Origin of the sequence: Desulfatiglans sp. (assembly GCA_012513605.1) — a bacterium.
Lineage (GTDB): Bacteria > Desulfobacterota > DSM-4660 > Desulfatiglandales > HGW-15 > JAAZBV01.
Genome location: JAAZBV010000036.1, coordinates 1 through 50,965 on the forward strand (window position 1 = coordinate 1; position 50,965 = coordinate 50,965).

Sequence of the window (50,965 nt, forward strand, 5' to 3'; positions counted from 1 at the left end):
CCTCCACCTGAGCTATCACAAGGGCTAAATGTCTCTGTAGTGAAGACTTTTTAACCTCTGCTAAAAAATACTTCATATTTTCAATTACTTATTTTTTTAAACATGCCCAATAGCGAAAGTCGGGCTAGAGTTCCGGCAGCAAATAAAATATGGTTGGGATACAGCCTGCATCACCGCTCCGGCGTGTTTAAAACCGGATCACAGTTCGGCCATATTCGCGGAGGCAGCAATTACAACAGTATTTATCTGCAATTTCATTATTAAAATATGCTGAAAATCACCTGTTCATATTTCCGTTTCAAGAATACACCCCTGAAAGACCTGCGAGTGAGAATCGGTTAATGTGGAGACCCTTTTTATTTCAAGCCTACAACACCTGAGAGGGATCCAAAGGCACTGGGTAAGATATGAAATGCGAATATGATTTGGATTTAGATTTCGGAAATTAGATATAATAGAAATCTGGATCAATATCTCAATCGAAATCAAAATCGCAACCAAAATCGATAAACTACAAATGTTACGCATCCTGATCTGGTTGAATATGGGGTTTTGTCAGTGTCTTTCCAGCCAGTTCCTTTTCAAGCAGGCGTAAAAATGTGCTTGAAAATTTAACAAGATTTATTTCAATGGATTCAAGCATCCTTATAAGAATGTTATTGGCCATGGCAGCCGGAATGGCAACTATAAGCCCTATCACCGTTGTAACAAGGGCCTCCGCCATGCCAGGGGCAATAGCATTAAGACTTGAAGTGGTAAGCCCCCTGAAACCATGAAATGAGTTCATAATTCCCCATACAGTACCGAAAAGACCAAGGAGCGGCGCTACAGTTGTGCATGTACCAAGGAATGGCAATGTGCCATATAGTTCTTCTACCTGTATATTGATTTCTTCCTGAAGGGTTTGACGAATGTTATTGAGGATTATCCTGTCCCTGGTATCATCCGGCAAATTTGTATTCATCAACCTGCTGATTTCATTTATACCCTCAGAGGCCACAATGAATGAAGGTGAATCTGGTGTTTTTTTAAGGCGTTTCAGGGCTGTTTGCAATGAAGATTGCACCTTCAGGATGCTTATGTTTTTTTTGGTATCTTTTAATGTCAGGTTTAATTGGCGGGATTTAAATAATATAAGGTTCCAACTCAGGATAGACATCATAACAAGTACAAGCATAACAAGTTTGATCATCAGACTGGAATTACTGATCATGAAGATAAAATCAGAGCCTGTCATTGTAAAATTCCCTTATTCCCATTGTTATTTTGTATAAAGATTCATCTATAGCGGTTGCAGCCATCTCTGTCAATCATGAAAGAAAACAGGGGTCACCCTTGATATTGGATAGATACCTGAATAATATCGGGTTGCCTTGTTTAACCCGACCTGCATGCTCCCAAGACAAATCCTTTGCCTGATCGTTATTTGCGCCTTCTGGGATTATATATTTTACCAGCCTCTAAAAATTCTTTCAGGTCTGCATGTGCGCTGGTATATTTAAGTTTTGGAAGGGGGTTTTCCTTCCATCTTGGCTGCAACTCATATTTTATAAGCTTTTTCGGTTTTACAGGTTCAATTGATGGTGCAACAGGGCAGGATGTTGATATAAAGCCTATCCTTTCTCCACTGTTGTTAAATATGATGCCGTCAATAAACCAGCCGAGGTGTTTACCATTTATTCCAAAAATCATTCTTTCATTAAAGAGATAGGCTACCTGCTGACCATGCCACATATAGATAGTTGAATCATAATCATCAGCCAGATATGCGACAGCCTCACCATTCTTATTAAAAAATGCCCTCTCCAATAATGCCCCCTTTTAAAAAGAAAGCTTAATGATCAAAATAAAATTTATTTGGCATATTCAACAGACCTTGTCTCCCTTATAACAGTTACCTTGATCTGCCCGGGATAGGTTAACTCCTTTTCTATCTTGCCTGCGATGTCTTTACATATTATGGCAGACTGATCATCATCAACCTGGTCACCCTCCACCATAATCCTTATCTCTCTTCCTGCCTGTATAGCAAAGGACTTACTTACACCGGTAAAGGACATGGCAATCTTTTCAAGCTCTTCAAGCCTTTTTATGTATGACTCTATCATCTCACGCCTTGCCCCCGGCCTTGCGCCTGAAAGGGTATCAGCCGCCTGGACCAGCACAGCAAGTATTGTATCCGGAGGAATATCTTCATGATGGGCCTGTATTGCGTGCACCACATCTGCTGCTTCATGGTATTTTCTTGCCAGATCAGCGCCGATAATTGCATGAGGCCCTTCTATTTCATGATCAACCGCTTTGCCTATATCATGGAGCAGTCCGGCCCGTTTTGCCTTTTTAACATTAACACCCAGTTCAGAGGCCATCACACCGCAGATAAATGCAACCTCCCTTGAATGGGCCAGCACATTCTGTGCATAGCTTGAGCGGTATTTAAGCCTGCCTATCAGTTTAACTATTTCCGGGTCAATGCCATGAACACCTACATCAAATGTGGCCTGTTCACCTGCCTCTTTTATACTTACATCTATCTCTTTTTCTACCTTTTTAACAATCTCTTCTATCCTGGCAGGGTGTATCCTGCCATCCTCTATCAGTCTGAGCAAAGAGACCCTTGCCACCTCACGCCTTACCGGGTTGAACCCGGAGAGGATAACTGCTTCAGGGGTATCATCTACAATGAGATTTATACCTGTTGCAGCCTCAATCGCCCTGATATTGCGCCCTTCCCTTCCTATTATGCGCCCCTTCATCTCTTCGCTCGGGAGATCAACAACAGAGACCGTGTTCTCAGAGATATAGTCACCCGCATATCTTTTTACTGCCAGGGCAATTATCTCCTGCGCCTTTTTCTTGGATGTCTCCCTTGCCTCATTTTCGATCTTTCTTATAAGTTTGGCAGCATCATGCTTTGCCTCAGACTCCATGGATATTACAAGAAGTTTTTTTGCCTCTTCACTTGAAATCCCTGCCACCTTCTCAAGCTGGACCCTCTGCTCCGCAATAATCTTATTATATTCTTCATTTTTTAATTGAAGATCTTCCTCTATCTTACTAATGTTTTTCTCGCGCTTTAAAAGGAGCCCCTCCTTGCTTTCAACCTGGTTTATCTTTTTATCAAGGCTCTCCTCCTTGTGAACCAGCCTGCTTTCCTGGGCTATGAGAAGCTCATTTTTTTCCTTTGCCTCTCTGTCAAGTTCGTTCTTTAACTGATAGATAGTATCCTTTGCCCTTAACATGGCCTCTTTTTTTATTGTCTTGGCCTGCCTGTGGGCCTCATTGATGATCTTTTTTGAATATACGGTTATAGATTCAAACTGTTTCTCTACCTTCCTCTTGCCAAATATATACCCTGCAAAACCGATTAATATTATTAAAATGATACCAGCTATCCCGCCAATAATCATGACTGTATCCATATTGTCTCACCTTCCTTCTGTATAAAGCATGGGTCAAATCAGGTTGTTCCTTTACTGCTTTTTTAACAACCATTTAAACCAGGCCTTTTCAGGTGTTAGTTTAATAGGGCATTTGCCCCTGTGCCCAGTTAATAATTAAAGACTCCAGTAAAACACGGGAATGATACTATGATTGAAAGGGCTGAAAGAAACAGGATATTTAAATAACAGGCCGCATCAACTGATATTTAATCAGGATCTGCCAGCCGGAAATTGTATTAAAATTTTTTCTTCTGATGCCATAAAAAAATCTTTAACCCTTTTATTATTCATCCTGTTATGTGTTTTTATCATCAAAAACACGCGCATTCAGCTTATAAAAATATCTTCCCGTTTAACTCAATACCACTTAACAAATGATCCTTAATCTTTTATCCTGCTGTTTATAACAGATATCAGTGATTGAGATTTATCCTGTATCTCCTGCAACAGCCTGTCTCTTTCATCCACCACCCTGAAATAATCACTGGCAATATTCAGTGCGGTAAGTATTGCCGCCCTTTTTTCTGACATCCCCTTGCTTATCTCATCTGTCTCTCTCAGCTTTTCATTTACATACTCTGCAATCTTATAGACATTATCAGTATCATTTCCCTTGCTTCTGATAAGGTATTCATTATCCTGAATCTTTATTTTGATAGGCCTATCCAAAAGAGTACTCCAGGATTTTAAACATCAAGTTTATCAATCTTTTCTATTATTGTAGTTATTCTTTCCTTTGCCTGCTTTTTACTTTCACGAAGCGCAGTCAGTTCGTCGGTTAATATATCGATCCGGTTTTTCTGCTCATTGATTGTTTTAATAAATGAATCCTTCTCAGACTTTACTTCCTGTATTCTGTTAATAAGGTCGTTAATTTTATCTTCAAGGAGTTTAAAATAATCTGTCTCAATGGTAAATTCCATAATGCCCCCATCTTTACTGTTCCATGTTTTTTCACTTCTTTCGAATAGATACAAACTAAACTTCGAGTTTACACTTATAATCTTTCCATCAAAAAAAAGTCAATAAAAAAGGCAGGCTACAGGCCTGCCCCTCTATTTTTTAAACTAATTAACCTTCCGGTTAACTGTTTTTAACTGACACCTTTAACCTTGAACCTGCCCTTTTTAGTGATGCCTCAGCCCTGACAAGGTCAGTATCACCAGCAACTGACTTTTTTGTGAGCCTCTGCTTTGCCCTTTCCATTGCAGACATGGCCCTTTTTATATCAATGCTACTGGCCATTTCAGCGGAATCTACCAGGATAGAGACCATGTCATTATTGACCTCGGCAAAGCCTGATGAAACGGCCATGTATTTGGTTTTATTATCTTTTATATAGTGCAACTCACCAGGCACAATACCGGATAAGAATCTTATATGCCCTGGCAGGACACCGAATTTACCATTTATCCCGGGGGCAACAACCATATCAGCCTGGACACTGGCAATGACCCCGGCGGGAGTTATGACCTCAAGATGCAGTTTCCCCATGATTAATTATGCCTTTCATGATTTTCAGCCATCTTTTCAGCCTTTTCCCTTGCCTCTTCTATGCTGCCCACCATATAAAATGCACTTTCGGGCAGATCATCATGCTTGCCTTCAATAATCTCCATAAACCCCTTTACGGTCTCCTTAACAGGTACATATTTACCCTTTGTCCCTGTAAATACCTCAGCAACGTGAAAAGGCTGAGAAAGGAACCTTTGAATCCTGCGTGCCCTGGCAACAGTGATCTTATCCTCATCTGAAAGCTCATCCATGCCAAGGATAGCGATAATTTCCTGGAGATCTTTGTATTTTTGAAGTATCTGCTGAACACTCCTCGCAACAGTATAATGTTCCATACCCAAAAATTTCGGGTCCAGTATCCGTGATGTCGAGTCAAGCGGATCAACGGCCGGATATATCCCCAGCTCTGATATGGCCCTGTTCAGAACAACCGTACCATCAAGATGGGCAAAGGTTGTTGCAGGCGCAGGGTCTGTCAGGTCATCAGCAGGCACATACACGCATTGAACAGAGGTAATGGAGCCATTCTTTGTGGATGTAATCCTTTCCTGGAGCGCCCCTAGATCGGTTGCCAGGGTAGGCTGGTAACCGACCGCAGAAGGTATCCTGCCAAGGAGCGCTGATACCTCGCTGCCTGCCTGGGTAAACCTGAATATATTATCAATAAAAAGAAGGACATCCTGCCCCCTGACATCCCTGTAGTATTCTGCCGCTGTAAGAGCGGACAGGGCGATTCTCGCACGGGCACCCGGAGGTTCGGTCATCTGACCGTAAATAAGGGCAGCCTTTTCAATAACCCCTGACTCCTTCATCTCAAGGTAAAGGTCATTACCTTCTCTTGTTCTCTCACCCACGCCCGCAAATACGCTTATGCCTCCATGCTGCAGCGCTATGTTATTGATCATCTCCATCATAACTACTGTTTTACCCACCCCGGCGCCGCCAAACATCCCCATCTTGCCTCCTCGTGGAAAAGGCACAAGTAGGTCAATAACCTTTACGCCTGTTTCAAGAACATTAACGGATGTATCCTGTTCAACAAACAATGGAGCCAGCCTGTGTATCGGCAAAAATTCTGTTGCATTAACAGGTCCTTTACCATCAACAGGCCTGCCAACAACATTAAGAATCCTGCCCAGTATCGCATCACCGGCAGGCATCATAATAGGTTTGCCGGTATTTTTTGCCTTTATGCCCCTTACAAGCCCATCGGTAATATCCATTGCTATACAGCGGACAACATTATCACCAAGATGCTGGGCAACTTCTATAACAAGATTGTCGGGGGTATCATCAATAGCGGGGTTTGTGATATGAAGGGCTGTCAATATTTCAGGCAATGCCCCCTCCTTGAATTCAACGTCCACAACCGGACCTGTAACCTGAATTATCTTACCTTCACTCATTATATAATCAAAACCTCCTTAAATTATGATAAGGCCTCAGCTCCACCCACAATATCCATAAGCTCAGCGGTAATTGCTGCCTGCCTTGCCTTGTTGAATGTCAGGGTCAGCTCCTTAACCATATCCTTACAGTTTTTCTTGGCATTATCCATTGCAGCCATCCTTGCCGCATATTCGCTGACCTCGTTCTGGAAAAATGCATTCATGATCTGTACGCTGATATGTTTTGGCAACATCTCAACTAAAAGCTCTTTCATACCGGGCTCGCAAAGGTATTCATTAGAACCCCCTGTATCAATTATTGCCTTTGGAGGCTCTACAGGGATCAATTTTACCAGTGTTGGAACCAGTTTTGAGAGGCTTATGAATCTGGAATAGACCATATAAAGCTCATCAATCTCACCTTTCATATATTTAGTGATAAAATCCTGCGTCATCTTATTCACAAAGGAGATATTCACATTTGCGTATATATGGATATGTGATGATGAAATATTAAAACCTCTCTTTGTAAAATAATCCCGCCCTTTTCGACCGACCAGATTAAGTTTATATCCAGTCTGTTTTTCTAACTGTTCATCCACCCATTTTTCACAAAGGGCAATATTATTCATATTAAAGCCCCCGCATAAACCCTTGTCAGAGGAAAAATGCAAGAGCTCAACATGTTTAACACCCTCTCGTTTCACTAATAATGGATGGATGTCAGGGTCTATACGGCCTGCAAGGTTACCCATAATCTCTTCAAACTTGCGTGCATATGGTGCAAACCTCTCCATTTTCCCCTGGGTATTACGCAGTTTGGCGCTGGCAACCATGCTCATTGCCCTTGTGATCTGCTCTATTTTTTTTATTGCCTTTATTTTTAACTTTATATCTCTTAGCGCAGCCATTTTATTTATCCAGACCTGCCTGATACGGGTTTGAGTTAACTATTTTCAGCATTACAGTTCATAATCCAAAGGATGCCCATTAAGCTTATGCCTCAAATTCAGCCTCAAAATTATCCAGAAAGGATTTCAGCCTTTTCTCCAGCTCATCACTGATCTGCCCCTTCTCCCTGATCTCTTTCAGTAATTCAGGGCTTTTTATCGATATCTCTTCAAGCATCCGGGATTCATATTCAGATATCCTGTTTTCAGGCCATTTATCAAGATACCCATTTGCCGCGGCAAACAGAATCATTACCTCTTTTTCAGAGGACATGGGCTGATACTGAGGCTGTTTAAGCACCTCAACCAGCCTTCTGCCCCTGTTGATCTGCTGCAGGGTTGCCTTGTCCAAGTCGCTTCCGAACTGTGCAAATGCCTCAAGCTCCCTGAACTGGGCCATCTCTGTTCGGAGGGTGCCTGCAACCTTTTTCATTGCCTTTGTCTGCGCAGCCCCTCCAACCCTTGACACTGACAGACCCACATTAATGGCAGGCCGAATACCTGAAAAGAAGAGGTTCGGCTCAAGATACACCTGGCCATCAGTGATTGAAATAACATTGGTGGGGATATAGGCAGACACATCACCTGCCTGGGTTTCAATGATGGGAAGTGCGGTAAGAGATCCGCCACCAAGCTCATCATTCAGCTTTGCCGCCCTCTCTAAGAGCCTTGAATGGTTATAAAAGATATCCCCCGGAAAGGCCTCTCTTCCGGGTGGCCTTCTTAAAAGGAGTGATATCTGCCTGTATGCAACCGCCTGTTTTGACAGGTCATCATATATGATGAGCGCATGCCTGCCGCTGTCCCTGTAGTATTCACCGATTGAACAGCCTGCATAGGGAGCCATGTACTGCTGGGTTGCAGGATCACTTGCACAGGCTGCAACTACTGTTGTGTATTTCATTGCCCCTGCCTTTTCAAGCACATCAACAACCTGTGCAACAGTTGACTTTTTCTGTCCTATTGCAACATAGATGCAGAAGATATCTGTATTTTTTTGGTTTAAAATCGCATCAACAGCTATCGCAGTCTTCCCGATCTGCCTGTCACCGATGATAAGCTCCCTCTGCCCCCTGCCAACAGGGGTCATGGCGTCTATGGCCTTTATCCCGGTGTACATGGGCTCTGTTACAGGTTTTCGGGCGATAACCCCGGGCGCCACCATTTCAAGTCTTCTGTATTCCTTTGCGTTTATCGGACCTTTGCCATCAAGGGGGTTTCCGACCGCATCAATAACCCTTCCAAGGACTGCCTCGCCAACAGGGATCTCAGCGATTCTCCCTGTTCTTTTTACGATGTCACCCTCTTTTATTTTTGAATCATTGCCCATAATGGCAACACCGACATTGTCCTCTTCAAGATTAAGGCAGAGGCCATAAATCCCTCCCGGGAATTCAAGCATCTCCATTGCCATTGCATTCTGTACCCCGTGCACCCTGGCAACGCCGTCACCTACTGAAAGCACAACGCCTGTCTCGCTGACCTCCATCTTTTTTTCATAATCCTTAATCTGCTCTCTAATAACCTGACTTATCTCTTCTGCTCTTATTTCCATGAGGTCTGCCCACCCCTTTTAAAAGATTCTTTAAGCCCTGTAAGCTGGGCCTTTACGCTGCCATCCATCACCATATCCCCTATTTTTACCACAATACCGCCTATCAGGTCGGGATCTTCAATTACCTTTGACCTGATATCCTTTGATGTCATTTCCTTAAGTGAATTTATTAGCTTCTGTAATGTATCATACCGTAAAGGTCTGGCTGTAATAATCTCAGCATTGGTAATATCCATTGCCTCATCAGTGAATGCGGCATATCTTTCACTTATTTCCTTTATGATACTTACCCTGTTTTTTTCCAGGAGAAGATTCAGGAAATTCTTCACAACCCCGGAAAAACCGCTTTTATCCAGCACATAATTCAACACATTCCTTCTTTCCTCAAGTTTATATACCGTATTTGATAAGGCGTTTCTAAAATCAGGGTTTTCAGTATAAAAATCCCTGAACTCCTCAAGTTTCTTACCATAGGTTATAAAAGAGCCATCCTCCTGTCCAAGGATAAAAAGGGCCTTTGCATATCTTTTAGAAACCCTTGAACTTATCATTTAACCCTTCCCATCTTTTCCATAAAGTCAAAAACCATGATCTCCTGTTCCTTCTCTCCTATTTCCCCTGCCAGGATCTCCTGTGCCCTTTTAGAGGCCCTCTCCAGTATTTCCTGCCTCAATTCACCTGTCGCATATTCAACTTCTCTCTGTATGGTTGTTTCTGCCTGCTCCAGAATCTGCCTTACCCTCTCCTTTGCACCCGATATTATCCTCTCTTTTTCAGCAGTTCCCTCTTTCCGATACTGCTCTATGATATCCCTGCTCTGTTCTTCTATCCTTTTTAACTGCCCCTCAACCTCTTTATATCTCTTTTCCACCTCCTCTTTGTCCATTTTAAGGTCTTCAATCCTTTTTGCGATCTCTTCGCTCCTGGCTGAAAAGTGATAAGATATCCTCGCCTTTCTAAATACTACTACGAGGATTACTATAAGCACACCGAAGTTGATAAAGCGATATAAAAGGTCTATATGATCACCGCTCCTGTCAGATGAATGACTCTTTTCATGACCCGACTCATCCACAGGATGGGCATCTGTCTGGTGGTTAGCAGAAGGGTGAGTGGATTCGCTGCTGTATAAAGGCGCCGCTACAATAAAAAAAAGGGTACATAAAACCGCAATGAATACCCTGTATCTTATTTTAAAGGGTATCATACCAGGGATCTCCCGAGTAGTTTTTCCGCCAGTTCTATTGAGAAACTATCTATTTCTCCCTGAAGAGAGGCACTGGCCCTCTCTATCTTCTCCCTGATCTCATTTCTGGCACTCTGTATCTCTCTTTCAACCTGGGAACTTGCATCCTGAACCAGCTCTTTCTCATGGGAAAGACCGGAATCCCTGATGCTTATACGTTCTTTAATGCCCTGTTTTCTTGCAAAATCAATCTTTTCTTCTATTTCAGCAGAATAATTTTCTATTTTTCTTTTCCACTCTTCAGTCATTAATATTGAAGAATCCTCTTCCTGCTTTCGCTTAATGAGTAACCCTCTTACCGGTCTGTACACTATGATATTAAGTAGAACAAGAAGCAGGATAAAGTTTACTATCTGGATAATAACAGTATAGTTGATTTCTGGCATAATACTCTCTATAAAAAATCAGGATTGAATATCTGTATTTGAAAGGAAGGCAAAAGAAAAATACCCGGCTAATTTATTCAAATTCAACTGACTACAGCAAGTTTTATATCATGATCTTTATCAATCTTTTGCATTCGGCAGTTACCCTCAAAGATAACGCCTTCCTCAATAATTACAGCAGGGGCCTGGATATTGCCAAAAACCTTTCCCGGGGCATGGATATGTATTCTCTTATCAGCAATTATATTGCCTCTGATTTCACCGCTGATGATTATATTTGAAACATGTATATCAGAGCGGATCACTGCTGATTCTCCGACGCTCAAAGTGCCTTCCGAGACTATTTCGCCCGTAAATCTCCCGTCAATTCTTACAAACCCTTTAAAGGATAATTTACCTTCAAATTCAGTATCCTTGGTCAGGAATGCATTCAGCTCATCTTTGTTTTTCATGCTATTCCCCTTATTTAATTTTGTTGGTGAGATACCATAACAGCCCTTCTAAAGCAAGTAAAAATGGCCCCTGATTCAAGGCAAGGCACACGCTTTTGTATGATTGCTGATTCTGCTACTGAAACATGAACCTCCTCATGCTTATACTCATTAAAAGGCCCATCCCGATCATAGTGCTGATAATGGATGATCCGCCTGAACTGAAGAATACAAGAGGGATGCCGACGACAGGAAGGAGACCAATGGTCATGCCTATATTTATTACAAGCTGCCAGAATACAATGGATATAATACCGACTGAAAGAACAGACCCGAACATATCCTTTGAGTTTTTGGCAATGCTGAGCCCCCATAAAATCAGGATCAGATAAAGTAAAATCAATATCAATGACCCGGCAAAACCCCATTCCTCAGCCAGGACAGAAAATGCAAAATCCGAATGCTGTTCAGGCAGAAAATGCAGCCTTGTCTGAGTTCCCTTGAGATAACCTTTTCCCCATAGAAACCCTGAGCCTACTGCAATCATTGACTGGATGATATTATACCCTGAACCCAGGGGGTCATTTTCAGGATTGATAAAGGTAAGTATCCTCTTCTGCTGATAATCCTTTAGCGTGAACCAAATAAAGGGTATTACCGGGGCTGTCATAAAAATGAGAATCAGCAATGAACGCCAGTTTACCTTCATAAAAAGGATTATTGATGATGAAATAATAAAAAGCATCAGGGCTGTCCCGAGATCCGGCTGTTTTATAATCAATATGAACGGCATCGCAACAAGTAAAAAAGGGCGCCAGAGGTCTCTGAGCCTGTACTCTGTATATTCCTGACCCGCAAAGAATTTTGAAAGGATGATCACTAGGGCAACCTTTGAAAATTCAGAGGGTTGAAATGTTATCCCTCCCATGCTGATCCAGCTCTGTGAACCCGAAAACACCCTGCCAATAAGAAGAACAACAACAAGAAGCCCCAGCGATAAGATATAGATGGGATACGCCATGCGCTCGATATAATGATAATCAAATGGGATCATCATAAAAAAGAAGGCAAAACCTATCAGGAACCAGTATATCTGTTTCAGAAAAATATTACGACCGCCAGCATCCCATATCGGGTAGGTGGCACTGTAAAGATTTGTAAGGCTGACCGCTGCAATTAGCAGAAGTAAAAGCACTAAAACCCAGTCAAAATTCTGAATTAGCCTTCTGTCAAACATGAGGAACCGATCCTTCTTTCAATCTTTCAGATAATGGGTAATAAGTTTACCTGCAACAGGGGCAGCCGCACGGCTCCCGCCCTCACCATGTTCAATAAGCACAGCAATCGCTATCTTAGGGGATTCAGCCGGCGCTATTGCCACGAACCATGCATGATCCTTATACTCATCAGGGACATCCCCGTCAAGTGCCATGCTTTTCACCTTTTTTAGATTGATCACCTGCGCTGTGCCAGTCTTTCCTGCAACAGTTACCCCATTAACCCTTGAATTTTTACCTGTACCGCTTGGATCATTTACTACTGCTATAAGGGCCTGTTTAACAAGCTCAATGTTTTCACTTTTGATATCAATTTTTTCAGGCTGCTCCGGGGCAATTTGAACAATTTTATTCTCATCGCTGACCACCATTTTTACCACCTTTGGTTTATAAATCAAGCCGCCATTAAAAACAGTTGATATCATGCTGGCCATCTGAACAGGCGTGACATTAACATAGCTTTGCCCTATTGCACATGAAAGGGTATCACCCTGTTGCCATGCCACGCCAAACCTCCGCTTTTTCCAATCTGAATCCGGTATCAGCCCTGTCCCTTCATTAGCCAGATCTATCCCTATCATTTTACCCAGACCAAACATCCTGGAATAGTGTGCTATCCTGTCAATGCCCAGCTTTCTTCCTAATCGGTAAAAATAAACATCACAGGAATCCCGCATTGCACGATGCAGGTTAACACTTCCATGACCTCCCTTTTTCCAGCATCCGAAGGTATGGTTTCCAAGCTTATAATAACCGGGACAAAATGCCTCCTCCTTAGGATCTATGACACCCTCTTCAAGCCCTGCAAGTGCAACAATTATTTTAAATATAGACCCTGGTGGATAGCTGCTGCTGATTGCCCTGTTCTGGAGAGGAGACTCTTTACTGTTTATTAGCGAGTTCCACTCCCCTTTTTTAAGACCTGTCACAAATTTTTTAGGTTCAAAGACCGGGCTGCTTGCAAGTGCCAGCACCTCACCATTATTAGGGTCAAGGGCCACAATCGCACCGGCTTTACCTTTAAGGGATTCCTCAGCAAGTAACTGCAGCCCCTTGTCAATTGTGAGAAAAATATTATTCCCGGGAAAAGGCATTTTTTCTGAAATGGTCCTGAGTTTCCTGCCAACAGCATCCACCTCAACCTGCCTCGCTCCGCTCCTTCCATTCAGTTCATTCTGCCATATCCCTTCTATTCCGGATTGACCAATCACATCACCCTGACGGTTCTGTATGTATCTCCCGCTTTTAAGCTGCCTTTCGCTGATCTCTCCGAGATAACCTATAATATGGGATGCAAAGGTGTCATAGATATAATTTCGCTGGGAGCTTACTTCAATGGAAACCCCGGGAAGATTGAAAAGGTTTGACTCAATGACTGCAAGCTCTTCACGGGACAAGTTTTTTTTTATTAAAAGGGGATTTAAAGAGCGTCTGGTCTTGAACTTTTCAATAAAATATTGAGATTGTTCTGGTTCCAAAAAAATAAAAGGCCTTAGTTTTAAAAGCAACCCTTCAGAATCTTTGATATCTTCAGGTCTAACATAAAGGTCATAGGAAGGTCTGTTATCAACTAACAGCTCGCCGTTCCGGTCCATAATAAGACCTCTGAAAGGGGGGATACTCTGAAGATGTATCCTGTTATTTTCTGATTTTACCCTGTACATGGGCCCTTTGATAATCTGCAGGAACCAGAGCCTTGTAATAAGGATGGCAATAAAAAATATAACAAAGACTGTTACAATCCTTAAACGCCTGCCAATTATCTCGGCCAGAATCGGGTCAAATCCTGAAGTTCTCAAATGTTGCACCTTAAAATAAGCATATATTGCATATTACCATTATTTTCCTCCATCTTTACCTCCACGCGGGATCTCTGAAGGGGTAATTTTAAAAAAATGAAGAACAAATATAGATATTATACTTGTTATTATTGATGAAATACAAAATTTATATAAAGAGTCAAAAGAAAAATCATATTGAAGAGAAAAAAGATTAAGAAGTGATACCATAATGAACTCTTTTGCCATAACGGCTATAAAAATTACAGTTGTTCTACCTGCTGGCGAAAACAGATCAACAGGATGGGAAACCAGTCGGATTATACAATATACAAGCAGGTAGAGAAAGGTATGTAACCCTGTCACACCGCCTGAAAGGATATCCAGTAAAAAGCCCTGACAAAACACAAATATGCCAGGGCTGGACTCGCCTGAGGCCAGCAAAAAAACAGTGAAAATGATAATAAGATCAATATCTATCCCTTTTGTAAGTAATGAGTGTAACAGATTACCTTTGATTAATATAAAGATGACAGATATTGACCAGACAAGCAGGATATTGATTACTGCTTTTCGTTCGAAGAATCTAATAGCGGGTCCTCCCTCAATATTACCAGAACTTCTTCAAGTCTTGCAAAGTCAACCGATGGCTTTATTTTTATATCCTTAAAAAGTCCACCTGACGCATCCTTGACCTCGATCACCTTTCCGATATGATTACCCTTCGGAAATACCCGGTCAAGCCCTGATGTTACAACAATATCACCCGTGCGTACATCACTGGTTTTAAGCACATAATCAAGTGAACATTTCTCAGATGAAATACCTTTAACGATCCCGCTGTCTCGCGATCGCTCAATAATACTATCAACCGCGCTGTTCTGGTCTATCAAAAGCAACACCTTTGAATAATTATATGACACTGAAACAATCTGGCCTACAACACCATCCGCATTAACTACAGGCATACTTTCCTTTATACCTGAATTTTTACCCTTATCAATAATAACAGACTTGAACCATCCGGTCGGATCACGCCCTATTACCTGAGCGGCCAGATAATCCCCCCCGGTAAAATCCCTGGTCTTTAGCATCTTCTGGATGCGTTCATAGGTTGAAATCAACTCCCTGTTTCTGGAATTTTCAATAACAAGCCTGTTGATTTCAGCCTTAAGCCTTTTATTCTCCTCATGTGTGTCTATGAGAGCTATATATTTATCCCATAAACCGGTCGAGTAGTTAACGCCCTCCTTTACTAATCTCTGAACAGGGGAAAGGAGCTCAATTAACACCTTCACAACAGGGTTCCATGATTTTGACTTCCCGGCATTAGAGGAAAGAAATATCAGGGCAAGGAATATCAGGAAAACCAATATCCATATTCTTGTTATCCTCTTATTTGAAAGCAATTAAAATGTAAGCCTCCTGAACCCTGTATATCAGAATTAGAATGAACTACCCTGCTGTAGGGCAACAGGGTCTGTTTTGATAAGGTGCATTACCATAAACAACGGGTAATTACACCCCGGCCCACTTCCGGTAATACAAACAAGCCTACTTGATCATTACCTCTCTTAAGACATTCATATTATCCAGCGCCTTTCCTGAACCCAGCACAACAGTAGAAAGGGGGTCTTCAGTAATTGTGATGGGCAGCTTTGTCTCTTCTCTGAGCAGGACATCAAGCTCCTTTAACATGGCACCCCCTCCGGTCAGCACAATACCCCTGTCAACAATATCTGCTGCAAGCTCAGGGGGGGTCTGTTCAAGGGCGATCCTGACGGTTTCAACAATGGTCTCAACCTGTTCTGAAATTGATTTTCGCACCTCATCAGAATCTATGGTCAGGATCTTTGGTATACCGGTAACCAGGTCGCGTCCCTTGACCTCTATGGTTTCAATATGATCACTGGGATATGCATTGCCAATGGTTGTTTTGATGATCTCTGCAGTGGATAACCCGATAAGCAGGTTGTATTTCCTCTTGATATACTGAAGTATGGCTTCATCCATCTTGTCACCGCCCACCCTTACCGATTTACTGTACACGATTCCGGCAAGGGAGATCACTGCAACTTCTGTTGTGCCTCCCCCTATATCTACAACCATATTGCTCGTTGGTTCGGTTATTGGCAGGCCCGCCCCGATCGCAGCGGCCATAGGCTCTTCAATAAGAAAAACCTCTCTTGCCCCTGCTGATTCAGCGGATTCCCTGACAGCCCTCTTTTCCACCTGGGTAATCCCGGATGGAACACAAATAATTATCCTTGGCCGGACCAGTGTAGTCCGATTATGCACCTTTCTGATAAAATGCCTCAGCATGGCCTCTGTGATCTCAAAATCGGCTATCACACCATCTTTCATGGGCCTTATAGCTGAAATATTGCCAGGGGTACGCCCAAGCATCATCTTTGCTTCCTTGCCAACCGCAAGAACCTTATTTATCCCTTTGGCATCCTTTCTTACAGCAACTACAGAGGGTTCGCTCAGAACAATCCCCCTGCCCTTGACATAAACAAGGGTATTGGCTGTCCCCAGATCAATCGCCAGATCATTGGAAAACAAACCGAGAATGGGGTCAAGCAACATATTTCGCTCCTTTCAGAAATAATAGATATATTTTAGATCACTTATAGACCTTTATTATGCTACAGTAAAATGTTTTTATGGTCTTGACAAAAAAAACTTATTACGGTTAAATGGCCGTTTATTTTTACATACAATCTTTTGAAAGAAGGCATTAAAATGAAACGAACTTTTCAACCAAGCAATATCAAAAGAGTCCGAACTCATGGTTTCAGGGCAAGAATGAGCACCATTGGCGGCATTAAGGTGCTAAAAAGAAGAAGAGCTAAAGGCCGAAAACGCCTGACTGTTTAACTTTTATTCATGAGACAGAACTCATTCCCTAAGCGAGAAAGGTTATTGAACAGAAGGGATTTTGTCAATCTAAATCGATTAGGGAAAAGATTTCATACTAAACACTTTTTAGTCATAATAAAAGAAAACCATGCAGGCATACGCAGGTTTGGAATTACTGCAACTAAAAAAACAGGCAATGCGGTTAAACGTAACAGGGTCAAACGGCTTTTAAGAGAGTTTTTCAGACTGAATAAAAATAGTTTTTCCATTGGGTATGACTTTGTTATCATAGGGAAAATGAATTCCTTCCATCTGAACTATGCAGATATTAAAGAGGAATTGGGTGAAATTATCCTGGATAAAGGATCTGATATATAATTTTAGGTATTTGCCAATAGGGTGTATATACTTATACCAGAAAATTATATCCCCTCTTAAAGGACCTTCCTGCAGGTTTTATCCATCCTGTTCAACTTACGCCTGCCTTGCTTTAAAAAAATACGGGGTGTTAAAGGGAGGAGCATTGGCAATAATTAGAATTATCAAATGTAACCCATTTCACCCCGGTGGGTATAATCCTTTAACCTAATTTATCACGAGGTGGCTGAAAGTCATAAGTATCAGACTTAAAAAGGCGCATGTGGATAAATTATTGAATCTGGTTTATTAATGGAAAAAAGAACAATTCTGGCCTTTATATTGTCCTTCCTGGTTTTTATTATCTGGTCACAGTTTTTCATACCAAAAATAAATACCCCTGTGAATGAGGCCCAAAAGACAGAAGAAAAAGCCACACTGAACATAAACAATGGATCAGCAGATTTGCCGGCAGCAACACCTGAGCCTGTTTTAACTAATACTGATAGCGAGATATTGAGCAATTCTGTTACTGAAAAAATTATCACAATTGAGACCCCTGTTTATAAGGCTACCTTCACAAATAAAGGCCCGGCGATTACAGGGTTTCAACTTAAAAAATACAGAGAGACAATTGACCCTGCTTCACCATATTTTGAACTCTTCAAAGAGAACAAAGAGATAAAAAGAAATTTATCCTTTCATTTTAACAACCCTCAGATAAAGGATGGGTCTGATCTGTTTTTCGTTCCTGACAAAGAGATGATAAATCTTGAGCAGGGCCAGGGTATGGAGACCCTCTCGTTTAAATACAGCACACCGGAGGGTATAATATTAGAGCAGATCTTCACTTTCTCATCTGACAGTTATGATATTGGCGCCAGAATAAAGGTATCCAATAATTCTGAAAGGATTGCCACAGGGAATATCAAGTCAGTAATCACTAATATCCCCTCCAAAAAAAAGGTTGGTTATTACTCATTCACAGGGACAGCTGTCTTTTATAACAATGACCTCAAGCAATTTAAACCTGGAGATCTTGAGGATGAGGATGACACTGACCTTACAGGCAGCATAGACTGGTTTTCCTATGAAGATGAGTATTTTATTACAGCGATTGCCCCTGAAGAAAAAAGGGATGCAAGATATATCGGGACAATTCAAAAATCAGGTGTAATTACTGCAACACATTTCTCCGAATCTGTTGAGATATTACCATCTACTGAGATAATTAAGAGTTATGACCTGTTTCTCGGACCAAAAGAGATCAAGACATTAAAAAAATTCGGTAATAGCCTTGAATCAGCCATTGACTTTGGCTTTTTTGATGTGATTGCCAAACCCCTGCACCATGTGCTTGTTTATTTCAACAAATATTTGAAAAACTTCGGATTTTCAATCATCCTGGTAACTATAATTATCAAGATAATATTCTGGCCGCTCACCCACAAGAGCCAGAAATCCATGAAGGAGATGCAGAAACTTCAGCCGTTAATGGCCAAGATACGGGAAAAATACAAGGACAACAAGGAGATGATGAACAAGGAGCTTATGGGGTTGTACAGGACCTACAAGGTTAATCCCATGAGCGGGTGCCTTCCCATGCTGATCCAGATCCCTGTATTTATCGCCCTCTATTCAGTCCTGAGCAGCGCTATAGAGCTGAGACATGAACCCTTTGCCTTCTGGATAAAGGATCTATCTACCCCTGACAGATTATTCAGCCTGCCTTTCGGTATTCCATTTATGGAGCCTCCATACGGTATACCGGTGCTCACCCTTTTGATGGGGTTATCAATGTTTATTCAGCAGAAAATGCAGCCCATGGTAGGCGACCCTGCCCAGGCAAAAATAATGATGTTTATGCCGATAATGTTCACAGTAATGTTTATTAATTTCCCATCCGGCCTGGTACTCTACTGGTTGACACAAAATATCCTTTCTATAGGTCAGCAGTACTACATCAACAAAAAGCCGGTATAAAAATTGGAGGATATACATGGACAGTTATGAATTTGAAGGAAAGACCGCTGAAGAGGCTATCAACAATGCCTCACGTGAATTAAAGATATCGCCTGAAAACCTGGAGTTTGAAATTATTGAACCGGGTTCAGCAGGTATCTTTGGTCTTGTTGGCACAAGAAAAACCAAAATAAGGGTAACCATAAAAGAATCTGATGATGATGACGATGATGATTTCGAGGATTATGAAGACCTTGACCATTTTGATAACTCTGATTCAGATGAAGAGATAGAAGAGACTGATGAGGTGGAGGCAGAAGATAATGAGGAGACAGAAGAGGCAGATGAAGATCTTGCCCCTTATCTGAAGAGCGCCATAGATGCGCTGGATAATATCCTTAAACTCATACCTGTTGAGACAAGCGTTAAAGGGAGCTGTTCAAAAGGGAAAATATCACTTGTTATTGAAGGTGATACTTCGGGTATCCTGATAGGTAGAAAGGGCAAGACACTTGATGCGCTACAGTACATCATTAATAAAATTATCAACAAGGATACAGACAGGAAGATAAAGGTAATTATAGACTCTGAAAATTACCGGGAGAGAAGGATTGAGGCACTTACACAGATGGCGCTCAAGATAGGTAACAAGGCCAGGAAATATAAAAAGCCCTTTTCAACAAGCCCGTTAAACCCCCATGACAGGCGTATAGTGCATCTGGCCCTTAAGAATGTGGAAAAGCTGGAAACAAGAAGCCGTGGTGAAGGGCTTCTTAAAAGGGTTGTTATAATTCCCAAAAGATAAAACCATCTGATAAAACAGGCATCGGGTATAACACTTATACACTGGTGCCTGTACATCCAGGTCAAACCAAAAAAATGTCACAACTTCCAGAGAATGACACTATTGCTGCAATAGCCACCCCCTACGGCATGGCCGGTATCGGGATAATCAGGATAAGCGGGCCTCTTTCGCTTACAGTTGCAGAAAGACTATTTAGATCATCAAAAAACAGATCAATAGAAAGTCACAGGTTATATCATGGTCATCTAATTGATCCATCATCAAATGAAGTGATTGATGAAATCCTCCTCTCCTATATGAAGGCCCCGCACACATACACAAGGGAGGATATTGTTGAAATAAATTCCCACAGCGGCCCTGTACTGCTTTCAAGAATACTACAGATAATCCTTGAACAGGGGGTAAGGCTTGCAAAACCCGGTGAATTCACATTCAGGGCATTCCTGAACAACAGGATTGACCTTATCCAGGCCGAGGCAGTAATGGACCTTATCAATGCAAAGTCTGAAAGGGGGATTATCCTTTCAAACCGCCAGTTGAGCGGTGAGTCAGGAAAAGAGATAAGAGACTTAAGAGATAAGGCACTTGACCTCCTTGCAATGGCAGAGGTTGCAATTGACTACCCTGAAGATGAATCCATCACCAAAAGTAATGAGGCCATTCTTTCCGGGCTTACAGAAGATATTATTAACCCTGTTGAAAAAATCATCTCATCCCATTCTTCCAGAAAAATCTGGATAGAAGGAATAGATACAGTAATCACAGGGAGGGTTAATACAGGTAAATCCAGCCTTTTGAATCGCCTTATCAAGGAGGAAAAGGCAATAGTCTCGCCAATACCAGGCACCACAAGGGACCTTATAGAAACTACACTCTATATAAAAGGGATACCATTTAAAATAACCGATACCGCAGGGCTCAGGGAAGGGAAAGATGCCATTGAGCTGATAGGCATAGACCTTGCCAGAAAGAGACTCAAAGAGGCTGATATTGCACTTGCAGTAATAGACCAGAGCAGACCTCTGGATGAAAATGACAGGGAACTACTTGCAGGTATGGATATCAACAGGTGTATCATCATCCTTAACAAAGTTGATTTGCCAAAGGCTGTAAATGAAGAGGAGGTCAGGGAGCTGGCAGGCGAATCGGATATTGTAAAAATATCTGCCCTCACAGGTGAAGGGATAGATATGCTTGAAGAAAGCATAGTTAAAAAGATATCAGAAACAGAGACAGGCCTTGAAAACCATCTTGTCCCGAACATAAGGCAGAAGAGCGCATTATCAAAGGCGCTCGATCATTTCAAATGTGCGGCATCAAACATTATGGATGGATACCCCATGGAGATCATTGCTGTTGATCTTAAAAGCGGTATTGAAAATCTTGAAGAGGTTACAGGCGAAACCTCAAGAGATGATCTATATGACAGGATATTCAGCAGGTTCTGCCTGGGTAAATAATCAGTTGTAAATAAACTCTTTAATAGCGAACCTTTGAAATGTGGATCATGGGAGTAACAGTCTGGCAAATGACCCCGGCGCTTCGCTACAGGGAATCCTTATGGCAATCAGATTATAATTGAATTTACTTTTTACTTTCAACCTTTTATATTAACACTGTGTATGAAAAATAGAATGTTGCAGGATCTTATGTTCGGCCCTTTTCATTGTTTCCAGATAATTATTAAAAATATTGAGCGGGGGAAGATTGAATGAACACTGTGAATATTACGGTACGATGGTTAAAGCCTTTTTTAATTGTTTTTATGATGGCAGCAATAATTATCTTTGCCGATAATAAATCTGGCGCAACCGATCTTACCGTTTGCAACAGTTGTACCTATAAAACCATAGAAAGCGCCATTGGCGCCGCCTCACCAGGTGACACCGTGTTGCTCGCGGGCGGGGCTACTTTCAATGAAAATATTAATATAACCAAAGATCTGACTCTTCAGGGGGGCTACGCAGGCTGCCCGGATTGCATAAGGGCAAGGAGCACCATTAATGGTGGAGGGACAGGTTCGGTAGTGACAGTCTCCAGTGATCTTGTCACACTATTAAGTAACCTTATCCTGACCAACGGTAACAGTTACATGGAGGGCGGCGGTATCCTTATGTCCTATGGCAGTGGTGGCGGCACGATGAGCCTCATTAATGTAGATATCCATGGAAATACATCCCAATGGGGCGGGGGGCTATGGGTAGGCTTAGACGCCAGCGTTATCATGGAAAAGGTCAATATTTACAACAATACAGCTTCAGCTTTTGGCGGTGGTGTAAGACTTTATGGAGGAAACATCACGTTAATCGATAGCAATATATATAACAATGCAGCACCCAAAGGAGCAGGGGTATACGCAACACTTGAAAGTGGTTCTGCTCTAAGCCTCCACATGACCTCTAATAGCAGCATCTACCAAAATAATGCAGTAACCGGTGATGGCCAGGGCGGGGGTATCTATATGAGCCAAGGCGAAATATCTATGACCGATAGTTCTCAAATCTACTCCAACAATTCCAGCAGTAGTGGGGGGGGAGTCTATCTGGATAACGGTAGCCTATTGGTCCGAAATGGCTCAATTCATGATAATGCTACATCTGTAAGTTTAAGCGGTAATTATGGCGGCGGCATTTTTGCTACAGGAAACAGCTCTGTGGATTTACGCCAGACCTTAATACAAGGAAATAGAGCCCGCAATGGCGGTGGTATATATGCCAACCAGAGCAATATTGTACTCTACAATGTTTTTGTAACGGGGAATAATGCCTTTATTTCCAACACTGGAGATGGGGTGCGCCTGATAAATGGGGCAAGTCTTACCGGATCGCATAATACCTTTGCACATAACGACAATGAGCTTGCAACCACTGGCCGTGCAATTGATGTGGATGACTCTTCCATCATAACGCTGAGCAATTCCATTATATGGGGCCATTCTATCAGCATCAATGATTCCGGGCATAACGTGACCTGCTCCGACATAGAGAGGGGGTATACAGGGACAGGTAACATAGACATGAACCCTCAGTTTGTGAATCCGGCCGACTCTGATTTTCGTGTGCAGGCCATCAGCCCTGTAATAGACCGATGCGCCACTGGTGAGGTTTTAGACTTTGAAAAGGAACCCCGCCCTATAGTCCATGTCCATGAGTCCACACCCTATGACATGGGGGCAGATGAATTCAGTATACCTCGAGTTGGGATAAATGGAGGAGCATGTGTTTATGGCACACTCACCACTGCAATTTCTGCAGCAGAGGATGGTGATACCATCCAAATGGCAGAGGGTACCTATTATGAAGCTATCAAAATTATGGATAAAGATATCATAATAGCAGGCGGCTATGACAGCACATGTGCCATGCCAGGTTCAAATAATTCAACAGTAAATGCCATATATCATTCAGGCAGCGTATTTAATATACTTCGCAGCACTGTGACGCTACGCAATCTGGAGATTACACGAGGGAATGCTGTTGAAGGGGGAGGGGTAAAGGTTGACACAGGGTCAGATGTTACCCTTGACAATAGCCATATACTCTTAAATACAGGTTCCCATGGCGCAGGATTGTATGTTAACTTTAATTCTATCACCACCCTTATCAACGGCGCCAGCATTGAATACAATACTGCAACGGTTGCCGGAGGCGGCGCATATTTATCAGGCCAGCTTGTCGTGAATACATGGCTTGGCGGGATTAATTATAATAGTGCTCCCAATGGCGGAGGAGTCTCAATACTACAAGGTGGTAGTTTACTCTTAGACCCAGGCCATGTGAAGTACAATGCAGCAACTGCTGCTAACGGCTGTGGCGGAGGTATAAATATTTTAACAGGAGGGGTTTCTGCTATCAAATCTTCATCCAACGTGCTTCGGAACACCGCATATAACGGGGCTGCCATTTGTATGGATAATTCCCATGTCTATTTGGATAATGCTCACATCCATAATAATGAGGCTTCTAATAATGGCGGGGCAGTATACATGACCAACGACAGTTTTCTTAATTCCTCTTATGGGTATCTGTTTCAAAACATCTCCGGCAGCAATGGAGGAGCCGTGTTCTTGAACGGCAACAGTTACCTGAGCCTCTCCAGATCTATCTGGTATGACAACCACTCAGATGGTTACGGCGGGGCAATATACTCTAATGAAGGCACAATTGATATTAATTACTCAAAATTTTTCAACAATATGGCAAACCGAGGCGGGGCAATATTCCAGACTGGCGCAGCTCCATCTGCAGATGTCTCAAACAGTCTGTTTTACAGCAACACCAGCACATCCGGGTTTGGCGGGGGGATCCGTTCAGAGGGTGGGTTATTCAGCATGACTCATGTCACGCTTACTGAAAACATTAATGGCGCAGGCTATTCCCAGGTTAACACCAATGGTAATGTAATAAACAGCATCGCCTGGGGCAATGATGGTGGCGGGTTCTGGAAATCAACTGGTTCACTCGATGGGACATGTAATATTGACCAAAGCGGGGTTGTTGGTCAAAATATTGATCCCATGTTTGTGGCCCCTGGTGTAACCAGGGACTATCATTTAAGAAGCGATTCACCTGCTATTGACGCATGCGCTACAGGATTGGCATATGATCTGGACGAGGTGCCCAGGCCAATGTTGAACAGCTATGACATGGGCGCTTATGAATACTATATAGTGTATAATGTGGCAACAGCAGCAAGCCCTTCTGAGGGAGGCACAGTCTCCGGCTCAGGGACCTATTATTCTGGCGCTAACGTCACGGTAAATGCAACACCCGCTTCAGGATATGTATTTATTAATTGGTCAAAAGGGGGCAGTGTTGTCTCTCTCAATCATTCCTACTCCTTTTCAGCGACTGCTGATGTTACCATGCAGGCCAACTTCAGTCAGGTTCAGAGTCATTATTTGATCACTGTCTCAGGAAACACGAATCATGGAGCCTTTTCAGGAGAGGGTTCTTACAGCCATGGTTCAATTACGACTTTAACTGCTTATCCTAATGCTGGGTATGCTTTTTCACACTGGGTAGAAACATGGGATGGATATGAGGGAAGCTTCATTGTCTCCACAGATGAAACATACACCTTTACTGCTGACAGCGCACGATACCTTAAGGCTGTATTCAGACCAAAAGTCTCACCTGGTGTTATGATGCTTCTCCTTGGAGAGTAGCAGCTTAAAAATTGACAATAAAAGTCAAAATAGTTTGGGTATATTTTAAAAAAATGCCGGCCAGAGTAAGGATGATATCCTTTTACTGACCGGCAATATTTTTTGCTAAACTGAAGACAGGCGATTATCTTTTGTAATAGGGATTAAACCTGGCATGTCAACTGTTAAAATACTCTCTTACCTGTTTTATTGCACAGAACTTACCGCACATGGTGCATACATCCTTCTCACCGGGCGGGTTCTCTCCCCTTACACGCCTTGCCTTGACCGGGTCAAGGGCGCACTGCATCTGTGTTTCCCAGTCAAGATTTCTTCTGGCCACTGCCATCTTTCTGTCACGATCAATAGCACGTTTATTTCCCCTTGCAATATCAGCCGCATGTGCTGCTATCTTTGTTACAACTACCCCCTCGCGGACATCCTCAATGGTTGGAAGTGATAAATGTTCAGAAGGTGTTACATAACACAGGAAATCAGCGCCTGCCTCTCCTGCTATTGCCCCGCCTATGGCGCATGCAACATGGTCATGCCCTGCTGCAATATCGGTTACAAGCGGGCCCAGCACATAAAAGGGGGCATTTTTACATAACTGTTTTTGAAGCAGGATATTTGCCTTTATCTGATTCATGGGCACATGGCCTGGGCCCTCTATCATAACCTGTACATCTTGTGCCCATGCAGCATCAGTAAGCTCTCCCAGGGTCATGAGTTCATGTATCTGCGCACGGTCTGTGGCGTCAGCGAGACACCCTGGCCTTAACCCGTCACCAAGGCTCAAGGTAACATCATACTTTTTTGCTATCTCTAAAAGCCTGTCATAATTTTCATAAAGGGGGTTCTCTTTATCATGATGCAGCATCCAGGTGGTTAACAGCGCCCCGCCACGGCTCACGATATTGGTGACCCTCCCCTGATTTTTGAGCGTCTCAAGGGCCGCCCTTGTTAGTCCGCAATGGACAGTAATAAAATCCACCCCTTCAGCCACCTGGGATTCAATTACTTCAAATATCTTATCAACAGTAAGATGAATCACCCCTCCACAGGTATTAATGGCCTCTACCACAGCCTGGTAAATCGGCACAGTGCCGATCGGCGCCGTTGATGCATTAATAATCTTTTTTCTGCATTCATTGATATCGCCTCCTGTAGAGAGATCCATAACCGCATCAGCGCCAGCATCAATAGCCACACGCATCTTTTCAAGCTCTTCATCTATATCAGCATGGTCTGATGATGTGCCGATATTTGCATTAACCTTTATGGAGAGCCCTTCACCAATCCCGCATGGGCTCAATCTTTTGTGCTTAATATTTGCAGGAATTACAACTCGCCCCTGGGCAATCCTCTCCCTTAAGAGAACCACATCAACATCTTCCTTTTCAGCTACTATTTTCATCTCAGGCGTGATGATCCCGGCCCTGGCGCTTTTTAACTGTGTCATATTCAAACCCTTAACCTTGTATAAATTGGATTTAACAATATTATTTATTAGGTTCTGGAAGCTAACAATATCAACATAGTATGTCAATTGAATTCCTTGTATTTATTGGATAATATTGATATATCTCATATTATCTGAGCCCAAAATTCCTAGGAGCCAATATGAAAAAAATATTCAGGTTTTTCCTTTCATTTAACCCGGTTTCAATTTCTACCCTGATTATCATTATTGTACTTGTAATGCTCGGATACGGGATTGAGATTTTTCATCTATTTGAACTCAAGACCTATGACCAGCGTTTAAAGTGGAGGGGAGAGAGGCCTATCTCAGGGCTTGTTGTCGCAGTGGTGATAGATGAAAAAAGCCTTGATAAGGAGGGGATGTGGCCCTGGTCGAGGCATAAAATGGCCACGCTTATTAACAGGCTCTCTGATGATGGGGCAAAGGTTATTGGTATGGATATCTTTTTTACAGAGCCTGATAAAAGCATAAGCATGGAAATCATCAATTATATAGAAAAAAGGCTTAATGCCCTGAACATAACAGATGATGATCTTTTCTCTTATCTGGATGAAACAAAAAGACTATCTGATAATGATATGCTGTTTGCCGATGCAATAAAAAGCTCAAAGGCAAAGGTAGTAATGCCCTATTTCTGGCACAGCAGCCAGAAGAGCCTTGGCTATGATATAGGGCTTGAAGAACTTGACAGAAGATTAAAGATCATAGGCAACTCCCTTTACTCAATGATGGATTATGACGAGGCGCTTAACGATGACTATGATCCGTTTTTTAATCCCTACATAAACCCCTATGCCCCGGAGGTAAACCTTGAGATATTAAGCGTGCCTGCCAGCGGGTCTGGATACATTGATCTTCCATATGAAGATGACGGGATAATCAGGAGGATGCCCCTTGCAGTAAAATACGGGGATAGGGATGATGTCTATACCCCCTTTTCTCTTCAATGCGCCTGGCAATATCTTGACTCACCCCCGCTCATATTGCAGATAACAAAATATTATGGAATTGATGGTGTCAGGATCGGCAGGCTTTTTGTCCCAACAGATGAAAAGGGGGGGGTGCTGATAAATTATTACGGGCCAGGAGGAACTATTCCCCATTATTCGGCAACAGATATTATTCAGGGAAATTTTGAAACGGGCACATTCAGGGATAAAATTGTTGTGGTAGGTTCCACAGCCCAGGGGGCCCATGATATGAGAAACACACCCTTTGACTCGGCTCAGCCGGGTCTTGAGGTGCATGCAACTGTAATAGAAAATATAATCAATCAGGATTTTATAAAAAAGACAATGACCGTGCCTGAGTATGATTACCTTGCTGTCATAATCCTGGGTTTAATTATCGCCTTTATTATACCAAGGGCAGGGGCAATAATGGGCCTTACATCCACTGCCCTTGTTATTATACTTTATACATATCTCTGCATGTGGCTCTTCTCAAATTATGGCCTGTGGGTAAACATGGTTTATCCCATCATGGGGGTAATGCTGTTATATGCATCCCTTACCTCCTGGCATTTTCTTGTTGAAGAAAAGAACAAGAGATTTCTGCATTCAACCTTTTCAAGCTACCTGTCACCTGAACTTATAGATGATATGGTAACAAGCAAAACAATACCCATACTTGGCGGAGAAGCAAGGGTTGTGACCGCATACTTTACAGATATAGAGAATTTCTCTCTCTTTTCTGAAAGGCTTACAGCTCCTCAGCTCGTTGATCTTTTGAATGAATATCTCTCATCCATGACCGATATCCTTTTAAAAGAAAAGGGCACACTGGATAAATATGAAGGGGATGCGATCATTGCCTTTCTTGGCGCACCGATGAGTATCCCTGATCATACACTCCGTGCATGCAGGGCAGCTATTGAAATGCAGAACAGGCTGGTTGATCTTCGTAAAAAATGGGGAACAGAAAAACAGATGGAGGGAGAGCCTGACAGAAATATAAAAAGGGTTCCATCCGAGATTTGGAACCCAGGTGATAAATGGCCAAAGGTTGTGCATGAAATGAGAATGCGCATAGGGATTAACAGCGGCGAGATTGTTATTGGCAACATGGGGAGCAAAATGCGCATGAACTATACGATGATGGGTGATGCGGTTAACCTGGCAGCGCGCCTTGAGGCAGGCGCAAAACAGTATGGTATATACACAGCAGTTAGTGAACATACCCTTAACATGGAGTATATTAATGAAAAGGGTGAAAATGATCGTGCCATTAATCATGTGGAAGCGCGTTTTATTGATAACATTATTGTTGTAGGGAGATCAGAGCCAGTGAAGATTTTTGAACTATTTGCCATGAAAGGCGGGCTCACCGGGCATGAAAAGGAGCTTTTTAACCTCTTTGATCAGGGCATAAACAATTATCTTGATATGCAATGGAAAAGAGCCATAGAGTGTTTCAGGGAATCCCTCAAATTTGAACGTTACCCTGATGCAAAGACAAATCCATCAGAAGTATATATTAAAAGATGTGAAGAGTATCTGGATAATCCGCCTGCAGCGCCAGGTGAAATATGGGATGGGGTATACAGGCTGACTGAGAAATAGTATTAAAATATTTTCTCACTATCAAGCAGGATGGTAACAGGGCCGTCATTAATCAGGTGCACATCCATTGTCGCCTGGAAAATTCCTGTAGCTACCTCAATATTCTGCTCTTTTATCAGCCCGATAAATTTTTCATAAAGAGGGATGGCCTTTTCAGGCCTTGCAGCCTCAATAAATGATGGCCTTCTGCCTTTCCTGCAGTCACCCCAGAGGGTAAATTGTGAGACCACAAGGGCTGCACCCTTTATGTCGATAAGAGAGAGGTTCATAAGATCATCTGCGTCAGGGAATATCCTCAGGTTTATTATTTTATTGGCCATATACTCGCATTCTTTTTCCGTATCTCGTTCACCAACACCCAAAAAGACAAGAAGGCCCTTTGATATGGCACCCACAACCTTACCCTCAATCTCCACTCTTGCCTCTTTTACCCTTTGAACAACCGCCCGCATAAGTATATCCTGCTCCTTGATTAAATAAGATAAACCTATTATGTTACGAACCTATTTTCAAGAAAAAGGTTTTGGACTTATGTCTTCAGTTATACTTATCAACCCCTGGATATATGACTTTGCTGCTCATGATCTATGGTCAAAGCCCCTTGGCCTGCTTTATATTGCAGGATTATTAAGGGGGATGGGATTGAATGTGCACTTAATAGACTGCATGGATAAAAACAACCCGGATATGGTGAAAAGCTTTTCAGCCAAAAAACCGGTGGTTAAAAAATATGGCACAGGAAAATACTTCAGGGAAGAGATAGAAAAGCCTGGTTCATTAAAAGATATCCCCCGCAAATACAGCCGATATGGCATTAAACCTGATATATACAGGAGACTATTAACCTCAATTGAGAAACCTTCTGCAATACTTGTAACATCGCTTATGACATACTGGTACCCCGGTGTCATTGATGCAATAAAAATCGCAAGAGAGATACACCCCGGTATCCCTGTTATTCTTGGTGGTATCTATGCAAGACTTTGCCCTGACCATGCAAGGGAATATTCCGGGGCTGATTATGTGGCAAATGAAATAAACCTGGATAACATCTCATCGTTACCTGATATACTGAGGAGGTATGATATCCCTTTATCGAGGCATGCCTTGTCTCTACATGATAATTTCTCCTTTTATCCGGCCTTTGATACATACAATAAAATTGACTATGTAACCATCCAGACATCAACAGGCTGCCCATACAGTTGTAAATACTGCGCAAGCAGGTTTCTTTATCCAGTTTTTAAAAGAAGAGACCCTGATGATGTTATCTCTGAAATCATACACTGGCACACCAAATATGATGTAACTGACTTTGCATTTTATGATGATGCCCTTTTAGTTGATTCAGACAGGCATATTGTTCCTATCCTCGAAAAATTACGGAGTAACAACATCAGTGTCAGGTTTCACACACCGAATGCTATTCATGTAAAGGAGATTACTCCTGATATAGCGAGGCTGCTTTTTTCTTCAGGGTTCACCACAATCAGGCTTGGCCTTGAGACATCAGATATGGATATGCACAGAGATCTGGATAAAAAGATTGCCCTTGGCGATTTTGAGGCCGCAGTAAAAAATCTGAATGAGGCAGGGTATAGCAAAAAGGATATTGGCGCATATATACTGATGGGGCTCCCTGGTCAATCAGTGGAGTCTGTTACAGAAACTGTGATCTTTGCTGACAAGGCAGGCGCGATGCCCTACCTTGCTGAATACTCCCCTCTCCCTGAAACACCTATGTGGGAGGTATCAGTAGCCTGCGCAAGGTTTGATATCAAAAGCGACCCCATATTTCATAATAACTGCCTTTTGTCCTGCTGGAGCGATGAGCAGATGAAAAAGTTACCTGCGCTGAAAACCCTGGTAAAAAAAATCAGAGAGGCATGACCCTCTTTTTCATCATTGACAAATAGAGACGAATAATAAATTATCGCATCAGCTTGTTTTCTTAACAGAACCAGTTAACCAGGATGACCATATTTTAAAAGGGGGCCAACAGATGGAAAAGGAATGGGCACAACTTACCGCAGAAGAAAAGAGAGAAAAAAGATTCATGAGCTGGCTTTATCCAGAAGATATTGCCTTTAATAACCCTGAAGCACAGGAGGCTTACAGGGCAAGGGTCAAGAGGATAATAGCCGCTATAAAGGTTGAAGAGGCTGACAGGGTGCCTGTGATATCCCACCCCGGGTATGCGCCCGCCTTTTATTCGGGTTATACGATTAAAGAGGTAATGTATGACTCAGAAAAGCTCTTAAAGGCCTGGTACAGGTTTATGGATGATTTTGACCTGGATGTACTGCCTGACGCACACCTTATACGAAGCGGCAGGGCCATGGAGGTAGTGGGGGTAAAGACAAGCAAGTGGGCAGGTTGCGGCCTCCCGGATAATGTATCGCCCCAGCATGCGGAGATAGAGATACTTAAGGCCAGTGAATGGGACCACTATGAAAATGACCGCTCTGATTTTAACTTACGGGTCATGCTCCCCAGAACACACAGGGCAGCAGAGCCCTTTGCTAATCTCCCACCCCTCTCCATCTTAGGCGGTTTTGGCGGAGCAAGCGCTCTGGCAGCCTTTGCGGCCCCTGATGTACAGGCAGGGTTCAAGGCATTTGCTGAGGCCAATGAAATAGAAAAAGAGTGGCACAAGGCATTAAATGCCATTACTGGCCGCGGTCTCAAAATGGGTTTCCCCAATTTTTTCAGGTTTGACATAGGCGGAGGAGCGCCACTGGATGCCCTTGGGGCAGGGTTGAGAGGCACCAAGGGTACTATAATGGACATGTTTCAAAGGCCGGAAAGGCTGCTATCCAACATGGATAAGATGGCGGATATGAGTATAAAGATGGCAGCTACGATGCCCTTTGCGGCAGGCACACCGGTGGTATTTATCCCCCTGCACAGGGGTGCAGACGGCTTTATGTCTGAGACGCAATTCAAGACATTTTACTGGCCCTTCCTTAAAAGGGTGGTTGAAGGTTATATCAACGAAGGGCTTGTGCCCCTGCTTTTTGCTGAAGGTGGTTACAACTCCAGGCTTGAGTTGATACAGGACCTGCCTGATAAAGGCGTTGTATGGTATTTTGACCAGACTGATATTATAAGGGCAAAGGAGGTCTTAGGTGACAGGTTCTGCATTATGGGAAATGTGCCCACATCAATGATGGTTACCGGAAAGGCAGAGGATGTAAAGGCCTATTCAAAGAGGCTGATTGAGAAGGTCGGCAGGGGTGGCGGTTATATCCTGGCGCCTGGCGCAACAGCAGATGAGGCAAAGTTTGAAAACATAAAGGCCATGAATGAGGCTTCAAGGGAGTGCGCCGAAAAACAGGTTTAAGGTTTAAGGTTCAAGGTTTAAGGTTAATGCAAGATGGCGCAGGGCACATGGTAGGGGCGAAAAATCTTTCGCCCTGAAAAATCTTTCGCCTCTAATGTTTTTCTCTCATTTATTCTTTAGGATAGCAAAGAACGGCAGCCCTGCTGCGGCTAGAACTGCCCAGAATATGAAGGGATAGCCATTATTGAAGGCCTCAAGGCTGTTTCCAACGGGTGGTGCAAGAAAGGCACCGACCATCCCGAGGGTGCTTGTCAGCCCAATAGCTGTACCGCTGTATTCGCTACCCACCTCCTTTAACTCTATAACCATTACATTAAAAAGGGCAGCCACACCGGTACGCGTAAGACCGGTTAAGATAATTAATACCCATAAAAATGTACCTTTAAAAAGTGGAAGCGCAAAAACAGTTACAGCCATCATTATTGTAGATACAATAAGCACCCCCTTTCTTGCCCCTAGCCTGTCAGAGATAAGCACAACCGGGATGGTGCCCAGGCTTGCTATGCCGGTCATTACAGTAGTTGCGCTGTCTGCCAGAAAAGGTGTCCAGCCGATAAGCTTAAGATAGGTAGGGAGATAACCTGTAAGCCCCATGCTGGAACCCCAGTATGTGGTCGTAATAAATGCTATTACCCATACCTCCCTTATCTTTACTACATGCCTGAAGGCATCAAGCAAAGAGTGTGAAGCAGGGGATTTGCTTGCTCCTGATGCAACAGGTTTATCCCTTCCTGTAAATATCCACAAAAGGCCAAGCAGGATGCATGGTATCCCATAAACAAACATTACCCTTCTCCAGCCGCCAAAAAAAGGAGAAAAATAGTTGGCGCTCAACATGGTTGCAGCCATTGAGCCAAAGGCCCACACCACATTAAGCATCGCATTTGTAAGGCCAAGCTCTTTTCCCCTGAACCACTCGGCTGTCACCTTCGGCACAATAGAGGGCATGGTTGCCGCCATTAACCCGAACAGGTACATGGTTACTGCCATGCTGATAAAGCCGACTGAAAAACCCCTGAGTGCGCCAAATATCCCTGCAAATATGCTTATAAAAAACATGGTGCGTCTTACGCCGAAACGGTCAACAATGAGGCCGCCCGGTAGAGCAATAAAAACCCCGGCAAGTGGGTCCATGCCCCATACAGCGCCTATTTCAAGCATATTCAGCCCCAGGTCATCCGAGATCTCCTTGAAGAGTACAGGCATGCACATGCGCGAGAGCCCTGCAATAAAGAGATATGACATCATCCCCAGAAAAAGTATGTACCAGCGGTAATATGGTCTTTCTGTCTCAACTGAATTCATGCATTTCCAAAATAAAGGTTCTTATTATTATAATCAGGCATCTAATCTAATTCATAAACATAAGCAACCTTTTCTTGTAGTAAGGATCAAATTCTGGATGGACACTAACTAATAATCAGCAATATGCACACTGATATGTAAATAGCACTCCTTCATCCCTATGCCTTCGAGAGAGAGATTGATCTCTGTGCCGTCACTTACATTGGCAGGCATACTCAAAGCAAATTTTTTTACAGTTGATATTCTCCCGAAACCCTTACAAAGCGGGCAATAGAGCCCTTCCCAGAACCCTGACCTTGAACAGACAGGGCATGGGGCCATAACCGGAACCGAAATTGGATAAAGCCCTCCTGATGCCGCCTCTTCAGGGGTAAGCACTGCATCAAAATAGAGATCCTTTTCATGCATATCCTCATTACCCTGGTCATATAGACCGGGTATGAACCCTTCAAACAGATCATCAGTCTTTGTGTAAAACAGAGATTCTGCATCCCTGAACCGTTTTATCCTCTCCTGCATTCGGCCTGGTGCGCGGGTTAACCTGTAAGAGGCATCTTCATTTTCAAGGTTAGTATCATATCTGCGCTTTTTTTCATGGTCGCTGAGAGTATCATATGCCTCTTTGATCTCGATAAACCTCTCGCTCTCCTTTTCATTCGAGACATCGGGATGTAATCTCTTTGCTATGGTGCGGTATGCCTTTTTTATTTTATTCAGGTCAGCGCCTCTGCTAATCCCAAGAACAAGGTAGTAATCCTTCTGCATAATTACCTCCATATTGAAACCTGTGAAGAGTATGTTCACAAGGAACATGGACTATCTGAATAAAGCAAAAAAAAGGATGGGGTTACAACCTCGTAACCCCATCCCTCTATGATATATTATGCTGACTTTATGGCTATCTTGCGGGGTTTTGCCGCCTCAACCTTTGGCAGGGTAAGCCTTAAAACACCGTCTGTCATCTTTGCCTCTATCTTTGCCTGATCAATTACCTCTGAGAGATTAAACTGCCGGTAATATTTGCCTGTCCTGTATTCTGTAAAGAGTTCTACCTCATTTTGGCCTTCAGGTTTTTTAGCATCTCCATCCAGTGTGAGGATATTCTCTTTCAGATCAATATTAAGATCCTCAGCCTTTACACCGGGCATATCAGCCAGAAGGGTCAAACCCTTTTCTGTTTCAAATATGTCCACATCGGGAGTAAATACAAGCCCTGGCTTTGTCTGCTCAGTCATGGTTGATACCTCAGATTTTTCCTTGGCCTGCAAGGCCTTTGCTTCTGATTCTGTCATGATTTCCTCCTCCTTTCTGTTTATTTTATAGTTATCTGCCGCGGCTTTGCCGCCTCTGATTTGGGCAGCTTTATTGTAAGCACACCGTTCACATTTGATGCCTCAGCCTTATCAACATCAACCTGCCCTGGCAGATTCATTATCCTGTTAAACTTGCCGGATTCCCTCTCACGCCTGTGATACTTTGCATTTTTATCTTCATTAACAATCTTTCTTTCACCGGATATGGTTACACTGTCTCCTGTGACTGAAAGCTCTATTTCATCGGCCTTTACACCCGGAAGTTCAGCCCGGATATAATAGGCATCCTTATCTTCTGTCAGGTTAATAAGCGGAAATACACCTGCTCCACGCACAACACCCCTTGAAAATCCATCTGATAGAAGATCCATCTCCCTTCTTATCCTGTTAAGTTCATCAAATGGGCTCCAGTTGTTTAATGTCCTCAAGTTTGGGTCTCTTCTTAAAAATAACATGGCTAAATCCTCCTTTCAGAATTTTAATTATTTATTTTGCTTTGCTTTAATTTTTTTATCATGAAATACGGTTAAAGCACACCAAATTTACTTTTTTAACTTGTATTATCAATATGATATCTGCTTTTAACGCGCAAAATATAAGCATGGTTAATTTTGCAGTCAAGGGGATGACAAAAATTTTTAGGGATCAATGCTGATTTTTTATGAGGGAATAAATTGACTCAAGGGCTCCCTGCGATTAGAATGCAAACCCTGATCAAACGAACCTAGAGATTAAATAATAAGGAGGAGCTTAAGATGGATGATCGCCAGAAATGGACTCATGTAACCAGGCGTGGTTTTTTCAAGACAACAGCAGTGGCAGGGGTGGCAGCTGCGCTCCCTGTATCAATTTTAGCCGGTGAAAAGGTAATCAGTATAGGCGGGATAAAACCCAGCCCTGCGGGCAGAAAAAGAAATATTCTTTTTGTGAGTGATGCCCCGGAAAGATATGAAAAACTTGTTGGCTCAATCAAGTCAATCAGTGAATACGATATTAATCTAAGCCAGATGAAGGCCGATTTTAAAAACTCGGGTGAGATCCTGAAAGCCATTAAAGAAAAGAATGCTGACATCTGCCTTTTCACGCTGCCAGGTATAGGCATGTCCTCCAGAAATATAGCCGAGCAGATAGGCTACCTGGATATCCCTGTTATTATTCTCGCCGGAACTCCCGAACTGATAATGTGGGAGACAGACCTTGCTGCATCATTCCGCATAAAGGGAATAAATGCTCTTGTGGCAAATTCGAATGATCATGCCATTGAGCTGCTGAAGATACTTTCTGCTCCCAGACCTCTTGAAGGTAAAAAGGCCCTTGTTTTCGGGAAACCATTTGGATCAACAAGTATTCCATCTCCAAACCTTAATGAGGAATATGTTTACAGCCAGACAGGCGTCAGGATAGTTCACCGGCCAATTGACGATCTTAAGACGCTTATAAAAGAGGTCGATGAATCAGCCGCCAGAAAAGAGATGGAAAGATGGAAGAAGGGTGCAGTAAAGATAATCGATGTTTCGGATGAGAGTCTTCTTCACAGTTCAAGGATCTCCATACTGTTAAAATCTCTTGTTGAGAAGGAAAATCTGTCTGCTGTCTCAGTGGACTGCCTGAGTTTTTCATTTGGCGCTGATGCAACCATCCCTCTTCCATGTCTGGCATTTACCAGCCTCAGGGATGAAGGCATAACCGCTGCATGCGAAGCTGATATATGCATGCTGCTAACATCAATGCTGTTACAGGAGGTTACCAAAAGGCCGTCCTTTCAGAGCAATGTATCATCTGTTGATATCAAGAACTCCAGCACCACACTTCGTCACTGCGTAGCGCCTACAAAGATATATGGCGCTGATGCCCCTCAGCAGCCCTACAACCTGAGGGATTATCACGGCATGGGAAAAGGAGGCACCTGTGAAATAGATTACCCTGTGGGCCTTGATGTAACTATTGGTGGATTCAGCAAGGACCTGAAAAATTTCGTAATATGGCCTGGCAGAACAAAAGATATGGTAGATGACAGGGCAACACCTTCATTCAAGGATGCCCCGCCTGAATACAGCAAGATGCGTAAATTCTGTACAAATATGGCAGAAATCAAGATCAGGGATGTAAAAGGTTTTATGCAGAATATTGTGGGCATTCATCATAATATGATCGCCGGGAGTTTTGGCAAGGAGATATCAGATGCCCTGGTGCGGATGAATATAAACGTGGTTGCCCCTCCTGATCTGACAGCTCCGGAGGCATAGCCTGTATTGCAACGATTGCTCTTCCTGTGCGGTTACATGCCCGAACTGGGTTGATGTGCAAAACAGATTGATTCGCGTACAGGATATTTAAGCTTAGGTGCTTAGAGATTTTCAATATACCTTTTAAATCGAAGATTCTTCAACGCGGAGTACGCTAAGTTCGCAGAGATTAATATTAAAAATTACTTCTCTGCGTCCTTTGCGCTCTTTGCGGTGAAACGTATTTTGGAATTTTCTGCCGGAAAGAGGTCATTTCCGGATGAAGCATTTAGCATTCCATATTCAGCTTTCAACTTTCCGCCTTCATCCTTAATTTTCCAGCCTGTTTCTATTCCCGTGGGGGGTCGCCGTCATAACCCCCTGATGGATTCAGAAAAATCTTACCCGGTTCTCCGGGTAAAGGAAGTAACCAGTCAGGGCTGCTTTTAGGATATAGCAGCCTTGCCTGCCACTGTATGGCAAAGTCCTCGGCCTTCACATCAGGATATTTTTTATAGATACGCTCTACCAGTTCTTCTGCTGATTTTGCTGTGCTGTACGCCTCCTCGTAATTATCAAGGTAATTTATAGACCAGTCAGCACACTCTGTATATTTACTGTGTTCATCTTTTTTAACCGCCTCCATAATCCTGATCTTTTCTTCATCGCAATGACCGGGGATGATTATCCTTGCATCAAACTCTTTAAGCCTTGCAATATCCTTCCGCCAGGTAACCCTGCGGGCCACATTGCTTTCAATCGGCCATAGATGGCAGTCATGAAAGGCTATATCAGTTGCACACAGGACACGGATAGACGGCACCCACACCGCCGAATTATTTATACTGTCACCTTCCCAGCCGTCTGAAAATATGATCTCCTCACCCTCAAGCTCAAGCCTCGGCTCGTTAAGAGATGTTGGCGTTGTTGTTGCCTTTGGGATTTCACCGGGCCCGAAACGATCAATAGCCCACATATCTACCTTGTCACTTGAGGTAGCCTTTATATCCTTTATCACACTTGGAAGCGCAACAATCTTTGCCTCTGGAAATGCGAATTTTAGTACTGCGAGCCCGAAATGGTGGTCAGGATGAAAATGGGAGACATAGATATGAGTCAAACGCCTTCTCATGGGAAGTATCTCAGAAACAAGCCTGTGAGAATCACTCATAATTTGAGATGCGTCTATCAGAATGGCATCCTTCTCACCATAAAAAAGGGTGGAGTTACTGTTAAAACCAAGATAACTGTGGAGAAACACCTTGAAATTAATGGCCATATATCACTCCTTTAATTATCTGATGTTATTTGGATGATTAATAAATACCATTTTTTGCATGTCTGATCAATTGTGTTTTTTTATATAAACAACAGATCAAAAGATTAAAACTATTGATCCATTAATATTTTTATTGATAATAGTACAGGGCTCTACACTTAAATCAATAAATCCTGGCGCAGTAACCGGCATTACAGCCCTTTCAGATAAAAATGTAACCGAGAACTGACTAAATAATAAACCTTTAACCGGAGGATATTTCATGAAACGCATTATATTGTTTTTTATTGTACTATTCTCATTACAGGTTAACGCAGAACTGCCACCTTTACTGGATCGTGAACTGTTTTTCGGAGACCCTGAGATTTCAGGCGCACAGATCTCTCCTGACGGGCAGTTCATCTCATTTATAAAACCCTATAATAATGTCATGAATATCTGGATAAAAAAGCGGGATGAGCCCTTTAACAAGGCCCGCCCCCTGACCAGTGATGAAAAACGTCCGGTTACATCCTATTTCTGGGCACGTGACAGCAAATATCTCCTTTATGCACAGGATAAAGGAGGGGATGAAAATTTCAGGTTATATGCTGTAGATCCTAAAGTCCCAGGAGACCCCATTCCACCATCGCGAGATCTTACACCTCTTGAAAATGTTAGGGTAAGTATTATCGCAATACCCAGAGATACCCCAAATGAAATTATTGTAGGATTAAATGACAGAAACCCTCAATTACACGATGTGTATAAAATCAATCTCACAACAGGAGAGAGGACTCTTATACGTCAAAATAACGAAAATATCGCCGGCTGGATAACAGATCAAAAGGGGAATCTGAAGCTCGGTCTGCGTCAGACTCCTGATGGAGGAACAGAGTTATTAAAGCTGGATGGACAGAATTTTGTTTCGATCTACTCAGTAACTTCTGAAGAATCAGTAAATCCTCTCCGTTTCACAGCAGATGGGAAAATGTTTTATATGTTAACCAGCAAAGGCGCTGATATAGATAAAAGTCAACTTGAGCTGTTTGATATTAATACCGGAAAAACAACATTCATTGAAAAAGACCCTCTGAATGAAGTGGACTTCAGTGGCGCCCTGTTTTCAGAATTGACCGACAAGCTGCTTTTAACAGTTTATGTAGGTGACAAGCTTCGGCTATATTTTAAGGATAAGGCATTTGAAACAGATTTTAAGATACTCGTGGATCAGATTGGTGATGGTAATTATAGTATATCCAGCATGACAAAGGATGAGCAGACATGGGTTGTTTCGGTTTCACGGGATATAGACCCTGGTTCTGTCTATATATATGACTGCAAAACAGATAAAGCAGAACTGCTCTATCGAAAAAGGCATGATTTACCATCCGAACACCTCGCTGAAATGAAACCTGCGCGATATAAAGCAAGGGATGGTTTGGTTATACCCGCCTACCTGACACTCCCAAAGGGTATACCGGCAAAAAATCTTCCTGCTGTAGTATTTGTTCATGGAGGTCCATGGGGACGTGATACATGGGGATATGATTCTATGGCCCAATTTCTTGCAAATCGCGGATATGCTGTATTAATGCCTAACTTCCGCGGTTCTGATGGTTATGGCAAACAATTCCTCAATGCAGGTAATAAACAATGGGGAACAGGCTCCATGCAGCATGACATAACTGATGGTGTAAAATACCTCATACAGGAAGGCATAGCTGATCCGAAACGTATTGCTATCAGCGGTGGTTCCTATGGCGGATATGCAACACTCGCCGGGCTTGCATTCACACCTGATTTATATGCAGCAGGGTTCGATATAGTGGGGCCATCAAACATTATTACTTTGTTAAATTCGATCCCACCATACTGGACGCCAATCAAGAAGATGTTTTCAGTCCGTGTAGGAGACATGGATAATCCTGAAGAGCTTAAGATGCTTAACGAGCAGTCACCATTAAATTCAGCAGAAAAGATTACAGCCCCTCTCTTTGTTGTGCAGGGAGCAAATGACCCCAGGGTTAAACAGGCAGAGGCAGATCAGATTGTTGCTGCTTTGTACAGGCTGGGACGTGAGGTTGAATACATGGTTGCCCCTGATGAAGGGCATGGTTTTGCCGGAAAACTTAACAACCTTGCAATGTCCACTGCTATGGAGCAATTCTTTGCCAAACACCTTGGCGGACGCGTACAAAAGGATGTGAGAAAAGAGATTAAAGAAAAGTTGGATTCAATAACCGTGGATGTAAGTACCGTTAAAATGCCGGTAAAAAAATAAAGAATAGTGAAAGAAAGGTGCCGCCTGCATAACAGATAAGTTGAAACACAATAGGCGATTTCATTAATTTGTGCAGGTGACACCCGGGCATTTTTCAAAAAATAACAATATTTTTATAAACAGTATTGACTGAGAAACGTTTGACATTAAATTGGATGGCATGGAAATATTAAACTCAAAAGCCCACCTTGTAGAAATATTTATGATTCTTTTCTGGTCATCTATTAGTCTATTATTGATTACAGGAGGCAGCGGCTTTATTGGTGGGGATTTATTTTTCTATTCTTTTATCGCCTTTCTGGTTTCCATCATTCCGGTTTTCACCTTAAAAGGTGTTATCAGGAAGCCAGCCGTATTACTGATTACAGACAAACCTTTATTCTCACGAAAGAAAGTCATTCAATACAATGATCCTTTGCTGATTTATGATGTAGCCTCTGGCAGGTAATTCTAAAATATTCCTGATTATCACCTGGAGCAACAGGAGAAATCCTGTCTCTACAACTTATTATAAATAAGAATAATTACGTACAGGAGATATATAATGGATCATGAACTATCTCGCCTTATACTGGCATTGATTTTAACTGGTGTCGTGTTTTTTGCATGGAATTATTATCGAGGTGTTTTATCTGATAGATCTTCAGAATCTACTATCTCTGTTAAGCAGATAGAAAAAGTTGAAGTAAAAAAAATGAATATACGAAAAGACCTGTCAATATATAAGAACTGCGGAAGACTAAAAATTGTTGTTTATCCAATTTACAGGGCATTGGAATTTATAAATGATAAAATAAAAAATCCGGGGCTCGCCCTTATCATTATAACCATTGCTATCCGGTTACTACTCATGCCCATGACTGTTAAACAGATTAAGAGTTCAAGAAGAATGGCAGAGCTAAAGGATGAGATTGGAGCAATAAAAAATCGTCATAAGGATAACATGCTGGAAATGCAAAAGGCGATTTCAAGGCTTTATTCTGAAAAGGGTATTAATCCGCTCGTGAATATTGGGCTCGGTGTCTTACAGGTTCCTCTTTTCTTTGCCCTGTATAAGATTGTAAATGAAGCATCTATCTTTTCAGGAGCGGAGTTAGGCATCTGGATTAATGACCTCAGCGCTCCTGATCCATACTTTATTCTTCCATTTTTAGCAGGGATAGCAATGTATCTTGGTTCCAGATACTCGGGAAATTCAGAAGTTCAGACGCAAAAATGGTTGATATATCTACCAACTGTTCTGTTTACGATCTTCCTGTTAAAACAGCCCTCTGGTCTGGCGTTATACATGCTTGTTGGTGCCATATTTCAGCTTGCTGTCAGTGTTGTTTCGGGTCTGGCGTTTTCTATAAAAGAGAAAAAAGGTAAAACAGCATAAAAATCCAAAACCCGGTTTTAAATGCAGCCTAAATAGCAAAATAATAGCAAAGGACATAAGATGATACATCCAATATTGGTGGATAACTGTAGGGGCAGGCCCCTGTGCCTGCCCGCATATGATGGAGCGTGCCTGCCCGCCAAAGCCTTGGAGAAGGCGGGTGCCCCTACAAATATATTAATCTCATTTTTTTTGAGAGAGTAATGAAAAAATATGATGAACCATTAAAGTCATTTTTCATTTTTGACAATTAGATAGATGTATAATAATAGATGATCAGGTTGCATTTATATCCATTATTACATCCAATCAATTTAACAATAGAAAGGGAGGGTACCTGTATGAGCAAAAAGAGAATCTTTACAGATGAAGAACTGAAGGTGATGGGAACACCCACCCTTGATCTTATCAAAAAGGCAGTGGATGCTGGTGACAAAGAAAAGGCAAAGATGCTTGCAGAGCGGCTGCAAAGCGAGATCGGGCACCTGCATGATGGTTATATGGTTTGGGTCAGCGGACTCCTTTCCTATATTTACAGGAAATTAGGTGTGGATGCAGTGGAGGAGGCTGAAAGAGAGGCACATGGTATTGAAGGAAGGTCGGTTTTTAAGCCATCAGGAAAAACTGACTTAAGATCCAGGGCTGAAGAACTGGCGAGCGGTTTAAGAGGTCACATGCAGCCCATTGTTATCAAGGAGGATGATGAAAAGATCACCCTTACCATGAAGCCATGCGGTTCAGGAGAAAGGCTTATCCAGATGGGTCTTTATGAGCCTGAATTCGGCCTTGCAAAGGTCAAGGAGCGCCATCCCGCAACATGGGGCATGAAGGATTTTCCCATCTACTGCTGCCACTGTCCGATCATGGAGATGCTAGCAATAGAGGCCACAGGCAAGATGGGCGCTGCCCACATTGTATCCGAACCAATGAAGTTTGGAGAATGCCATTTTGCCCTGTACAAAGACCCCAAAGATATCCCTGAAGAATATTACAAACGTATAGGTAAAACAAAACCCTAATGATGTTACAGTGTTTATATGGTAATTTGATGGAAGAAGGTAAAAGGATTAGTAAATATACTCGGCGGCTGACACAAGATCATCTTCTGCGGCATATGCCCAGATTACTTCACGCGCCATTTTTCCATCCGCTTTTCCATCTCCGCCTGAGTATAGACATTTCCATCTTCTATATCTTCAATACCACGTTGTATTTTCTGGCGAACATATAGGTGGTATTGAATTTCTTCAAATGTACTGCTGTCCGGAAGCTCTTTTATAAGTCGTATAGTCTCTTCTTTTACTGATAACATATTAATACCTCTCTCCTATTAATGTCCGCCATTATATTAAATCTTGTAATAGTATTCCACAATATATTAAAAACTTTGAGATATAGACATAAAAATTTTTTAAAAATGAAATTCATCCACTATCTACAACCGCAATCTTATTTTCCAGCTTTTCCCATTAAAAATTGATGGCATTCACTGAGGGCCGAAACGAAAATAAATTGCAATACATTCTATTTACCCGCCTGAGTTATTCGCATATCCGTCAACTTTTAAGGGTTAGGGCATGAAGGATTTCCCAATTTACTGCTGCCATTGCCCGATTATGGAGATGATGACCATAGAGGCCACAGGCAAAATGGGCGCAGCCCATATTGTATCCGAACCAATGAAGTTTGGGGAATGCCATTTTGCCATATATAAAGATCCAAACGATATCCCTGAAGAATATTACAAACGTATAGGCAAAACAAAACCCAAATAGAACCATATCGATTGCATTAGTCTGCACACCTATATGGTTGTAGGGTGGCATTCCTGTCCCGTCATAGCCTGAGCATTTTGCGACGGCGGATTACATGCCACCTTGTTTTAGGTGAGGTATAAAACCTCACCCTACAGAGGAATATGAAATAATGTTACAGGGTCGGTTATGTTCTCTCAATGTTATTCATACTGTGCTATTAATTCGCTATTCAGGAGAAAAGGCAAAACTGCCATTACTCCTGAATACCGATTTTGAAAAAGATTTCACAATGCCCCAGATCGTTGAAAAGCAAGTTTGGTCTGTACCTACAGCCTTTAGTCTAAAATGCTTCAGCCTACCTCCACCACTTTTCCCTTGATTTTACAAGCTATTAGGTTTAATGAATAATAAACATGTCAATACAGGCAAATATAACTGCCTTATAAATATACAATAAAAAGATGATACAAGTTTTCAGATTGTAAGCGGCAATAGTTTGTTTATGTCATTAGAAAACTAATAATCCTCAATATTAGTGATTTGCATTTTTCTGTGAAAACCGGAAAGCCGAATATAACAAATCGTATATTCGTTTTTATGGTTTGGTAGAGTCACGAAAAAAATAGGACACTAATAGTGCCCCTAGGATTGAATATCTCAAGGGTTATAAAAGGTTCGGAAAGATTTTTTGTTCTACTTAATAAAAGAGCTAAAAAGAGAAACTTACCCATTTATATACTATGCTTGAGGAATCGAACAGTAGGCTGGAATTAATGACTGAAATTGAGAAAACAGATTATCCATCTCGTACAAAGGCACATAATATTGGTGATCGAGCAGTAGACGTTTTCAGATATCGAATGCCTAAAGAGTGGATAAAAAATGAATCAAGGCGTGATTATGGATGGGACATATGGTTAACAATTAGTAAAAATGAGAAAGTAAGTGAGAATTTCTTCGTACAATTAAAAGGCTCGGACTCCCCAGAGTATATCGACAAACAAAGAACAATCAGCCTTTCATTGAAAATATCTACAGTCAATTGGTTGCTAGATTTTTTCCCGATGCCTATTATGCTTTGCATTTGTGATACAAGTCAAAAGGCTGAACCTGTATATTATACTTGGCTTCAAGAAAATATAAAAAGGATTGAAAATGGGAATCCAGCCTGGAGGAATCAGCAGACTATCTCTTTCCACATCCCAATATCTCAAGTTATTTCTACTGATTCAATAAAAGATATAGAAACTTATGTAGAGAAATATAATAATGACCTAAAAATAAATGCAGCTATTGGTGATCTACTAAGGCCCAGTTTTGGGTTTGAAAAATCCGATCCAATTTCTCTTTATACAAAAAAAGCAGAAGATCATGTTTTAGAAAAAGTCTCTCCTCTTATAATGGAAGCCGGAATAATTGATATTGTAAAAGATAGAGATAGAACTTCCATTGACCAGCTTTCTGTGGATGATCAAAAATTATTAAAAGAAATTAAGAAATCATCTTCTTTTTTGGAATCGTTTCACGATAAAGATGCAAAAAATATCCTTGAGAACATAAAAAGCAAAATTCAGAATACAACAGAAGGTAATAAAGCAAGATATTATAATAATATGGGTGTTCTTTGTCTTCACTTGAAAGAATACAAAACAGCACTCAAACATTTCCTGAAGGCTGAAAAATTACGTCCGAATGATCCTAAATTTATTATTAATTCTCTTCAAATAAAGTTTATTCTTCAATATGAGAAAGAGGGTTATAGAATCAAATTCCATAATTCATGGATTAATAAACTTGATGAAGTACTGTCAGAAAATCCTGAATATAAGTTTGCAGTGCGATTGAAAGCAAATTATTTGGGTATTACGAAAAATGCAGAAAGTGCAGAAAAATATCTTCGAGAATCAAAAAGTTGGAATGATGAATGTGTGTCCTATAGCTGTGAGTTAGCAGATTTATTTATAAATGAATCAAATTTTGAAAAAGCCATTAATTTGCTATCAGAGGTCGAAAATACTGGGAAAGATTTAAAATGGTCTTTTTGGCAACAATATGGAAGTATACTTTTAATAAAAGCATTAGGCAAAATTGGGAAAAAGCATGATCTTGAAATATATGGAACAGGTCCAAGTAATATCAATTTACCAATTCTTCGAAAAGCAGAAAAATGTCTAATAAAAGCTTGTGAAGATGCAGCAACTATTGGTTTCCCTCAAATTTCTCAAGCAAGTGTGATTAACCTTGCTGCAACCCAACGATTACTAGGAAAAGTGGATGAAGCAAAACATTATTGTAATGCTTTTTTAATCCAGTACCCTAATAATCCAGAAGTCGCCAACTCATATGTGGGATGTCTTGCTACAGAAGAAGATATTCATTTAACACTAAAGTATGCAAAAATTGCTTATAAAGCGAATCCTTCAAATAAACTGATTTATAAGAACTATCTCCTTACCCTTTACCAAGCAGAAGAGCATGATGAGTTAATAAAACTAGTATCGAATCGATTGATTGAAGGATTTACAGATCAAGACGAAGAATCACTTTCATTATCATTTTATTCGCTTGCCCTTTATGAGATTGGCGAGGAAACATTAGGACTTGAAAAGCTAAATGAAATAAAAGGAAAACCCCATATTATAGAAAATGCTACTGTAGTGGATGCTTTAATATCTAGAAAAAATGGAGCCTCTATTAAAGATGTTGCAGATATTTATAGAAAAGCATTAACAGAATACCCAGATAGCATAATTTTAAACACTCATTTTTTTGAATGCCTTAACTCTTCCGAACCTAAAGAGGCCAGTGAAAAATTAGATTGCCTAAAAAAAATAGCTAACTTAAGACAGTTAATACCAAAAGAAATCTACGAATTAGGTAATTGTTATATCACCATTAAAAAATATGATGAGGCTGTACAAATATTTGAAGAAGGTGAAAAAAGATATCCACATGAAAGCAAATTAATTTATGGCCATGCAGTTGCTTTGTCAAAAGTAGGAGATGATGAAGGTACTTACAAGATTCTAGAAAGATATGTTGAGCTAGGCAAAAAAAATTATAACATTTTAAAAAACTTTGCTTTCACAGCGTTTGAAACAGGAAGAATAAAGGAAGCAATTGAACTATTTCAGAAAGCATTGGCAAAATCGCAAACAGATGAAGAGCGAGCAGAATTACATTGTCAGTTGTGGGAATTAAAAAGACGAGGTGATTATTCAGAAAAAGACCTCCTTAATCATGTGATGTCTTTCGGTAAAGTAACTAGAAATGTGCCCGAGAATGAAGCTCAGTTTCTAATGATGGCAATGCTTACTCCACAACAAAGAGAATTGGACTCTGAAAATAAGAAATGGATTGAAGAAATCAATGAACGTTTAAAAGAATTTTCCGAAAAGTACCCAAGCTTTCCCTCTTTCAAATCTTTTAAATTACCTGAAGGTGCTTCTGATCAGGAAAAAGCTTCTGAGGTTTTATCACAAATATCAGCTATTATGCTTCCGCAATATTTGGCGACTGTACCTTTTCGATTAGCTACTCGATCAAAGCCTTTTCCGCTTGTTTTTAAAGCACAATATCTTCCAGAGATAAGATCAATATTTGATTTATGGTCTACTTCTGTTTCATCTAATGATTTCTCCAATGGTATTCATATTTGGTATGATAATAATTCTATTGAATCCGAACTGAAAAACTTGTCAGAAAGAGAGAATGTATGTGTAGATATTACAGCTCTATTGACTCTTGCAGAATTGAACTTGCTCTCTTTATTATCAGATTCGTTTAGAATAATTATATTTTCTCAGGAGACAAAAAAGACAATAGATAATGAATTGTATAATATACCTAACTCTTCAAGTCCTGTAGCTAAAAAAATTGAAGAATGGAGGCTTGCTAACCGTAAAAAGATTAGAATTAGAAATAGTACCGATGATACCAATGATATCAATTCAATAGGCAATAGTAGTAGCATAATTTTTACACCTAATTCTGAAAGAAAAATTAACAAGATATTAAGATCAGGGGTCGGTGAAAGCATACTTCTTTCAAAAGAATTGAATATTCCACTTTATTCAGATGATTCTTTCACAAGAGCATTGGGTGGAGAATCGTATGGGATTGGTGTTTTTTCCACAATATCTCTCGTTAAAAAACTCTGTTCAGATGGACAACTTACATTAAAAGATGAGACATCAGTTTTATGCGAGATGATCCGAAAAAATTTTCGAATAATTTATTTTGATAACAGTCATTTAAATATTCTTTTAGATGACTTAAAAAGGAAACACAAAAAGAAATATGGCACAAATCCAACAAAGAAAGATTTATTAGAAGATTCAAATATGGGCACACTTCTAAAGCAGTTTAACGATACATTCTTTAAGGAAGAATGGCTTGCAAAAAAAATACAGGATTGGTGGGCTTCATTATTATTAAATGAAGAGCATAATCTAATAGTTGAATGCATATATTACCCCTGCTACGCATTGTCTATGAGAATAAAAAGTGGAATAATGAATAAAATACGAAAATATGAACAAGAAGATCGACTTGCCCATATCCTTTCGTATTTATTACTAAAAAGTAATTTTGTTAACGAACAACCTATAACATTAGCATGGTCAGTAATAAAATCTTGTTGTGAAAGTATGTTCTCAAATGAAGAAGATAAATATAATAGAACCCTATATTTCTTACTACCCACATGGGTAGTCAGAGAACTTGAAGGTATGCAGATCTCAAAAGATGAAAGACTGTCCATATTAATAAGAATTTCTTCAAATATGCCTAAAGAAGACAGAGAAAATTTTGATAGAATTATTATGAAAATAAAACCTTCTTTTATGAAGTTATGAAAACCCGGTGAAAAACCTGGGTCTCCATTGACATTGGATAGATTAGGAGCTGTTCTGCAACAAGGATGAGTTTAACAAGATGACTAAAGTAGCAATTGTTAACGAGGAAAAATAACCAGATGCCTGCTACCCGACTGAAGATATTAATAAGCAGTGTGCAAAACGAGTTTACTGATATCAGGCGTGATCATAAGGCATCGAATACGATGCGTTTAAAAATGAGGCCGGGTCAAATGGTTTTCCCCATACACCTCAAAAATGGATGATGTGGAATTATATTTACCGGGATAATATTTTGCAGATATTCAAGCGCATAAACCAGTATACGAAGGTGAGTGAAATATGAAAGAAAAAGAAAATCAAGCACTGGTACATTCAAAAGGACAATTTCTGGTTTATCAGGCTGAAGATGGTAAACTCAAGTTGGATGTCCGGCTGGAAGATGAAACTGTCTGGCTGACCCAGCAGATGATGGCAGAATTGTTTCAAACAACAAAGCAGAATATAAGTCTTCACATTCAAAGGATCTTTGAAGAGGGTGAGTTGATACCGGAGGCAACTGTCAAGAAATACTTGTCAGTTCGAAAAGAAGGAAGTCGGGAAGTAAAACGTCTACTTGATTATTACAGCCTGGACATGATCATCTCAGTCGGTTACCGGGTAAAAAGTCATGTTGCCACACGTTTTCGCATTTGGGCGACAGAACGGTTGAAAGAATATATTGTAAAAGGTTTTATCCTGGATGATGAGCGTTTAAAAAACCCTGATCAGCCGTTTGATTATTTTGAAGAACTCACCAGGCGCATTCAGGATATCAGGACCTCGGAACGGCGGTTTTATCAAAAAATCACCGACATATACGCCACCAGCATTGACTATGATCCTACACTGGATATCAGCATAGAGTTTTTCAAGACAGTTCAGAATAAAATGCACTGGGCAATAACCGGCCAGACAGCAGCAGAAATTATCCATTCCCGTGCTAATGCGGATAAACCTAATATGGGCTTAACTAACTATAGAGGCGCAAAGGTTCGTAAACAGGATGTAACTATTGCTAAAAATTACCTTACAGAAAATGAACTTGCGGCTCTAAACAATCTTGTTGAACAATACCTGATTTTCGCCCAGGGTCAGGCAATGCGTCGCATCCCCATGTATATGAAGGACTGGATTAAAAAACTTGATGGATTTCTTACAATCAATGACCGGGATATCCTGAACCATGCAGGAGAAATCAGCCATGAAATGGCAAAACAATTGGCCGAGACTGAATATGATAAATTTCATGAAAAAAGGCTTTCATCGGCAACAAATGAATTGAGTGATTTTGACAAGGTGCTGGATAATATCGATACATCAAATAAAAAGCTGAGTAAACCGCGAACCACACGAAAGAAAGACAAATGAAAAGCCGGAATCTACCCTTGATATTGGACAGATTCGGTGTTGTTCAGCAACAAGGATGAGTTTAACAAGAAGAGTGAAGTAGAAATTAAAAACGAGGAAAAATAATCAGATGCCTGCTACCCGACTGAAGATATTTATAAGCAGTGTAAAAAAAGAGTTTACTGATATCAGGCGTGATCTTAAGGCATCGAATTCGATGCCTTTTAAAATGAAGCAGCGTCAAACAGTTTTACCCATACACCTCAAAAATGGATGATGTGGCATAATATTTCCCGAAAATGATTTGATAGAATTTTCAGTTGTAAAGGAATACTTTACACCTCGCTCAGACAATAAAAACTACAAAACAAAGTTCTATAGTCTTCGAAAAGCCGGAATCTACCCTTGATATTGGACAGATTCGGAGCTGTCCAGCAACAAGGATGAGTATAATGGGATGACTGAAGTAGAAATTAAAAACGAAGAAAAATAATCAGATGTCTGCTATCTGGATGCGGGCTGAAAGTTTAAAATCTTTCCGACAGGAAATCTTTTAGAACAATGACTTTAATCTCACCCACCTGTTGTAGCTGGTCGTGATAAATTGAGCCAAAAATGGTCGTTAAGAATTGAGCCACTCTGGTAGAGGCAAGGGATTATTAGTATATTAAGAGATTTAATCCCAGATACAGAGGAGAACGGCTTGAAAAAA

Annotated in this window: 44 protein-coding genes; 18 read left to right on the top strand and 26 right to left on the bottom strand. The window is 41.4% G+C overall.

The genetic code is table 11. From position 1 onward, the window contains the following. Window positions 1-520: 520 nt before the first annotated feature. From GX654_04685 to GX654_04770, 18 genes are all read right to left on the bottom strand, one after another. On the bottom strand, window positions 521-1,237 hold the full coding sequence (locus GX654_04685) for a protein TolQ (protein ID NLD36147.1): 717 nt from the start codon (window positions 1,235-1,237) through the stop codon (window positions 521-523). Between the two features lie 185 nt (window positions 1,238-1,422). Continuing rightward, window positions 1,423-1,809: a hypothetical protein gene (locus GX654_04690; GenBank protein ID NLD36148.1), complete on the bottom strand. Its 387-nt coding sequence runs from the start codon at window positions 1,807-1,809 to the stop codon at window positions 1,423-1,425. A gap of 44 nt (window positions 1,810-1,853) precedes the next feature. Further along, on the bottom strand, window positions 1,854-3,410 hold the full coding sequence (gene rny, locus GX654_04695) for a ribonuclease Y (GenBank protein ID NLD36149.1): 1,557 nt from the start codon (window positions 3,408-3,410) through the stop codon (window positions 1,854-1,856). A gap of 414 nt (window positions 3,411-3,824) precedes the next feature. Beyond that, entirely contained in the window at window positions 3,825-4,112 is a 288-nt protein-coding gene (locus tag GX654_04700; protein NLD36150.1) for a cell division protein ZapA, read from the bottom strand. 17 nt (window positions 4,113-4,129) lie between these two features. Next, entirely contained in the window at window positions 4,130-4,366 is a 237-nt protein-coding gene (gene zapB, locus GX654_04705) for a cell division protein ZapB (protein ID NLD36151.1), read from the bottom strand. Between the two features lie 160 nt (window positions 4,367-4,526). Beyond that, window positions 4,527-4,940 (bottom strand): F0F1 ATP synthase subunit epsilon, encoded by a 414-nt coding sequence (locus GX654_04710; GenBank protein NLD36152.1) that lies wholly within the window; start codon window positions 4,938-4,940, stop codon window positions 4,527-4,529. Beyond that, window positions 4,940-6,364, bottom strand: a complete 1,425-nt coding sequence (gene atpD / locus GX654_04715; GenBank protein ID NLD36153.1) for a F0F1 ATP synthase subunit beta — start codon at window positions 6,362-6,364, stop codon at window positions 4,940-4,942. The genes GX654_04710 and atpD overlap by 1 nt, the downstream gene beginning before the upstream one ends. A gap of 23 nt (window positions 6,365-6,387) precedes the next feature. Continuing rightward, on the bottom strand, window positions 6,388-7,257 hold the full coding sequence (gene atpG, locus GX654_04720; GenBank protein NLD36154.1) for an ATP synthase F1 subunit gamma: 870 nt from the start codon (window positions 7,255-7,257) through the stop codon (window positions 6,388-6,390). 85 nt (window positions 7,258-7,342) lie between these two features. Continuing rightward, complete coding sequence (locus GX654_04725) at window positions 7,343-8,851, bottom strand: F0F1 ATP synthase subunit alpha (protein NLD36155.1); 1,509 nt, start codon at window positions 8,849-8,851, stop codon at window positions 7,343-7,345. After that, window positions 8,842-9,402 (bottom strand): ATP synthase F1 subunit delta, encoded by a 561-nt coding sequence (atpH, locus tag GX654_04730; protein NLD36156.1) that lies wholly within the window; start codon window positions 9,400-9,402, stop codon window positions 8,842-8,844. Before atpH ends, GX654_04725 begins: the two co-directional genes overlap by 10 nt. Continuing rightward, on the bottom strand, window positions 9,399-10,058 hold the full coding sequence (locus GX654_04735; protein ID NLD36157.1) for an ATP synthase F0 subunit B: 660 nt from the start codon (window positions 10,056-10,058) through the stop codon (window positions 9,399-9,401). The genes atpH and GX654_04735 overlap by 4 nt, the downstream gene beginning before the upstream one ends. Further along, on the bottom strand, window positions 10,055-10,483 hold the full coding sequence (locus tag GX654_04740) for an ATP synthase F0 subunit B (protein NLD36158.1): 429 nt from the start codon (window positions 10,481-10,483) through the stop codon (window positions 10,055-10,057). The genes GX654_04735 and GX654_04740 overlap by 4 nt, the downstream gene beginning before the upstream one ends. Before the next feature lie 83 nt (window positions 10,484-10,566). Continuing rightward, window positions 10,567-10,935, bottom strand: a complete 369-nt coding sequence (locus GX654_04745; GenBank protein NLD36159.1) for a polymer-forming cytoskeletal protein — start codon at window positions 10,933-10,935, stop codon at window positions 10,567-10,569. Between the two features lie 115 nt (window positions 10,936-11,050). Next, on the bottom strand, window positions 11,051-12,151 hold the full coding sequence (gene rodA / locus GX654_04750) for a rod shape-determining protein RodA (GenBank protein ID NLD36160.1): 1,101 nt from the start codon (window positions 12,149-12,151) through the stop codon (window positions 11,051-11,053). A gap of 18 nt (window positions 12,152-12,169) precedes the next feature. Then, complete coding sequence (mrdA, locus tag GX654_04755) at window positions 12,170-13,990, bottom strand: penicillin-binding protein 2 (protein NLD36161.1); 1,821 nt, start codon at window positions 13,988-13,990, stop codon at window positions 12,170-12,172. Between the two features lie 39 nt (window positions 13,991-14,029). Then, window positions 14,030-14,578 (bottom strand): rod shape-determining protein MreD, encoded by a 549-nt coding sequence (mreD, locus tag GX654_04760; GenBank protein NLD36162.1) that lies wholly within the window; start codon window positions 14,576-14,578, stop codon window positions 14,030-14,032. After that, window positions 14,533-15,378 (bottom strand): rod shape-determining protein MreC, encoded by an 846-nt coding sequence (gene mreC, locus GX654_04765; protein NLD36163.1) that lies wholly within the window; start codon window positions 15,376-15,378, stop codon window positions 14,533-14,535. The genes mreD and mreC overlap by 46 nt, the downstream gene beginning before the upstream one ends. Before the next feature lie 145 nt (window positions 15,379-15,523). Beyond that, the gene (locus tag GX654_04770) at window positions 15,524-16,558 is read right to left on the bottom strand and encodes a rod shape-determining protein (GenBank protein ID NLD36164.1); all 1,035 of its coding nucleotides are present in this window, start codon (window positions 16,556-16,558) and stop codon (window positions 15,524-15,526) included. A gap of 156 nt (window positions 16,559-16,714) precedes the next feature. On the opposite strand from GX654_04770, the gene rpmH reads away from it, so the two are divergent. The 7 genes from rpmH to GX654_04805 all read left to right on the top strand — a co-directional run bounded on the left by rpmH (window position 16,715) and on the right by GX654_04805 (window position 25,122). Then, entirely contained in the window at window positions 16,715-16,849 is a 135-nt protein-coding gene (gene rpmH / locus GX654_04775; GenBank protein NLD36165.1) for a 50S ribosomal protein L34, read from the top strand. Window positions 16,850-16,894: 45 nt separating this feature from the next. Continuing rightward, entirely contained in the window at window positions 16,895-17,209 is a 315-nt protein-coding gene (rnpA, locus tag GX654_04780) for a ribonuclease P protein component (protein NLD36166.1), read from the top strand. Beyond that, window positions 17,151-17,420, top strand: a complete 270-nt coding sequence (yidD, locus tag GX654_04785; GenBank protein ID NLD36167.1) for a membrane protein insertion efficiency factor YidD — start codon at window positions 17,151-17,153, stop codon at window positions 17,418-17,420. The genes rnpA and yidD overlap by 59 nt, the downstream gene beginning before the upstream one ends. Window positions 17,421-17,500: 80 nt before the next feature. Further along, window positions 17,501-19,171, top strand: coding sequence for a membrane protein insertase YidC (gene yidC, locus GX654_04790; protein ID NLD36168.1), 1,671 nt, complete (start codon window positions 17,501-17,503; stop codon window positions 19,169-19,171). A 16-nt stretch (window positions 19,172-19,187) separates the two neighbouring features. Beyond that, window positions 19,188-19,955, top strand: coding sequence for a KH domain-containing protein (locus GX654_04795; protein NLD36169.1), 768 nt, complete (start codon window positions 19,188-19,190; stop codon window positions 19,953-19,955). 74 nt (window positions 19,956-20,029) lie between these two features. After that, window positions 20,030-21,415: a tRNA uridine-5-carboxymethylaminomethyl(34) synthesis GTPase MnmE gene (mnmE, locus tag GX654_04800; protein ID NLD36170.1), complete on the top strand. Its 1,386-nt coding sequence runs from the start codon at window positions 20,030-20,032 to the stop codon at window positions 21,413-21,415. 251 nt (window positions 21,416-21,666) lie between these two features. Further along, window positions 21,667-25,122, top strand: a complete 3,456-nt coding sequence (locus GX654_04805) for a hypothetical protein (protein NLD36171.1) — start codon at window positions 21,667-21,669, stop codon at window positions 25,120-25,122. A gap of 157 nt (window positions 25,123-25,279) precedes the next feature. Here the strand turns inward: GX654_04805 and thiC are convergent, their stop codons facing one another. Continuing rightward, window positions 25,280-26,563: a phosphomethylpyrimidine synthase ThiC gene (gene thiC, locus GX654_04810; GenBank protein ID NLD36172.1), complete on the bottom strand. Its 1,284-nt coding sequence runs from the start codon at window positions 26,561-26,563 to the stop codon at window positions 25,280-25,282. 161 nt (window positions 26,564-26,724) lie between these two features. On the opposite strand from thiC, the gene GX654_04815 reads away from it, so the two are divergent. After that, on the top strand, window positions 26,725-29,145 hold the full coding sequence (locus GX654_04815) for an adenylate/guanylate cyclase domain-containing protein (protein ID NLD36173.1): 2,421 nt from the start codon (window positions 26,725-26,727) through the stop codon (window positions 29,143-29,145). 2 nt (window positions 29,146-29,147) lie between these two features. Here GX654_04815 and GX654_04820 read toward each other — a convergent pair whose 3' ends face one another. Next, window positions 29,148-29,597 carry a D-tyrosyl-tRNA(Tyr) deacylase gene (locus GX654_04820; protein NLD36174.1) on the bottom strand — a complete coding sequence of 150 codons (450 nt, stop codon included), beginning with the start codon at window positions 29,595-29,597 and terminating at the stop codon, window positions 29,148-29,150. A 79-nt stretch (window positions 29,598-29,676) separates the two neighbouring features. Between GX654_04820 and GX654_04825 the strand changes: the two genes are divergently transcribed. Then, window positions 29,677-31,035, top strand: a complete 1,359-nt coding sequence (locus GX654_04825) for a radical SAM protein (GenBank protein ID NLD36175.1) — start codon at window positions 29,677-29,679, stop codon at window positions 31,033-31,035. A 112-nt stretch (window positions 31,036-31,147) separates the two neighbouring features. Continuing rightward, window positions 31,148-32,488, top strand: a complete 1,341-nt coding sequence (locus tag GX654_04830; GenBank protein ID NLD36176.1) for a hypothetical protein — start codon at window positions 31,148-31,150, stop codon at window positions 32,486-32,488. 105 nt (window positions 32,489-32,593) lie between these two features. On the opposite strand, the gene GX654_04835 is transcribed toward GX654_04830, so the two are convergent. The 4 genes from GX654_04835 to GX654_04850 all read right to left on the bottom strand — a co-directional run bounded on the left by GX654_04835 (window position 32,594) and on the right by GX654_04850 (window position 35,561). Beyond that, window positions 32,594-33,793: an MFS transporter gene (locus tag GX654_04835; protein NLD36177.1), complete on the bottom strand. Its 1,200-nt coding sequence runs from the start codon at window positions 33,791-33,793 to the stop codon at window positions 32,594-32,596. Between the two features lie 108 nt (window positions 33,794-33,901). After that, a complete protein-coding gene (locus tag GX654_04840; protein NLD36178.1) occupies window positions 33,902-34,558 on the bottom strand; it encodes a DnaJ domain-containing protein in 657 nt (218 codons plus the stop codon). Between the two features lie 116 nt (window positions 34,559-34,674). Then, a complete protein-coding gene (locus GX654_04845) occupies window positions 34,675-35,085 on the bottom strand; it encodes an Hsp20/alpha crystallin family protein (GenBank protein ID NLD36179.1) in 411 nt (136 codons plus the stop codon). A gap of 20 nt (window positions 35,086-35,105) precedes the next feature. After that, window positions 35,106-35,561: an Hsp20/alpha crystallin family protein gene (locus GX654_04850; GenBank protein NLD36180.1), complete on the bottom strand. Its 456-nt coding sequence runs from the start codon at window positions 35,559-35,561 to the stop codon at window positions 35,106-35,108. A 300-nt stretch (window positions 35,562-35,861) separates the two neighbouring features. Here GX654_04850 and GX654_04855 point away from each other — a divergent pair, with 300 nt between their 5' ends. After that, entirely contained in the window at window positions 35,862-37,352 is a 1,491-nt protein-coding gene (locus GX654_04855) for a twin-arginine translocation signal domain-containing protein (GenBank protein ID NLD36181.1), read from the top strand. Window positions 37,353-37,680: 328 nt separating this feature from the next. Here GX654_04855 and GX654_04860 read toward each other — a convergent pair whose 3' ends face one another. Beyond that, window positions 37,681-38,610 (bottom strand): MBL fold metallo-hydrolase, encoded by a 930-nt coding sequence (locus GX654_04860; protein ID NLD36182.1) that lies wholly within the window; start codon window positions 38,608-38,610, stop codon window positions 37,681-37,683. A 262-nt stretch (window positions 38,611-38,872) separates the two neighbouring features. Here GX654_04860 and GX654_04865 point away from each other — a divergent pair, with 262 nt between their 5' ends. The 4 genes from GX654_04865 (at window position 38,873) to GX654_04880 (ending at window position 43,270) form a co-directional block, all read left to right on the top strand. Next, complete coding sequence (locus GX654_04865; GenBank protein ID NLD36183.1) at window positions 38,873-40,873, top strand: S9 family peptidase; 2,001 nt, start codon at window positions 38,873-38,875, stop codon at window positions 40,871-40,873. Between the two features lie 160 nt (window positions 40,874-41,033). After that, entirely contained in the window at window positions 41,034-41,321 is a 288-nt protein-coding gene (locus GX654_04870; protein ID NLD36184.1) for a hypothetical protein, read from the top strand. A 96-nt stretch (window positions 41,322-41,417) separates the two neighbouring features. After that, a complete protein-coding gene (locus GX654_04875; protein NLD36185.1) occupies window positions 41,418-42,251 on the top strand; it encodes a membrane protein insertase YidC in 834 nt (277 codons plus the stop codon). 341 nt (window positions 42,252-42,592) lie between these two features. After that, window positions 42,593-43,270 carry a hypothetical protein gene (locus GX654_04880; GenBank protein ID NLD36186.1) on the top strand — a complete coding sequence of 226 codons (678 nt, stop codon included), beginning with the start codon at window positions 42,593-42,595 and terminating at the stop codon, window positions 43,268-43,270. A gap of 104 nt (window positions 43,271-43,374) precedes the next feature. Here the strand turns inward: GX654_04880 and GX654_04885 are convergent, their stop codons facing one another. Beyond that, window positions 43,375-43,563, bottom strand: coding sequence for a hypothetical protein (locus tag GX654_04885; protein ID NLD36187.1), 189 nt, complete (start codon window positions 43,561-43,563; stop codon window positions 43,375-43,377). Between the two features lie 265 nt (window positions 43,564-43,828). On the opposite strand from GX654_04885, the gene GX654_04890 reads away from it, so the two are divergent. The 3 genes from GX654_04890 to GX654_04900 all read left to right on the top strand — a co-directional run bounded on the left by GX654_04890 (window position 43,829) and on the right by GX654_04900 (window position 50,274). Beyond that, complete coding sequence (locus GX654_04890) at window positions 43,829-44,026, top strand: hypothetical protein (protein ID NLD36188.1); 198 nt, start codon at window positions 43,829-43,831, stop codon at window positions 44,024-44,026. Between the two features lie 755 nt (window positions 44,027-44,781). After that, window positions 44,782-48,864: a tetratricopeptide repeat protein gene (locus tag GX654_04895; GenBank protein NLD36189.1), complete on the top strand. Its 4,083-nt coding sequence runs from the start codon at window positions 44,782-44,784 to the stop codon at window positions 48,862-48,864. Between the two features lie 342 nt (window positions 48,865-49,206). Beyond that, window positions 49,207-50,274, top strand: a complete 1,068-nt coding sequence (locus GX654_04900; protein ID NLD36190.1) for a virulence RhuM family protein — start codon at window positions 49,207-49,209, stop codon at window positions 50,272-50,274. Window positions 50,275-50,965 lie beyond the last annotated feature (691 nt).

What these genes read in the sequence shown, in the direction of transcription:
- GX654_04685 (NLD36147.1), bottom strand. Translation starts at nt 1,237, where the DNA reads ATGACAGGCTCTGATTTTATCTTCATGATCAGTAATTCCAGTCTGATG.
- rny (NLD36149.1), bottom strand. Translation starts at nt 3,410, where the DNA reads ATGATTATTGGCGGGATAGCTGGTATCATTTTAATAATATTAATCGGT.
- zapB (NLD36151.1), bottom strand. Translation starts at nt 4,366, where the DNA reads ATGGAATTTACCATTGAGACAGATTATTTTAAACTCCTTGAAGATAAA.
- atpD (NLD36153.1), bottom strand. Translation starts at nt 6,364, where the DNA reads ATGAGTGAAGGTAAGATAATTCAGGTTACAGGTCCGGTTGTGGACGTT.
- atpG (NLD36154.1), bottom strand. Translation starts at nt 7,257, where the DNA reads ATGGCTGCGCTAAGAGATATAAAGTTAAAAATAAAGGCAATAAAAAAA.
- GX654_04725 (NLD36155.1), bottom strand. Translation starts at nt 8,851, where the DNA reads ATGGAAATAAGAGCAGAAGAGATAAGTCAGGTTATTAGAGAGCAGATT.
- atpH (NLD36156.1), bottom strand. Translation starts at nt 9,402, where the DNA reads ATGATAAGTTCAAGGGTTTCTAAAAGATATGCAAAGGCCCTTTTTATC.
- GX654_04735 (NLD36157.1), bottom strand. Translation starts at nt 10,058, where the DNA reads ATGATACCCTTTAAAATAAGATACAGGGTATTCATTGCGGTTTTATGT.
- GX654_04740 (NLD36158.1), bottom strand. Translation starts at nt 10,483, where the DNA reads ATGCCAGAAATCAACTATACTGTTATTATCCAGATAGTAAACTTTATC.
- GX654_04745 (NLD36159.1), bottom strand. Translation starts at nt 10,935, where the DNA reads ATGAAAAACAAAGATGAGCTGAATGCATTCCTGACCAAGGATACTGAA.
- rodA (NLD36160.1), bottom strand. Translation starts at nt 12,151, where the DNA reads ATGTTTGACAGAAGGCTAATTCAGAATTTTGACTGGGTTTTAGTGCTT.
- GX654_04770 (NLD36164.1), bottom strand. Translation starts at nt 16,558, where the DNA reads ATGTTGCTTGACCCCATTCTCGGTTTGTTTTCCAATGATCTGGCGATT.
- rpmH (NLD36165.1), top strand. Translation starts at nt 16,715, where the DNA reads ATGAAACGAACTTTTCAACCAAGCAATATCAAAAGAGTCCGAACTCAT.
- yidD (NLD36167.1), top strand. Translation starts at nt 17,151, where the DNA reads ATGCAGATATTAAAGAGGAATTGGGTGAAATTATCCTGGATAAAGGAT.
- yidC (NLD36168.1), top strand. Translation starts at nt 17,501, where the DNA reads ATGGAAAAAAGAACAATTCTGGCCTTTATATTGTCCTTCCTGGTTTTT.
- GX654_04795 (NLD36169.1), top strand. Translation starts at nt 19,188, where the DNA reads ATGGACAGTTATGAATTTGAAGGAAAGACCGCTGAAGAGGCTATCAAC.
- mnmE (NLD36170.1), top strand. Translation starts at nt 20,030, where the DNA reads ATGTCACAACTTCCAGAGAATGACACTATTGCTGCAATAGCCACCCCC.
- GX654_04805 (NLD36171.1), top strand. Translation starts at nt 21,667, where the DNA reads ATGAACACTGTGAATATTACGGTACGATGGTTAAAGCCTTTTTTAATT.
- thiC (NLD36172.1), bottom strand. Translation starts at nt 26,563, where the DNA reads ATGACACAGTTAAAAAGCGCCAGGGCCGGGATCATCACGCCTGAGATG.
- GX654_04815 (NLD36173.1), top strand. Translation starts at nt 26,725, where the DNA reads ATGAAAAAAATATTCAGGTTTTTCCTTTCATTTAACCCGGTTTCAATT.
- GX654_04820 (NLD36174.1), bottom strand. Translation starts at nt 29,597, where the DNA reads ATGCGGGCGGTTGTTCAAAGGGTAAAAGAGGCAAGAGTGGAGATTGAG.
- GX654_04825 (NLD36175.1), top strand. Translation starts at nt 29,677, where the DNA reads ATGTCTTCAGTTATACTTATCAACCCCTGGATATATGACTTTGCTGCT.
- GX654_04830 (NLD36176.1), top strand. Translation starts at nt 31,148, where the DNA reads ATGGAAAAGGAATGGGCACAACTTACCGCAGAAGAAAAGAGAGAAAAA.
- GX654_04835 (NLD36177.1), bottom strand. Translation starts at nt 33,793, where the DNA reads ATGAATTCAGTTGAGACAGAAAGACCATATTACCGCTGGTACATACTT.
- GX654_04840 (NLD36178.1), bottom strand. Translation starts at nt 34,558, where the DNA reads ATGCAGAAGGATTACTACCTTGTTCTTGGGATTAGCAGAGGCGCTGAC.
- GX654_04845 (NLD36179.1), bottom strand. Translation starts at nt 35,085, where the DNA reads ATGACAGAATCAGAAGCAAAGGCCTTGCAGGCCAAGGAAAAATCTGAG.
- GX654_04850 (NLD36180.1), bottom strand. Translation starts at nt 35,561, where the DNA reads ATGTTATTTTTAAGAAGAGACCCAAACTTGAGGACATTAAACAACTGG.
- GX654_04855 (NLD36181.1), top strand. Translation starts at nt 35,862, where the DNA reads ATGGATGATCGCCAGAAATGGACTCATGTAACCAGGCGTGGTTTTTTC.
- GX654_04860 (NLD36182.1), bottom strand. Translation starts at nt 38,610, where the DNA reads ATGGCCATTAATTTCAAGGTGTTTCTCCACAGTTATCTTGGTTTTAAC.
- GX654_04865 (NLD36183.1), top strand. Translation starts at nt 38,873, where the DNA reads ATGAAACGCATTATATTGTTTTTTATTGTACTATTCTCATTACAGGTT.
- GX654_04870 (NLD36184.1), top strand. Translation starts at nt 41,034, where the DNA reads ATGGAAATATTAAACTCAAAAGCCCACCTTGTAGAAATATTTATGATT.
- GX654_04875 (NLD36185.1), top strand. Translation starts at nt 41,418, where the DNA reads ATGGATCATGAACTATCTCGCCTTATACTGGCATTGATTTTAACTGGT.
- GX654_04880 (NLD36186.1), top strand. Translation starts at nt 42,593, where the DNA reads ATGAGCAAAAAGAGAATCTTTACAGATGAAGAACTGAAGGTGATGGGA.
- GX654_04885 (NLD36187.1), bottom strand. Translation starts at nt 43,563, where the DNA reads ATGTTATCAGTAAAAGAAGAGACTATACGACTTATAAAAGAGCTTCCG.
- GX654_04890 (NLD36188.1), top strand. Translation starts at nt 43,829, where the DNA reads ATGAAGGATTTCCCAATTTACTGCTGCCATTGCCCGATTATGGAGATG.
- GX654_04895 (NLD36189.1), top strand. Translation starts at nt 44,782, where the DNA reads ATGACTGAAATTGAGAAAACAGATTATCCATCTCGTACAAAGGCACAT.
- GX654_04900 (NLD36190.1), top strand. Translation starts at nt 49,207, where the DNA reads ATGAAAGAAAAAGAAAATCAAGCACTGGTACATTCAAAAGGACAATTT.